41 protein-coding genes and 1 pseudogene (1 of these 42 running past the window's edge) are annotated in these 57671 nt (G+C 65.1%); 14 read left to right on the forward strand and 28 right to left on the reverse strand.

The features are described from left to right. A partial coding sequence (locus U1839_RS18525) for an FG-GAP repeat domain-containing protein (protein WP_332805061.1) occupies window positions 1–391 on the forward strand: 391 nt, incomplete at its 5' end. 46 nt (window positions 392–437) lie between these two features. Here the strand turns inward: U1839_RS18525 and U1839_RS18530 are convergent. From U1839_RS18530 to U1839_RS18575, 10 genes are all read right to left on the reverse strand, one after another. Beyond that, entirely contained in the window at window positions 438–1313 is an 876-nt protein-coding gene (locus U1839_RS18530; RefSeq protein WP_332805062.1) for an FkbM family methyltransferase, read from the reverse strand. Between the two features lie 127 nt (window positions 1314–1440). Then, a complete protein-coding gene (locus tag U1839_RS18535) occupies window positions 1441–1866 on the reverse strand; it encodes a hypothetical protein (protein ID WP_332805063.1) in 426 nt (141 codons plus the stop codon). Next, on the reverse strand, window positions 1863–4106 hold the full coding sequence (locus U1839_RS18540) for a glycosyltransferase (RefSeq protein WP_332805064.1): 2244 nt from the start codon (window positions 4104–4106) through the stop codon (window positions 1863–1865). Before U1839_RS18540 ends, U1839_RS18535 begins: the two co-directional genes overlap by 4 nt. Next, window positions 4103–4525 (reverse strand): hypothetical protein, encoded by a 423-nt coding sequence (locus U1839_RS18545; protein ID WP_332805065.1) that lies wholly within the window; start codon window positions 4523–4525, stop codon window positions 4103–4105. Before U1839_RS18545 ends, U1839_RS18540 begins: the two co-directional genes overlap by 4 nt. A gap of 320 nt (window positions 4526–4845) precedes the next feature. Further along, window positions 4846–5103 carry a hypothetical protein gene (locus tag U1839_RS18550; protein WP_332805066.1) on the reverse strand — a complete coding sequence of 86 codons (258 nt, stop codon included), beginning with the start codon at window positions 5101–5103 and terminating at the stop codon, window positions 4846–4848. A 692-nt stretch (window positions 5104–5795) separates the two neighbouring features. Then, complete coding sequence (locus U1839_RS18555; RefSeq protein WP_332805067.1) at window positions 5796–8693, reverse strand: glycoside hydrolase family 31 protein; 2898 nt, start codon at window positions 8691–8693, stop codon at window positions 5796–5798. Further along, window positions 8690–10294 carry a DUF5597 domain-containing protein gene (locus U1839_RS18560; protein ID WP_332805068.1) on the reverse strand — a complete coding sequence of 535 codons (1605 nt, stop codon included), beginning with the start codon at window positions 10292–10294 and terminating at the stop codon, window positions 8690–8692. The genes U1839_RS18555 and U1839_RS18560 overlap by 4 nt, the downstream gene beginning before the upstream one ends. A gap of 83 nt (window positions 10295–10377) precedes the next feature. Beyond that, complete coding sequence (locus tag U1839_RS18565) at window positions 10378–10881, reverse strand: hypothetical protein (RefSeq protein WP_332805069.1); 504 nt, start codon at window positions 10879–10881, stop codon at window positions 10378–10380. A 32-nt stretch (window positions 10882–10913) separates the two neighbouring features. Continuing rightward, window positions 10914–11474: a hypothetical protein gene (locus U1839_RS18570; RefSeq protein WP_332805070.1), complete on the reverse strand. Its 561-nt coding sequence runs from the start codon at window positions 11472–11474 to the stop codon at window positions 10914–10916. Between the two features lie 107 nt (window positions 11475–11581). Further along, the gene (locus U1839_RS18575; RefSeq protein ID WP_332805071.1) at window positions 11582–12748 is read right to left on the reverse strand and encodes an endo-1,4-beta-xylanase; all 1167 of its coding nucleotides are present in this window, start codon (window positions 12746–12748) and stop codon (window positions 11582–11584) included. Between the two features lie 247 nt (window positions 12749–12995). Between U1839_RS18575 and U1839_RS18580 the strand changes: the two genes are divergently transcribed. Further along, on the forward strand, window positions 12996–14018 hold the full coding sequence (locus U1839_RS18580; protein WP_332805072.1) for a cupin-like domain-containing protein: 1023 nt from the start codon (window positions 12996–12998) through the stop codon (window positions 14016–14018). Here the strand turns inward: U1839_RS18580 and U1839_RS18585 are convergent. Genes U1839_RS18585 through U1839_RS18610 form a run of 6 tightly spaced genes read right to left on the reverse strand, consistent with a single transcriptional unit; the run spans window position 14015 to window position 23026 of the window. Beyond that, window positions 14015–15862, reverse strand: coding sequence for a glycoside hydrolase family 9 protein (locus U1839_RS18585; RefSeq protein WP_332805073.1), 1848 nt, complete (start codon window positions 15860–15862; stop codon window positions 14015–14017). The genes U1839_RS18580 and U1839_RS18585 overlap by 4 nt on opposite strands. Beyond that, complete coding sequence (locus U1839_RS18590) at window positions 15859–16896, reverse strand: cupin-like domain-containing protein (protein ID WP_332805074.1); 1038 nt, start codon at window positions 16894–16896, stop codon at window positions 15859–15861. The genes U1839_RS18585 and U1839_RS18590 overlap by 4 nt, the downstream gene beginning before the upstream one ends. Beyond that, a complete protein-coding gene (locus tag U1839_RS18595) occupies window positions 16863–18395 on the reverse strand; it encodes a tryptophan halogenase family protein (RefSeq protein WP_332805075.1) in 1533 nt (510 codons plus the stop codon). The genes U1839_RS18590 and U1839_RS18595 overlap by 34 nt, the downstream gene beginning before the upstream one ends. Next, window positions 18392–19999, reverse strand: coding sequence for a tryptophan halogenase family protein (locus U1839_RS18600; protein WP_332805076.1), 1608 nt, complete (start codon window positions 19997–19999; stop codon window positions 18392–18394). The genes U1839_RS18595 and U1839_RS18600 overlap by 4 nt, the downstream gene beginning before the upstream one ends. Then, complete coding sequence (locus tag U1839_RS18605) at window positions 19996–21522, reverse strand: tryptophan 7-halogenase (protein ID WP_332805077.1); 1527 nt, start codon at window positions 21520–21522, stop codon at window positions 19996–19998. Before U1839_RS18605 ends, U1839_RS18600 begins: the two co-directional genes overlap by 4 nt. Beyond that, entirely contained in the window at window positions 21512–23026 is a 1515-nt protein-coding gene (locus U1839_RS18610; RefSeq protein ID WP_332805078.1) for a tryptophan halogenase family protein, read from the reverse strand. Before U1839_RS18610 ends, U1839_RS18605 begins: the two co-directional genes overlap by 11 nt. A gap of 337 nt (window positions 23027–23363) precedes the next feature. On the opposite strand from U1839_RS18610, the gene U1839_RS18615 reads away from it, so the two are divergent. The 3 genes from U1839_RS18615 to U1839_RS18625 all read left to right on the forward strand — a co-directional run bounded on the left by U1839_RS18615 (window position 23364) and on the right by U1839_RS18625 (window position 30298). After that, window positions 23364–26600 (forward strand): TonB-dependent receptor, encoded by a 3237-nt coding sequence (locus U1839_RS18615; RefSeq protein WP_332805079.1) that lies wholly within the window; start codon window positions 23364–23366, stop codon window positions 26598–26600. A gap of 360 nt (window positions 26601–26960) precedes the next feature. Then, window positions 26961–28925, forward strand: a complete 1965-nt coding sequence (locus U1839_RS18620) for a sialate O-acetylesterase (RefSeq protein WP_332805080.1) — start codon at window positions 26961–26963, stop codon at window positions 28923–28925. Beyond that, on the forward strand, window positions 28922–30298 hold the full coding sequence (locus U1839_RS18625) for a glycoside hydrolase 5 family protein (protein ID WP_332805081.1): 1377 nt from the start codon (window positions 28922–28924) through the stop codon (window positions 30296–30298). The genes U1839_RS18620 and U1839_RS18625 overlap by 4 nt, the downstream gene beginning before the upstream one ends. Here the strand turns inward: U1839_RS18625 and U1839_RS18630 are convergent. After that, window positions 30273–31697: a GH1 family beta-glucosidase gene (locus tag U1839_RS18630; protein ID WP_332805082.1), complete on the reverse strand. Its 1425-nt coding sequence runs from the start codon at window positions 31695–31697 to the stop codon at window positions 30273–30275. The genes U1839_RS18625 and U1839_RS18630 overlap by 26 nt on opposite strands. Window positions 31698–31912: 215 nt before the next feature. On the opposite strand from U1839_RS18630, the gene U1839_RS18635 reads away from it, so the two are divergent. Next, a complete protein-coding gene (locus tag U1839_RS18635) occupies window positions 31913–33103 on the forward strand; it encodes a glycoside hydrolase family 27 protein (protein WP_332805083.1) in 1191 nt (396 codons plus the stop codon). Between the two features lie 117 nt (window positions 33104–33220). Here the strand turns inward: U1839_RS18635 and U1839_RS18640 are convergent, their stop codons facing one another. The 6 genes and pseudogenes from U1839_RS18640 to U1839_RS18660 all read right to left on the reverse strand — a co-directional run bounded on the left by U1839_RS18640 (window position 33221) and on the right by U1839_RS18660 (window position 37688). After that, window positions 33221–33424: a hypothetical protein gene (locus tag U1839_RS18640; protein WP_332805084.1), complete on the reverse strand. Its 204-nt coding sequence runs from the start codon at window positions 33422–33424 to the stop codon at window positions 33221–33223. Window positions 33425–33464: 40 nt separating this feature from the next. Continuing rightward, window positions 33465–33677: pseudogene (locus U1839_RS26820) on the reverse strand (DUF6118 family protein); the annotation flags it as partial. A 56-nt stretch (window positions 33678–33733) separates the two neighbouring features. Beyond that, window positions 33734–33892: a hypothetical protein gene (locus U1839_RS18645; RefSeq protein ID WP_332805085.1), complete on the reverse strand. Its 159-nt coding sequence runs from the start codon at window positions 33890–33892 to the stop codon at window positions 33734–33736. A 58-nt stretch (window positions 33893–33950) separates the two neighbouring features. Next, on the reverse strand, window positions 33951–35432 hold the full coding sequence (locus U1839_RS18650) for a dihydrolipoamide acetyltransferase family protein (RefSeq protein ID WP_332805086.1): 1482 nt from the start codon (window positions 35430–35432) through the stop codon (window positions 33951–33953). Beyond that, window positions 35432–36451, reverse strand: coding sequence for an alpha-ketoacid dehydrogenase subunit beta (locus tag U1839_RS18655; protein WP_332805114.1), 1020 nt, complete (start codon window positions 36449–36451; stop codon window positions 35432–35434). Before U1839_RS18655 ends, U1839_RS18650 begins: the two co-directional genes overlap by 1 nt. A gap of 10 nt (window positions 36452–36461) precedes the next feature. Next, window positions 36462–37688: a thiamine pyrophosphate-dependent enzyme gene (locus tag U1839_RS18660; protein ID WP_332805087.1), complete on the reverse strand. Its 1227-nt coding sequence runs from the start codon at window positions 37686–37688 to the stop codon at window positions 36462–36464. Between the two features lie 120 nt (window positions 37689–37808). Here U1839_RS18660 and U1839_RS18665 point away from each other — a divergent pair, with 120 nt between their 5' ends. From U1839_RS18665 to xylA, 4 genes are all read left to right on the forward strand, one after another. Then, on the forward strand, window positions 37809–38267 hold the full coding sequence (locus U1839_RS18665) for an Lrp/AsnC family transcriptional regulator (RefSeq protein ID WP_332805088.1): 459 nt from the start codon (window positions 37809–37811) through the stop codon (window positions 38265–38267). A gap of 302 nt (window positions 38268–38569) precedes the next feature. After that, window positions 38570–39637: a glycoside hydrolase family 43 protein gene (locus U1839_RS18670; protein WP_332805089.1), complete on the forward strand. Its 1068-nt coding sequence runs from the start codon at window positions 38570–38572 to the stop codon at window positions 39635–39637. A 5-nt stretch (window positions 39638–39642) separates the two neighbouring features. Beyond that, window positions 39643–41103 (forward strand): xylulokinase, encoded by a 1461-nt coding sequence (gene xylB / locus U1839_RS18675; protein WP_332805090.1) that lies wholly within the window; start codon window positions 39643–39645, stop codon window positions 41101–41103. Next, the gene (xylA, locus tag U1839_RS18680; protein ID WP_332805091.1) at window positions 41103–42413 is read left to right on the forward strand and encodes a xylose isomerase; all 1311 of its coding nucleotides are present in this window, start codon (window positions 41103–41105) and stop codon (window positions 42411–42413) included. The genes xylB and xylA overlap by 1 nt, the downstream gene beginning before the upstream one ends. Window positions 42414–42420: 7 nt before the next feature. On the opposite strand, the gene U1839_RS18685 is transcribed toward xylA, so the two are convergent. Beyond that, the gene (locus tag U1839_RS18685; protein WP_332805115.1) at window positions 42421–44091 is read right to left on the reverse strand and encodes a glycoside hydrolase family 43 protein; all 1671 of its coding nucleotides are present in this window, start codon (window positions 44089–44091) and stop codon (window positions 42421–42423) included. Window positions 44092–44183: 92 nt separating this feature from the next. Here U1839_RS18685 and U1839_RS18690 point away from each other — a divergent pair, with 92 nt between their 5' ends. Both U1839_RS18690 and U1839_RS18695 read left to right on the forward strand, forming a co-directional pair. Next, the gene (locus U1839_RS18690; RefSeq protein WP_332805116.1) at window positions 44184–45764 is read left to right on the forward strand and encodes an aldehyde dehydrogenase (NADP(+)); all 1581 of its coding nucleotides are present in this window, start codon (window positions 44184–44186) and stop codon (window positions 45762–45764) included. A gap of 76 nt (window positions 45765–45840) precedes the next feature. Further along, window positions 45841–46575 (forward strand): FadR/GntR family transcriptional regulator, encoded by a 735-nt coding sequence (locus tag U1839_RS18695; RefSeq protein ID WP_332805092.1) that lies wholly within the window; start codon window positions 45841–45843, stop codon window positions 46573–46575. A 47-nt stretch (window positions 46576–46622) separates the two neighbouring features. On the opposite strand, the gene U1839_RS18700 is transcribed toward U1839_RS18695, so the two are convergent. The 4 genes from U1839_RS18700 to U1839_RS18715 form a co-directional block, all read right to left on the reverse strand. Continuing rightward, on the reverse strand, window positions 46623–48419 hold the full coding sequence (locus U1839_RS18700; RefSeq protein ID WP_332805093.1) for an IlvD/Edd family dehydratase: 1797 nt from the start codon (window positions 48417–48419) through the stop codon (window positions 46623–46625). A gap of 111 nt (window positions 48420–48530) precedes the next feature. Beyond that, on the reverse strand, window positions 48531–49742 hold the full coding sequence (gene manD / locus U1839_RS18705; protein WP_332805094.1) for a D-mannonate dehydratase ManD: 1212 nt from the start codon (window positions 49740–49742) through the stop codon (window positions 48531–48533). Window positions 49743–49752: 10 nt separating this feature from the next. Further along, window positions 49753–52125 (reverse strand): glycoside hydrolase family 3 N-terminal domain-containing protein, encoded by a 2373-nt coding sequence (locus U1839_RS18710; RefSeq protein WP_332805095.1) that lies wholly within the window; start codon window positions 52123–52125, stop codon window positions 49753–49755. Then, a complete protein-coding gene (locus U1839_RS18715) occupies window positions 52122–54455 on the reverse strand; it encodes a glycoside hydrolase family 3 N-terminal domain-containing protein (protein ID WP_332805096.1) in 2334 nt (777 codons plus the stop codon). Before U1839_RS18715 ends, U1839_RS18710 begins: the two co-directional genes overlap by 4 nt. A 154-nt stretch (window positions 54456–54609) precedes the next feature. Between U1839_RS18715 and U1839_RS18720 the strand changes: the two genes are divergently transcribed. Further along, window positions 54610–56763 (forward strand): alpha-glucuronidase family glycosyl hydrolase, encoded by a 2154-nt coding sequence (locus tag U1839_RS18720; RefSeq protein ID WP_332805097.1) that lies wholly within the window; start codon window positions 54610–54612, stop codon window positions 56761–56763. Between the two features lie 114 nt (window positions 56764–56877). Further along, window positions 56878–57671: the 5' portion of a LacI family DNA-binding transcriptional regulator gene (locus U1839_RS18725; protein WP_332805098.1), read on the forward strand. It continues 298 nt past the right edge of the window; the window shows 794 of its 1092 coding nt (coding positions 1–794); its start codon is at window positions 56878–56880; the stop codon falls past the right edge of the window.

A 57671-nucleotide genomic window follows, 5' to 3' on the forward strand; every position in this document is an offset into this window, starting at 1 on the left:
GGATGCATCGGGCGACTACGCCTCCTGGTTCCTCAACGACACGGCGATCATCGGCGGTGGCAGTATCGGCAATCCCGGTGCCGGCTGGACGTTCAAGGGGCTGGCCGATCTGAATGGCGACGGCAAGGCCGACATGCTGTTCCAGAACAGCACCACCGGCGTCTATGCCAGCTGGGACCTCGACGGCGCCGCGATCACCGGCGGCGGCAATATCGGCAATCCCGGCGGCAGCTACACCCTCGCCAAACTGTTCGACATCAACGGCGACGGCAAGGCAGACCTCGTGTTCCAGGATGCCTCCGGCCATTATGTCGCATGGCTGATGGACGATACACACATCCTACAGGGATCAATGCTCGGCACCGCCAATACCGGCTTCCATCTCGTTTGAAGTGAGCACTACCATCAGCGGGATGAAACCGGCTGCATCCGTCGGGCTACCGGCGGGAAAACATCACATCGACATAAGTCTGTGATAACAGCCATTCCATGCTCTCGCGATGCGCGAATGGGTCGCTTCCGAGTTCAATGCGATAGCAATGAAACCCTTCAAAATATTGGATGATTTTGTCCGGGTCGACCCCTGCTTCCGCCATTTGGCTTCGCGACCATTCCATGATGATTTTGATCTCCGGCGAGCGCTCAATTATTTTCCTTGCGCCGCTCAGGACACCATATTCATGACCTTCGACATCGATCTTCATAAGATCGACGACCACGTTCGCCGGAACGACGTCGTCAAGCCGCACCGCTGCCACCTTCACGCGATCCGCATCGGGTGATTCCGATGCCGAAAGACTCGCATTGGCGCCATGCGCCCGCGGAATGTATAGGGTCACTTCCCCGCTGAAATCGGCGACCGCAACTTCGTGCACCTCGATCGGTGCCATCGACCAGTTGATCTCCAGATTGCGCCGTAGCAACCCGGCCAGCTTCGGGTTCGGCTCGAAGGCGAAAATTCGACCATTGCCGCGTGCGCCTATCAGCACGCCCGCCAGGCAGGTGAAGTAGCCGAAGTTGGCTCCGATATCGACGACTACACTGTCCGGCGTACAAATTTCACGGAACAGGTTGGACAAGTCCGATTCCCATTGCCGGTAGACGATCATCTGCGGTGCAATGATCATATCGTCGGGGTCGATAAAATATTTGACGCCGTGGATCGTCTGAGTAAGCATGGAGCCGTCGGGGAAAGTTGCTGCGAAGGGGCCGACAAGCTGCCTGATCGCGCGGACTGTTTCCTTTATCTCGGCAATATCTCTATTTAGAGAATCTAATTTCTCGATAATCTGTAGCTGCATGTCTTCGATCATCGCGATCTGTCTTTCTTGTTGTTGCTTTCGCTCCCTCGAAGGTCAGGGACGCCTGATCGGTCTTGCCGCTAATCCCACTCTCAACGACCGGCTGTCGTAACCCGCAAGTGAGCTGCCTTGTTCCTTATCAAAATTCGATAAACAGCTCGGGATTATCATTTGTGTCACCGGCTTGGAGTCTTGCTGATTGTAGCATTTTCTCGATCTCGGGAGTTGCGGGCCCGCGTTCTTCCCAATCCGGCTTCCAATCAATGCTTTCGGCGATCAGCAACGAGTTAAGCTTTGCGTTGAGGCCGCTGGGCGCGCGGCGCGCCACCGATCCGCCCAGATCCATTACTGGACGCATCTGGGTCGGCCGCATATGTGATTTCGCCGCCGCACGTAGCGCGGCCCGGGCACGTGGCCAATCCGCAAAGCCGCTGGCAATCGTCATGATATGCGGCAGAACCTCCTCGATGTCACCCAGATGATCGCAAAGGGTCGCGCTATCCAGGCCCCCCAGCTTGGCGCCAGAGAGTTTACAAATCTCGTCAAACCACTGTTTGTCGATCATGCTTGCACCTTTCGCGCGGCGACAGCGTCGCGATAAATTTGCGCCAGACGAGCCGCCATGACTGAAACGCTGTATTTTTCCTGGTACCGCGTATGTGTACTTTGGCTAAGTCGATCAAGTGCCGCTGGATCGCGCGCGAGCCCGAGCAATATATCGCACGCTGCGGCCACAAAATCGGCGTTCTCCGGTATCAGACGTCCCGACACGAGGTCATCCACCACTTCGGGCAGCGCGCCGGCCGCCATGGCCAACACCGGCGCGCCAGCCGACATCGCCTCGATCGCGACCAAGCCGAACGATTCGAAGCGGCTTGGCACCAGTACGATATCACTGTCGGCAAAAAGTTCATCGAGGCGTTCGCGGCTGACCAGCCCGTGGAAAGTCGCGTTTTTCAGCTTTCCTATCTCGACCCCGCTTTCGGCCTCCGCCTTGGTCGCGATCTCACCATCAACGCGTTGGCCGACGAAATCGAAATTGACGTCGGCCGCGTCGAACATTGCCGCCGCCACTTTCAACGAAAGATCATAGCCCTTACGAATTTCCATGCGGCCCGGCACCAGCACGCGCAGGCCCCCGCGCTGGCGGCTCCTCGCTCGCTTTTCGTCCAGCGATATACCACAATCGGCGAGGATGTCGGGCGTCCCGTGCGGCACCGTTTCGCACCGCGCCGCGATGTCGACGCCATAAGCTTTCTCGATCTCGCGCGTCACGGTATGGCTATTGGCGAGGATGGCGGGCGCGCGTTCGAGCGCCCCTTTCTCCGCCGCGATCATCTTGTCGATGAAGCTGCGTCCATAAATGACGCGCGCATTCCACTCCGGCTTGAACGGTCGCGCGAGGAGATAGCTGGTGTGGAGGCTGAGGATCGTCGCCAGGCTCGGATCGTCTAGCACCGGCAACGCTTCGAGGTCCCAGATGGGAAAGGAAACGAGGTCCAACCCGAAGGTCTTGATGAAGTCTATCTCCCTCATTACCCCGGCGATCCACTCACCGACACCAGAGGCCGGAAGGCCATAATGCGCCGCAATCGCTGGCCCTCCCTCCACGTCGGCGGCAATGGCATGATGCCAGATTCCGTCGCGGAACCGCCGGCTGGGGAGCGCCGTCGCTCGCGAGATGACGTGAACCTTGATGCCGAGGTCGCGTAGACCTTGCGCCACCAATGCCGTCCATCGCGCGATGCCGGCATCGTTGGCAGGCGGAATACCCTGCGAGACGAGCGCGATGCGCAGATCATCTGTGCCGCTCAATTTCAGCAACCTGCCCGGATCCCGATCGAGCGACAGGTCTCCGTGTCGCTTGCCTTCGCTCAGCGCCTTGTGGCTTGCAGCGAGCCCGGTTTCCGTGCCGACTTCGACGTCGAGATCGAGGCTGGTCCTATGGCTATGAGAGATGTCGCCATGGTCCGCCAGCCACTTGTTCGCGCGGAACAATTCCTCGCGATAATCTTCCAGTGCCCTTGCTATCGTTGTCTGACCGGTTTGCTGGCCGTGGCGGTTGACAAAATAGGTCTTGCTGACGACCGATGGGTAGAGCGTTCGAGGTTTGCGAGACGGTGAGCGAACATGGCTCTCCGCGAACTGGTGGAAGATCAGGGCCGATGGCTCGTACTTGATGTGCCAGCCTGCATCCACCAACCGCAAGCACACATCTGTTTCGTCGAGCAAATAAGCGAACACATGATCGAACCCGCGGATTTCAAGGAGCGCCGCGCGTCGGAAGCTCGAATTTGTTCCCAGCAGGCTGGGATAAGCGGGAGTGCCGGGGAAATTCAGCGTCCCTTCGTCGAAAATGGCATTGACGAAATGGGCGTTGCCCAAGCGGTCACAGATCGTCTTGCGCACCTGCCAGCGGACGCCGGTATTATCGACGGTAAAGCCACCAACGCCCCCCAAACGCGGATTCTGATAGTGGGGCGCGAGCTTTTTCAGCCATTTGGGATGCGGCACCGCATCATCGTCGAGAAAGGCGACAATGTCGCCGGCGGCCGCTGCGATCCCGACGTTTCGCGAGACCGAGAGATTCGGGACATCGCACCGTAGATGCTTGATCCGGTCCGACCAGCGCGCCAGCACTTCCTCGGTCCGGTCGGTTGATGGGCCATTGACGACGATCAACTCGAAAGAAGGGTAGTCGAGCTGGAACACGCCGCGAATCGCGTCATCGAGCAAATCGGCGCGGTTCAACGTATTGATGACGATGCTGACGCTCGGCAGCGCAGTGCTCGGATCGTGCGTCACAACTCACCTTCTTGAACGAGTTCGAGCCAGTTCCAGTTGGCACGCTCGAAGCACGGATCGGCGATCATCCGGGCGAGAACCTGATCGAGCGTCGCGCAGCTGCGCATCAAGCCGACGATTTCCTCCGCGTCGAGGCCGTCAACGTGCCACACCAGTCGCGCGAGTGCAGTGATGGTCGGGCGGGTTGGCAACTGATCAGCGCCTGTCGCGGCGTCTTTGCGAAACCGGATAGGAAAGCTTCCGTCATCGACGCCCTGCTGCTGCAACACGAAGCGCAGATGGTCGAGCACATCCTCGGGCGCCCCGCCGATCGCGCACGCGGTACGATAGGAAGTTTCAGCTTCGGCGTTGCGCCCCTGCTCCTTGAGCATATGGCCATGCTGGACCCAATACCCCCCCCAACGCGGATCGAGCGCCAAGGCTGCCTCATAACCGACTTCCGCTTCGTGCCAGCGATGTGCATCTCGATCGGCGTCCGCCTTGCGGACGCGCGTCCAGAATTCGCTACCGCGCGCAGGAGCGTCAGGCCGTGTGCCAGCGGCCGATTTGGCCGCGTTGGTGATGGATCGCGCCACGCGATCACGCGCGGTACGGAATACTGACAAAATGACGGCCCCCCTTGCTTGGCCCGCGACGCGCGACCAGCCCCACGATAATGGGATAGCCTACTGCGTTCTATGGTAAAGGTCTCATGTCAAGCCACATTCCGGCCATCGGCATGAAAGCGGATCGACCGTCCTCATCGCGCCGCGTTATAGGCCTTGGCGACGATGGACGTGGGCAAATCTCCTCTTGCCAGCCTTCTCGTGAACCGCTTCGGAGTCCATGTCGAGCCGGTTCGCGACTTCATCTGATAAAAGCAAGTCGAAGCTTCGGCACTATCCTCTACGAGAAAGATCAGGTCGTCGAAGAAATCGAAAAGCGCAACGAAGCCGTCGCCGTTTTGATAGGCATCAAGGGTACGCGGCGCCTCTGCAATCGGCGCCTTGGATGCCATCGAAATCGTCCTCCGCGGAGGCAAGTTGCCAAGCGGTTACACCTTTGCAACCTGCAATATTGTGGTTTGAACGGTTTGCGGTCCCGAAGTGACCGCGCACGTTGCATCGATTACGTCATACTACCACAGGTCACGCTCGGCGTCGGCGCGCGCAGCCTGTTCATCCGAGCCTCCACCCTGACCGACGGATTACCCGAGCCCGGGCATTCGATTTCAGCGAGTTTTCGAGCGCGCTGCGGAGATCCGCCTTCAGGAGAAACCAAAAGCAGGCTGAACGACCGAATTTGGGCGCATTGCGGTCGCGAGGCGTACCGCATCGCTCCGTAAAATCTCGCGCCAAGTGTGGGGAAAAATGTGGGGTCGCCGGCAGCGGTGAAGGTTTTTTCATCGAAAAATCATATTGATACGAAGGAGTCTGAGATTCCTCCCGCTCCGCCCAATACATGCAGCAAGCTGCTCGGCGATGTGATGGGTGCGCGCTTCCGGGGCCCGAGGGGTCCGCGACGACGGCTGCTCGCGTCGATTGGGCGTAGCACGCCCTCGCCAATGGCGACTGACACCATAACCCGGGATGCAGACGGGCAATGCGCGAATCGGGACCTACCATTGCTTCCTGGCCGCTGGCGCGCTGCTTTGCGTCACATGACATCGGCGCCTTCGAGCGGCGGGCTGCCCCCCCTGCCCCCGTCCGTTCAGCGGTGGATCGTTATGGTGCGGCCGTCATATACCAGCGTCTGTGCGGCATTTGGGCTGAAATCGGGCGCGGATGTGCTCTTCGGGGAATAGAAGCGCACCGAGATCGATCGCTTCGTCGCCATCCCGTCATAGTTGCCGCTTCGTGCTCCGATCGTCAGCGATCCGGCCTTGTCGTCCCAGCGCACCGGGATGCGGGCATAATTGCCCTTCGCATAGCCATCGCTGAGCCCGTCATCCTCGTAGAGCGAATAGCGACCGTCGGCCCCCGTAAAGACGTGCAGGACGATCGGCCCGCCGGGTTGTTCGGCAGTGGTCTGAACGTCCGGCCCGGTCGGCAGGATCGCACCGGAGCGCACGAACATCGGCATGCGTCCGTACGGCGCCGCCGCGAGGATCGACTGGCCACCAGGGTAATAGGTGCCGCGATTGAAGTCGTACCAAGCTGCCCCGGCCGGCAGATAGACTCGCCTGCTCCGCGCCTTGAACTCGGACACCGGCGCGACGAGCAATGACGGACCGAACATATATTCGTCGTCGATCCCCCAGGTCCGGCGATCGGCGCCGAAATCCATCACCAGCCCACGCATGATGCTGCCATCGGAAAACCAGGTGTCTGCGGCGGTGGTGTAGATGTACGGCATCAACCGGTAGCGCAGCTTGTCGTACCAGATCATCGATGCCTGCATCGCGGGGTCTTTGGCCGAGATCTCGTAGATCTCGCGGTACGGGAATTCACCGTGGCTGCGGAAGAGCGGCGAAAAGGCACCGAACTGGAACCAGCGCAGGTTGAGTTCGCGCCATTCGGGTTGATCGGCGAGGCGCTGCTGGGTGTAGCGATCCTCGACCGCGAACCCGCCAATGTCCTGGCTCCAGTTGGGCACGCCCGACATCGAGAGGTTGACCCCCGCCGATATCTGATCCCGCAGATTGTCCCAGCGCGCCGCAACGTCGCCCGACCATACCGCCGCGCTTGACCGCTGGATGCCCCCGAACGCCGACCGCGTCAGGATGAACGCACGGCGCCCCGCCTGGACGCGGCGCAGATTGTCGGCGACCCCCTCGACATGGACGAGCGGATAGGTGTTGAACACCGCCGCACCCGGACCGCGCGCGGTCGGTCCCATTTGAAACGACCGCTCCTCGATCGACAGATTCGAATGCCAGTCGGGCTCGTCAGAATCGAGCCACCAGCCATCGAAGCCCTTAGAGACGAGCTTGTCGTTGACCTGATCGAAATAACGATCCCGCGCGGCCTTGGTATAGGGGTCGTAAAAGGTGTTGGCATAGCCTGGGCCGACCCAGTCCTTCTGCCCCGCATCGAGCGGACGGCGATAGAGAAAACCCCCGTCATCGAGCGCCTTGCCATTCGCGGTGTTCGGATAGAATTTGGCCCAAACCGAAATCATGATCCGTGCGTCGAGCGCGTGGACATCATCGACCATCTTCCTGGGATCAGGGAAGCGGCTGGCATCGAAATCGTGGTTGCCCCACTGATCGTCGACCCAGTAGCGCCAGTCGAGCACGATATTGTCCAGCGGGATGGCGCGCTTGCGATATTCGCGCACCACATCGACCAGTTCGGTCGCGCTGTTGTAGCGCTGCCGGCTTTGCCAGAAACCATAGGCCCATTTGGGGATCAGCGACGCCTTGCCGGTCAGCGTGCGATAGCCCGCGATAGCCCCATCGATGCTGCCGCCACCAACGAAATAATAATCGATGTCCTTGCCGACATCAGACGTCATCCACAGCGAATGGCGGTCGGCCGTCGGCATCGGATCATTGTGGACCAGCGCGATATAGCCGGCATTGGGTTCCCACTCGACGCAGATCGCAACGGGCTTGCCCGCAGCCATCGGCAAGTCGAAATTGTGGAACCACGGGTTCCAGTTCTGCCGCCAATGCGACAGCACCAATTTTCCGTCGGCATAGACCTTCATATAGCTGGACGCGTAGAGCCGGAATTTGTGGACCCCGGTGCGGTCGGCCGTGACGTTGCCGGTCCACACGACCTTCTGTTCCTGGATATTGACGCCGGCGGTGTTCTGCCCGCTTTCGCCCGACGGCTTGACGGTGGATTTTCCCGCTGCGGGCCAGTTCTTCTGGTCGCGGATAAACTGATAGTTGATCGTCTTTTCCTGGCGACTGACCGCGAGCGTGGCGCCGAGGTAATAATCGGCCTTCCATCCCGGCTTGCCCGCGCTCGTCACCTTCAGGTGGTCGCCGACTAGCGCATAAGGCCGCGGATTGCCGAAGCGCGTGATCCCGTCATTGTCCCACAGCAGCCCGTAGCCGCGCGTCGAGACGACGAACGGAATCGCAATGTCCATATTGTGCTGGGCGAGTTCGACGTCCTCGCCATTGTAATTCATCTGCCGGTTCTGATGCTGACCGAGCCCGTAAAACCCCTCATCGGTGCCACGGTTGAACTGCTGACTGAGCGAGAAATACGGTTTCCCCTCGATCGCTACCGGTCGGAACGGGGTACGCGGCGCTTCGGTCAGCAGGGGCTTGCCCACGGCATCGAAGAAGCTGACCGATCCATCGGACAGGCGGATACGCGCGCTCGCCCTGGGCAGCGTGAGCGACACATAGCCATGGGCATTGACGATCACCGGGTTGCCGTCAGGCCTGGCGATGACCATCAGGCTGTCGGGTACGTCGTCGAAGCTGCTCTCCGGCACCGCCGTCACGCGAAATGTGGCGTCGCCATAGGCAAGGGCGCGCACGCGCCTTGCCGCGCCCGAGGCCGGGGTGACGACCACGCCATGGCCAATCCGCGCGACTGATCCTGCGGCCTCGGGAGCGGCGAACGCCACGCCCGAAGCCAAGGCCGCCATGGTCCCGACCGCGGCGATCATCGTCGATCCAAGAGCCATCCATCGCAACGCGCTCATTTCCACGCCCCCATCGTCACCATCAGCCACACCGGCTTGCCGGTGAAATTCAGCCCGTAATCGGTCTGATCGCCATTCCAGACCCGCTCGAACACCCAATGGCCCTGCGCGTCGAAATGCCCCTCCTCGACGCGCAGCATCAGGCCGTTTCCGCCGCTCGCATCGGCGACGCGCAGCCGCACGTCGCTGCCCGTCACGAGGAACCGGTCGGGCGCGAGTTGCGCAACCAGGGCGCCGCCCAGCGGCTGCCCCTTGGTCGGCGAGGGATCCGACTTGATCCAGGTCCAGTCGCGCTCGCCGAACCGCCAAAGGTCATATTGCGCGGTGATCCGCCACCGCCCGAAGGTCACGGATTGGTCGGCGGCATCCTCCATCTTGGCGACGCCCCAGACGGGGTGCTCGAACGCGATCTTCGCCCAGGTTCGCGCCATCGGGGCGAGTAACCGGTATTTCGTGGCGAACGCTTCGATCGTGGCATCGTCCACGTCCTTCGCGCCGAGCGGATAGTTCGAGTAACCGGTCGCATCGAACCCGAACGGCGCGAAGCCGATCGCCCCTTTCCCGAGCACCGGCCACAAAAAGCGCGCATAGTCGGCCGAGTTGCCGGTTTCGGGGATCATGAGCGGGTTGTCGGGCCGCGCGTACAAATCGAGGTATTTCGCATAGGCCAGCGGATCCCGATTGTAGATATCGGGCGCGACCAGCGCGATGTGCGGCGCGGCCGCGCGCCATACGCCGATCACGGGCCAATTGGGTCCGCCGCTCGCACCGTCCGCTTCGGCCGGCCCGAACGGGTCGCTCAACGCGGCATTGGCGTACATTGGCAGGTTCTTGACCTGCTGCCCGGCGGCGGCGATTTCATCGACGTAGCGCGCGACATACCAGGCGTTGAACGCGGTATCGGCCAGCTTGCCGAACGCGGCGGTCCAGTTGCCGGACTTGCCCGTCTTCTTCGCCAACGCTGCAGGGATGGGCTGCGCGAACAGCTTCTGCGCGTCGGACGAGAAGTCGCGTGGCGAAGTGTAGCTGCCGGTTTCGTTTTCGACCTGTACCATGATGACGGTATTTTGCGGATCGATTGCCTTCAGATGCTGCATCATGGCGACGAAGGCGTGCTTGTCCGCCTCCAGCGTGGTGCGGGCGTGCGGGCTCAGCGCGTAATGCGGCTTGCCGTCGCGCGTCCGCATCCGCGGAAAGCGTGCATTGTCAGTCTTGACCCATTGGGGGGCATAGCCGGGCGCCGTGTTCTTCCACGTGCCGAACCACAACAGGACGAGCCGCAGATTATGCTCACGGGCGCCCTTGAGGAGCGCATCGAGGTAGGAAAAATCGAACCTGCCCTCGACCGGCTCGATCTGCTCCCACGCCACCGGGATTTCCAGCGTATTGGCGTTGAGCCGCTCGAGCACCGGCCACACCTTGGGCAGGACGTCCGGGTAGTTGCTGGAATTGTTCGCCTGCGCGCCGAGCATCAGGAACGGTGCGCCATCGACCAACAGTGCCGAGCGCCCGTCCTTCGATACCAGTTGCGGCAGCTCGGACGCCGCCCGTGCCGGCAATACCGACGCCGCGAGCACCAGCGACAAGCAGACTGGTGGCATCGAGCGACGCACCATCAACGCCAAGCGCGACCGGCCCCCCGACCGAATCTTGCCACTGCCCGGCGCGCCCTGCCGCCCTTCGATCATCGCACCGGCATGGGGTATGGGGAAGTCTTAGATGCCGCCGGACTGGTCGCCAGTTCGTAAAGATAGGTGCGCCGCTGCGGCGATCCGATCGGCATCTTGCCGAGACGGCGACGCTGATCGGCGGTCAGCGTGAACTTGGCATAGCCCCGCTCGCGCAGGCAGGCATCGACGGCGGATTGCAACACGGTCTTGAGGTGGTCGATTCGGCGCTCGGGCGCGACGCTTCGGCGGATCCGCTCATACTCATTGGCGCGCCGCACCGCATCGTCGACCGGGTCGGCATTGGGTGCCGCCGTCGCCGCGCTCTGCGTCGCGTCGTCGAGTTCGCGCGAGCCGCGCACGAACGCCTTGGCATCATCGGTGTGCGCGATATCGAGATAATAGCCACGCTCGGCGCAAGCGATCGCATCGCTGCGATATTGCTCGAACGAAACCCCGGGCTTGCTCCAGCTTTCGATCGGCTTGCGGGTCGCAGCCCCAAGCGGCATCGTGGCGATCATCGTCGCTGCTATCGCCAGTGTTCTGCGCGTCCTCATTGGTTGCGCGGCAAACGCGAAGTGTCGAAAGCCGGCCCGAGATCGAACACGCGGATCGGTCCGACATCGACGACATGTTTGTCGCCCGCCAGATGCACTGTCGCCTGCGCGCCGCCCGCCGCAAGCGCCTGCACCGCCTTGCCAGTCGCATAATATTGCGCCCACTGGTTGGTGATCGCGGCATTATCCCCCGCCAGATTGGCATAGGGCGGACCCGAGGTGGTGATGCCGATGAAGGGCATCGGCATCGTCTCACCGTCCTTGAGATTGGGCGCGCGCAGGTACACTGCGAGATACAGGACATCTCCCGCCGCGATCGGCTTCGTCAACGGCATGACGACACCGGCATCCCAGGCATTGGCGCCCTTGGCGGTCACCGTCACGCGCGTCATCGGATAGCCCTTGGGGCCGTCCTTATCGAACACCACGGCGGTCTGGCCGGGGCCATAGGCATTCCATGGCGTGATCGGGTTGTTGATCATCTTGTCGTTCAGCCCGCCAGAGGCTGCGGGTTTGGCAGGCGCTGGCGCCACGGTCTGCGCTACCGCTGCCGACAAGCCAGACACCGGGAGCGCGGCAGACACGATTAGAAATGCACCCCTCATCCTACATCTTCCTCCATCGTGCGCGGTCGGCAAACTTTTGCCGCCGCGTTATCGTCCCGTTACCGCTTCGGCGCATGTTCGAACGCCATCGCGATCGCCGCATGGAGCGACTTGGCGGCGAAGCCGTCGTCATAGGGGCTTGGCCGACGGTGCGATCCGTCGGGGCGCGGTTCGAACCCTTCGATCCAGCTGTAGCGGTCGGTCATGCCCCAAACGAGCACGTCGCGGAGTTGCGGATAAGCGAACATCACGTCGAGATAGGCGCGGGCATAATCAGCCACCGCCTGATCGCGCGGGCCAATCGCAGCGGGCAGCGCGTTGTCGCGCACGTCGAATTCGGTGACCAGCAAGGTCAACCCGAGCCCCGTCACTTCATCAAGAAACCGCTGCCACCGCTTCTGCATCGCCAACATGCCCCCGGCTGCGGCCGCTCCTTGCGTGATGATGTGCGACTGCACGCCGAGCGCATCGACCGGGACGCCACGCTTCCGCATGCCCTCGATCAGGCGCAGCACTCCGTCGCAATGCGCCTCCATGCCGGGCTCCCAGCTCATATAGTCGTTATACACGAGCTGCGCCTGCGGTGCCTCGGCGCGCGCCGTGTGGAAGGCGAGATCGACGAGGCCCTCGACCGAGCCACAGGCCCTGGACAGCACGGTCTGCTCCAGCGTCCCGTCGTGGTCGTTGACCGTTTCGTTGACGACATCGTAGCTGGCGATCCGCCCGCGGTAGCGACGCAGCACGGTCTGGATGTGGTTGGTCAGCAGGCGCTCCGCCTCGATTTTCGGCGTCGGGCCAAAATCATGCGCATTGAGCCATTTCGGTAACCACTTAGTGCGGTGCCACAACAGATTATGTCCGCGGACCGGCAGATGCGCCGCATCGGCCCAATCGAGCATCGCATCGAAGCGCCTGAAATCAAAGCTGGTCGGGCCGGGACGGACCGATTGCCATTTCAGTTCATTCTCGGCCACCAAGACACCGCAATCGGCGCGCAACAACCCCGCATAGGCTGGATTGGCGAACGAGCCGGCATCGGCGCCGGCAGGGCTCCACGCAAAGGCCGACCCGAAGCGCATGCCCTTGGCAACTGCCAGCGCATTGAGGCCCGATGCTGAGGCGGGCGCGGCATGGGCAATGGCGGGCAAGGCAGCCGCAGCGGCTCCCGCTGCGATCGCAGCGCGGCGCGTGATACCCGCGCGCGCGCCAGTGCCGATCAAAGCCATTCCACTCTCCCCGTCGAGCGATGTCCGAGCATCTGCCGGCACCGCTATTGATAGCGCTATCGTGGTCGCGCCGCTCCGAGCCTGTCAAGTGCAGACAGCGGGACAGCACCACGACGCGTCCTGCAGCGTGCCAATGCGTCATGTCCGCCTCCCGCCCATTCATTATCGCCACCACGGGATTGTGCAGACGAACGCGGCATGGTCGACACGCTTGGCAAGCCGATCATGGGTGCGCTACCTTGCCGCCATGGTATCGATCGCCCGGAACCGCCTTGCCGAGCGCCCCGGGGTCGACCCCGAGACGTTCGCGCGCGAGATCGCACCGTCGGCAACGCCGGTCGTGCTGCGCGGCCAGGTCGCGCACTGGCCCGCCGTCGCGGCGGGGAAGGCAGGGCCGCGCGCGATCGCGGAATATGTTGCGCGCTTCAGCGGCGGCGCCCCGCTCGACACGATGATCGCACGTCCCGAGGTTGGCGGCCGCTTCTTTTATGATGCCGATTGGAACGGTTTCAATTTCGTGCGCCAGCAGGTGCCGTTGCCCGGATTGATGGCGGAATTGCTGCGCCTCGCCGAAAGCGGCGAGACCGCGCCGCACGCGATCTATGCCAATGCCGCTGCCGCACCGGCGCATTCGCCAGGCTGGGCCGAGGCGAATCGGCTGGACTTGCCGGTCGATGCCACGGCGCGGTTGTGGATCGGCAATGCGGCGGCGGTGGCGACGCATTACGACGCATCGCCCAACATTGCGTGCGTGGTTGCCGGGCGGCGGCGCTTCACGCTGTTCCCGCCGGATCAGCTCGCCAATCTCTATATCGGACCGCTCGACCATACGCTGGCGGGGCCGCCGGTCAGCATGGTCGATCCCGAAGCACCGGATCTGGAGCGCTATCCGCGCTTCGCCGAGGCATGGAGGAACGCGCAGACGGCCGAACTCGGACCCGGCGACGCGATCTTCATGCCCGCTTTGTGGTGGCACCACGTCAAGGCGCTCGACGCGATCAACGTGCTGGTCAATTACTGGTGGGGCGAAGACAGCGCGGCCTCACCGTTCCTGGCTCTGGTCCATGCGATGATGGCGGTGCGCGATCTGCCCGATGCCGAACGCGCCGCGTGGCGCGGCTGGTTCGATCATCTCGTGTTCGACGCCGACGCCCCGCAGGCTGGCACGCATTTGCCCGAGCGGATGCGTACCGTCCTCGGCGCGCCGAGCGACGAGCGCAGCGCACGCATCCGGCGCTTCCTGATCGCAGCGCTCCAGCGTTTCGGTTAGCGCGACGGCGGCGGCGGCGCGTCCAGATATGCCGTCACCCACACCAACGGCGCATTCCAATTGATCGCCACCTCATTCATCGTGAAGGCAGAATTGGCATCGCGCCAGCAACGCATGCCGATGCAGTGGCCCTTCATCGTGCGCGCGACTTCGTCGGTCATCGCCGTCGAATTGGGTCCGCCAGACAGCACGCCCGGCGGCGGCCCGGGGTAACGCGCGTCGAGCGCCTTCGCCCAGAAGCGATGGTGCGGGTTGAGCAAGGGGCGCGTCCCGAATCCGGTTACGAAACTCTGATCGAGCGGATTGCGGCCAAGCAGATAGTCGATCACCTCGACAGCTCCATCGCGATATTTGCGATCCCCGGTGATGCGCTCCGCAAGCCCCAGGATCATCGCGCGGTTGAGCAGCCCGCTATTCGACCCCCAGGAAAAGGCCGCAGAGGCGTGAGGGATGCGATAGCCCGACGTGGCTTCTTCGGCGAGAAAACCATCCGCCGCCGCAACGATCCTGGCGCGCGCTGCGGCGCTTTCGGTCGGAGTCAGGCCAGTGGGCTGCGTCGCCAGGCTGATCGTCCCGAGCGCGGCGACATTGGCCCAGCTCGGTTCTGATAGCGGCGCGCGGAACGCATCCATCTTGCGCAGCGCGTCGGCAAACACCGCGCGCCCGGTCGTAACGTAGAGTTCCGCCGCCGCCCAATAGAATTCATCGGCGAGTTGGGTGTCGCCATACCCCCCGCTCCCCGTAAAGGTCGAAGGCGCATAGACCGCCGGATTGCGCAGCGCGGCGGCAAAGGCCCGCTCGGCGGCATGCAGGCATTGTTGCGCGAAAGCCGGGTCGATCGTCCGCCAGATGCGCGCGCACTGTGCGGCGGTGGCGGCGAGGTTGAGCGTTGCGGCCGTGCTCGGCGGATAGAGCAAGCGTTCCTCCCGGTCGTCGGCCGGCGCGGTCGGCACCCTGGTCCAATTGCGATCGGACACTTTGTGATGCGCCATGCCCGATGCGTCGATTTCGGTCAGGCGCAGCGCCGAGCCGCGCGGTTGCGGCCCGACCGGGACCATCGCCCGCTTTCCGTCGGGCACTTGCATCGCCATCAGGAAGCGCATTTCGAAGCGGGCTTCGTCGAGCAGATCGTCGATGCCGTTGCCGCTCTCGGGCAGCGCCGCCTTGCCATCGGCAAAGGCCGTATCGCCCCACTGGCGTTGCTGCTCGAAGAGGTTTTGCAACGTCCACAGCGCAACGCCGCCATTGACGACATATTTTCCCTGGTCGCCAGCGTCATACCAACCGCCCGTCACATCGAGCGAATAGGCGCAGCCGGGCCAGACATTGCCCTGCTCGTCCTTGCCGGAAAAACAGGTAGCGACCTCGTGAGCATGCCCGGCCGGCCGTGCCCATTGCTTGCCACCGGCATAGCGCGCTTCAATCGCAATACCGGCGCGTGACTGGTAGAAATAGTTGAGCGCCGCGTATTTGAGCGGTGTAAGCGGTGCTGCGGCAATCGTGACGATGCGAGGCTCTGCCCCCGCGACCGTCAGCGTGTAGCGTCCCGCCTGGGTGATCTCGGACAGATCGATTTGCTGCACCGTGTCGCCCGACGCGACATCCGGGCCGAAGGGTTTCGCGCTGCCGTTCAGAACCTCCCGGCCCGCTGAATCGGTCAGCGTCCAGTGCAGCGGCGCGGCAGACGATGTGGTCACGATCACGTGCTTGGTGTCTTGCCCGCCCAACGCGATTTGCCGCGCATGGACTGCCGGCACGTCCGAATCCGCGGCGCATAGCTGGCCCCCGGTGCAAACCATCATGGCGGTAATCAAGGCGCGCAATTTCCGGTGCATGATCATCATCCCTGCCGTGAAAGGCTATCGAGCAAGGTCGCGCGCATGCGACCGAGCTTTTCCGCGTCGAGTTCCCCCAGCACACCGCGCGCGGCGGGCGGCAGATGCGCTGCCGGATCGCCATGGGTACGGAACACCATCCAGTCGAACATCTCGCGCCACGCGGCGCGCTGATCGGCAGGCAAGGCCGCGATCGCATAGAGCCCCGCCAGCAGCGCATCATAGGCATCGCCGAGCCCCGGCGGTGCGGGGCTCCACCAATAGTTCATGAACAGGTTGACCGGAGCGAGCGAATCCACCGCATGCCACCAGTGAAATGGAATGTAGATCGCGTCGCCCGGTTCCAGTTCTGCGACCTGCGCATACCGCAACGCCTCGGCGAAGCGTGGGTAACGCGCAAGATCGGGCGCGGCGGGATCGACCACGCTTACCGGCGTACCCGCCGGGGTCAGCTCCAGCGGCCCCATATAGAGGTTGGGCAACTGGTCCGGCGGGAACAGCGTGAAGCGCCGCCGCCCTGCGATCACGACGCCGACATTTTCCATCAAATCGTAATGCGTAGCGACCCGGATCGCATTGCCGATCCACAGGCGCGGGACCACGTCCGGGTCGAGCAAATCCGTCACATTCTCCGCAGCGAAACCGGGGAGCAGATCGGGCACCGGGGCCGATTGGATCGCCATCGCATAGGGTTGCGCCGCGCCGCGATCGCGCAGCAGCCGATCGAGAAACGGATCGAGCGGCGATTGCCCACGTGTAAAGTTCAGCGCGGTGAGATCGTCAGTGTAGAAAAAGCGCCCCTTGATGGAGGGCTCGCCAACGATCGCCGGAAACGCCGCCGCATGGCTGAAGCGCTTGGCATAATCCACCATCGCCTCGTCCGAGCTGCGCGCCGCCTGCACAGCCGGCCAATCGCTTGCCAGCCCGCGCAGAATTGCCGGCTGGCCCGCAGGGCGAATTTCGCGATCGAAGCGCGCGCGATCCACGGCGCCATATTCGGCGATCGGCGTCACGACGCGCGTTTCAGCGGCATCAGCGAACAACCGATTTGCTGCAGGTAAACTTCCTGTAACGGCATGGCGGCGGCCGTATCGCGCACCACATCGCGGATATGATGCAGCCGTCTCAGCGTTTCGGCGTCCGACAGCACGTCCGCGGCAGGATGATAGCCGCCCGCTTCGATCCCCTGCCCGACCATCACCGCCAGCCAACTCGTTTCGGTGAACAGCTCCTGATGCTCCCGGAACACGCGGCCATTGGCGCGAAACATCGCGAGCTTGTCGGCAAGTCCGGCGGGCGGCGGCAGCGTGCGACAATAATCCCAGAACGCCGTGTCATCGCGCTCGGTCGCCTTGTAATGCAGCACGAGAAAATCACGAATATCGACATATTCGCGCTGCGTTTCGGCATTGAAACGGTCGATTTCGACCTGGTCGAAATGGCGCGTCGGCCATAGCGCCAGCAGCCGCGCGATGCCCGATTGCACGAGGTGGATGCTGGTCGATTCGAGCGGCTCGAGAAAACCCCCTGCCAATCCCAGCGCGACGACATTGCCGACCCAGGCGCGCTTGCGGTGTCCGGCGGTGAAGCGCAGCGGCTTGGGCTCGGCGAGCGGCGCACCGTCGAGATTGGCCAGCAACGTCGCGGCAGCTTCGTCATCCGAGATATGCGCGCTCGAATAGACATAGCCATTGCCGGTGCGATGCTGCAGCGGGATGCGCCATTGCCAGCCTGCTTCGCGCGCGGTCGAGCGCGTCAGCGGCTGGCGGTCGCCGCTGCTTTCGCACGGCACGGCAAAGGCCCGGTCGCACGGTAGCCACGACGACCAATCCTCGAACCCGGACGCCATCGCCCCTTCGATCAGCAGCCCGCGAAACCCCGAGCAATCGATAAACAGATCGCCCGGGATGCGCTCGCCCGATTGCAGGACGACGGCGTCGACCAGCCCGCTCTCGGCATTGCGCGCGATATCGATGATCCGCCCCTCGACGCGGCGCACGCGGCTAGCCTCGGCCAGGCGGCGCAGGAAGCGCGCATACAGCCCGGCATCGAACTGAAAGGCGTAACCGAGCTTCGACAAAGGCGAATTGGGCTGGTCGGGTCGCGGATGCGCAAAGCGGCTCGACAGCGCGCCCATCACCGACAGCGAATAGGCGTCAAGCGGGGTTTCGTCGCCGAGGCTGCGGCCCTTCAGCCAGAAATGGTGAAACTCCACGCCCTTCATGTCGAGGCCATAAAAGCCGAAGGGATGGACGTAACGATGCCCGATCCGCGTCCAGTCGACGAACTCGATGCCGAGCTTGTACGTCGCGTTGGTTTCGCGAACGAACTCGGCCTCGTCGATACCGAGCATGGCATTGAACAGGACGATCTGCGGAATCGTCGCCTCGCCGACGCCGACCGTGCCGATCTCGTCGGATTCGATCAGACAGATGTCGATCGTCGGATTTTCACCGAGCACGCGCGACAAAGCGGCGGCGGTCATCCACCCCGCCGTTCCGCCGCCGACGATGACGACGCGGCGGATCGCGTCCTCCCTCATACCGGCGACACCGGTGCGCCGAAGGGCGATTCGGATTCGAACGAGAAGGTCGGCATGTCCGCTGCACCTGGCGGCGGCACAGGCGGCGCGGCGGCGGCTGCCGCGAGTCCGACACTGTGCCGCACGAACTCGCCGTGCGGCGGGAGTTGCGCACAGACGTGCTGATATTCTTGTCGCATCTGCTCAAGCGCGATCGCGACCTTTTCCTCATCGAGCGCGTCGACCGCAGGCTCATACTGCTCAGGCACGATATTCTGGCCCAGCGCGACCGCGACCCAGCTCGTCGTCGCGAACAGTTCCAGCCCGTCGCGGAACAAGCGGCCTTTGGCGCGGAAAAGGTCGATCTTGCGCTGCAGGCTGTCGGGCACCTCCATCGTCCGGCACTGGTCCCAAAAAGGCGTGTCGCTGCGATTGGTCGCTTTGTAATGCAGCACGATGAAGTCGCGCGTATCCTCGTACAGGTCGCGCATCTGGCGGTTATATTCGTCACGCTCGACCGGATTGAACCGCTTGTCGGGGAAAAGCGCGATCAGCTTGGCGATGCCCGACTGGATGAAATGGATGCTGGTCGATTCGAGCGGCTCGATAAACCCGCTCGACAGGCCGAGCGCGACGACATTGCGGTTCCAGCTCTGCTTGCGGCGCCCGGTCGTGAAGGCAATCTTGCGCGGGTCGGCAAGCGGCGGCCCCTCCAGATTGGCGAGCAGGATGCGCTCGGCCTCGTCATCGTCCATGAACTTGCTCGAATAGATATGGCCGTTGCCCATGCGGTGCTGCAGCGGGATCCGCCATTGCCATCCCGCCGGGCGCGCGGTCGCCCGCGTGAAGGGGTCGGGATCGCCGGGGTAACTGCACGGCACCGCCACCGCGCGGTCGCATGGCAGCCAATGCTGCCAATTCTCGTAGCCTGTCTCGAGCGCTTCCTCGATCAGCAACCCGCGAAAGCCCGAGCAATCGATGAACAGGTCGCCCGCAATCGTCTGCCCATCGGCGAGCGTGATCGATTCCACATAGCCGTCACTGGCGCGCAGCGTCGTGTCGACGATCTTGCCCTCGATCCGCCGCACATCGTTGCACTCGGCATAGCGGCGCAGGAAGGCGGCGTAGAGCGCCGCATCGAAATGGAAGGCGTAAAGCAATTCGCGCACCACGCTGCGCGCATCCGCACGCGGCCGGGCAAAGCGACGCGCACCGGCCGCGACCGCGCTCATCGACCAAGCCGCGATGTTGGGCATGGGGCGCCGCATCGCTTCGCGCAGATAGAGCTGGTGAAAATGGATGCCCTGCAGGTCTTTCCCGAAAAAGCCGAACGGGTGGAAATAGCTTTCGCCCAAGCCTCCCCAATCGACAAATTCGATGCCGAGTTTGTAGGTCGCCTGGGTCTCGCGCAGGAACTCATTCTCGTCGATGCCGAGCATGCGGTTGAAGGTTAGCAACGGGGGAATCGTAGCCTCGCCGACCCCGACCGTACCAATCTCCTCGGACTCGACCAGCGTCACGCGTGTGTAACCCGTGTTGAGGAAGCGCGAGAGCGCCGCCGCAGTCATCCATCCGGCGGTACCGCCGCCGACGATCACCACTTCGCGGATCGCATGTTCGTTCATAACGCAACGTACCTCGATTGCGCGGCGCGATAGGCCGCATAGGTCGGAAAATCGGAAAGTGCGGAATCGATCGCGCCGCGCATGTCCGCCATGGCTTGCGCGACTTGGGCAACGGGCATCACCTCGACCAGCGGATCGATCCGCACGGGGAGCTCGCCCTGGCCGAACAACACCGCAAGCCAGCTGTCGCGCGAAAAGGTCTCCTCCTCATATACCGGCAAGCGCCCGCGCTCGCGAAACAGGCCGAGCGTATGCGCGAGCGTTGGCGGCAACGGGATCGCCGCAGCGGCGCGCCAGAAAGGTTCGCTTCGCCTGGCCGCTACATAGTGGAGCAGGACGAAATCGCGCACGCGGATCGCCTCGGCATAGGCCTGACGATTATATTCGGACAGCTCAACGGGTGCGCAATCGGTCCCCGGTAGCATCGCCAGGATCCGGTCGATCGCACTGTGCGCGAGGTGCAGATTGCTCCATTCGAGCGGCTCGATCGTCGTCGCGGCGTCGCCGATCGCGACGCAATTGCGCTGCCACGGGGTGCGCCGCGTTCCGGCAGCGAATCGGGTCGGCGGCGCAACTGCGTCCAACCCGCTCATCGTCCGCAACTGCGCGGCCGCCGTCGCATCGCCACAAAACGCGCTCGCATAGCAAAGGCCATAGGTCGCGCGCGCCACGCTCGCGGCCTGCCAAGCCCAGCCTGCTGCTGTGGCGGTAACCGTGTCGTGCAGCGCCATCGTCGCGGCTGCCGGCCCCTCGACGTGCAACACGCGATCACACAACAAACTGTGCGACCAATCCTCCCAAGCGCCGTCGTCAGGGTTGCACAGAACAGCTTCCGGCCCGGTCGCGTCGACGAACAGGTCGGCAGCGTGCGTCGTGCCGTCGTCGAGCGCGACATGATCGATAAATCCGTCGGTGCGCCGCTCCACCGCGGCAAACCCACCGGCATGCACGCGCACGCCGCAATGCTGGGCAAAAGCCTGCAACATTGCGCGATATTTGACGAGGTCGAGTTGCAACCCGGAGTCGTGATCGTCGAACAACCCATCCAATGTTGCCCCCGCCGGCGCTAGCCGCCCGGCGCGTGCCAGCGCTGCGGCGGGGGCGTGGCGATCGAACGGCGCCGCAACACCCGCCGCGGCGAGGCGCGTCCATTGCAGGTGGAACGACGTCGCGCCGAACGGCTTGCCGTGCGCACCATAAGCGTGGACATAATCGCCCGGAGCCGCAGCCCATCCGGAAAACAGCGTGCCCAGCCGGAGCCCGCTTCCGGTGCGCACCACCGCGTCGGCATCGGAAATGCCGAGATCAGCATGGAACCCCAGGATCGACGGCAAGGTCGGCACCATTGTATCGGCCAGCGCATTTGCGGCGACCGGGTGGGGCAAAATGGCCAGGTCGAGCCACGGCAATCGCCGTTTGAACGCCGCCGCCGCCGACCAGGCGACGATACCGCCGCCAACCACCAGCACGCGACGAATCGGTTGGCTCGGCCCTGCGCTACCGGCGTTCATCTCACGCCGCATCCGCCATTGCGCAATGACGCCTGATATAATCGAGGTGTGACGGCATGCTCGACACCGCTGCGCGGATATCGCCGTGCAGCGTCCGCATCCCGGCAATCAGGCCGGCTGCGTCCACTGCCTCGGCGCGCGGATCATAGCCCTCGGGGACGATCCCCTGCCCGACATAGACCGCGATCCAGCTGGCATCGAGGAACACGCCTTCGCGATATTTGACGACGCGCCCGCGCCGCCGGAACAATTCCATCTTCTCAGCCAGGCTGTCGGGGATCGGCATCGTGCGGACATAATCCCAAAACGGCGAATCATCGCGCGTCGTCGCGTGATAATGCAGGATCAGGAAATCGCGGATCCGGTCATATTCGAGGTCGATCAGCCGATTGAACTCGTCGCGGTCGACCCTTGAGACCTGCTTTTCGGGGAACAGTTCGATCAGCGCGGTGATCGCCGCCTGCACCAGATAGATGCTGGTCGATTCGAGCGGTTCGAGGAAGCCACTCGCCAAGCCTATCGCAACGCAATTGCCGACCCAACTGCGCTCGCGTCGCCCGGCGCGAAAGCGCAGCGGGCGGGGGGGCGCGATCGGTTCGCCTTCGACCGCCGCCTCCAGTGCTTCCGCCGCCTTGTCGTCCGATAGAAACGCGCTCGAATAGACATAACCGTTGCCGGTGCGATGCTGCAGCGGAATGCGCCAACGCCAGCCCGCCGGCATCGCGATGGCGCTGGTATAGGGTGTTACGTCGGTCATCGTTCGGCACGGCATCGCCATGGCGCGGTCGGCCGGCAACCAGTGCGACCAATCCTGGAACGGCTCTTCGAGCGCACCGCCAAGCAGCAGTGAGCGGAAGCCAGAGCAATCAACGAACAGATCGCCTTCGACCACCTCCCCGTCGCGCAGCGTGATCGAAGCGATGTCGCCGGTCTCGCCATTGCGCGTTACGTCGACGACCAGCCCCTCGCTGCGCCGCACCCCCAGATTTTCGGCAAGCGAGCGCAAATAGGGCGCGAACAATGTCGCATCGAATTGATACGCATAGCCGAAGGTGGAAGCGAGACTTTGCGGATCGGTCGACGGCACGTCGAACCGATTGAGCCGCGCCAGCATGCAGGCGAACGAGAATTCCTCGAGCGGCGGTAGATCGACGCCGCCCAACTTCAAACGCGTCCAATAATGGTGGAAATCGACTTGCCCGCGCCCGCGCCCGAAGGTCCCAAAGGGATGGACGTAACTGTCGCCGATCCGCCCCCAATTGCGAAATTCGATGCCAAGTTTGAACGTCCCGCGCGTCCAGGCCATGAAGTCGGCTTCTCGGATTCCAAGCCGCTCGTTGAACGCGCGAATGTGCGGCAAGGTCGCCTCGCCGACACCGACGATGCCGATTTCCGCTGATTCGACGAGCCGGATATCGCAACGATTCCCCAACAGCTTGGCGAGCGCTGCCGCAGTCATCCATCCGGCGGTCCCACCACCGACTATCACGACGCGTTGGCGAGGTGAATCAGCCATCTTCATCCCTCCCCTGCCGGACGCAGCCCACCTGGCGCAGGCCTGTCAATCCGTACGATCTCACCATCGCCCCACGCGTGGCACAACGGCAACGGGTCGATTGCAAAAACATGTTGCGTTCCAATTTCTGTTAGCGCAACCATTCAATCAATGTTAGCGTGACCATAATTGATCAGCGACAGCTGGCGAGACGGTTACAAGCGGGCGCGGGACAGCGCCATAAATGGGGAGGCTGGGGCCAATGAATAATAGGGGTAATTCGCCCGTTTCGCGTTCGGGCAAGGCGACCGCAATGTTGTGCGGTGGCGTGTCTATCGGCACCTTGTGCATGATGGGCATGGCCGTACCGTCCCTGGCGCAAACGGCCACCCCTCCCGCTGAAACCCCCGCAGGCAAGACTGCCGCGCCACAGGCATCGAGCGACGACATTGTCGTGACCGGGATCCGCGCCAGCCTCGCGAACGCGCAGAGAATCAAGCGCGATGCCGATACCGTGGTCGATGCGATCACCGCGCAGGACATCGGCGCCTTGCCCGACCGCTCGGTGACCGAGGCGCTGCAACGCGTTCCCGGCGTGTCCATCAACCGGTTCGCCGGCTCGAACGACCCCGATCACTTCTCGGTCGAAGGTTCCGGCGTCGTCATTCGCGGCCTTAATTTCGTGCGCTCGGAGTTTAACGGCCGCGACTCGTTCTCCGCCGGTGTGGGCGGCCAGTCGCTCAGCTTTGCGGATGTCCCCTCCGAGCTGCTCGGCTCGGTCGAGGTCTACAAGAATTCGACCGCCGACATGATCGAGGGCGGCCTGGCCGGTACGGTCAATCTCAACACCCGCAAGCCGTTCGACAGCCACGACACCAAATTCCACCTTTCGTTCGATGCCGAGGCCAATTACGGCGACTTCGAAAAGAAATGGTCCCCGACCGGGTCGATCCTCGCCAGCAAGAATTTCGAGACCGGAATCGGTCGCATCGGCCTGCTCGCCGACGTGTCCTATTCGCGCATTCGCAGCCGTGCCGACGGCCTGCAGATCACCAATTATCAGACGCGCGACGGTGTGACCGTTTCGGGGGCAAATGGCGGCGGCAACGTGTGCCGCACGCAATTGCCGTCCGGCACCGACACGACCCGGTTGCCAGCGGCCGGATCGGCCTGCGGCACCGCGAGCACGGCGGGCGCCGACGGCTTTGCCGATCTGCTGCCCAGGGTCTATGCTCCGCTCGGCGGCCAGTTCCGCAGCCAGGATTTCGATCGCAAGCGCGATGGCATCGCGCTTGCCGCGCAGTTCGAAACGTCGGACCGCTCGGCGCTGTTCACCGCACAGTTCCTGCGTTCGCACACCAGCAACGCCTGGGGCGAACACACGTTCGAAACCGCGCCGGACCTTTCGGAATACAACACCTTCCCGGCCGGATGTCAGCAGAACGGCAATTCGCCGACCGGCACCACGCGCGCGGAATGCCCGATCGGTTCACTGAAGAATTACACCTATGACAGCTCTGGACTGTTCCAAAAGGGCTATATCACGCTCCCCGGAACCGGGTGGCGCACTGCCGGCAGTGGTGCCGGCGATGCCAACTTCGTCCCATCGGGCGGCCAGCAACAATCCTTGTCGCGTCGTCAGGTCTACGAAACCAACACCAACAAAGATTATGGTTTGAACGCGCAGTTGCATCCAACCGACCGACTGCTGGTGAATCTGGATTTCGACTATACCGAATCGCGCCACACCAACCTCGACGTGAGCACGTTCGGCTCGACCTTTGCGGACCAGGAGCTCGATCTCACGGGCAACCTCCCCGTCATCACGCCCCACAAGCCGCTGACGCTGGCGGCGAGCTGGGCGACGCCCAATTCGACCCTCGTCAAGGAAACCGACGCTCAATATTTCGCTGACCCGAACGTTCAGTTCTGGCGCGCCGCGATGGATCACATCGAGGAAAGCACCGGACACGAAATCGCGGTGCGCGCGGATCTGGCCTACAAATTCGAAGAGGGCAGCTTCCTTAACAAGATCAAGTTCGGCGCCCGATACGCCGATCGCGATCAGACGGTGCGCTACACCACCTATAATTGGGGTGCAATCAGCGAGGTATGGTCAGGTGCGCCTGTGTCGGTCAAGCAGGGCGGGCTGACCAACGTCGACTATTATACCTACCCGAACTTCTTCCGCGGTCAGACCAATGGTGCTCCGGGAGGATATTATTACAATGGTGACCTGATCGCCGACTATGCCGCCGCCTCAAAGTATCTGCAATCGCTCAACGACATCTGGCACACCACCAATGGCGCGTCTGCGTCCAATCGCTGGTCGCCTGCTGCCGGGCGTGCCGGAGTCGTCGCCGGGACGCCCTATCTCCCGTCGGAAATCCAGCCGGTTCACCAGCAGGACAAGAATTTTTACCTGATGGCGGTGTTCAGTTCCGGGAGCAAAATCTCGGGCAATATCGGCGTCCGATACGTTGCGAGCGATATCACGTCGACGGGAAGCATCGGCGTGCCGACCGCAACGCAGGCTGGGGTGGATTCACCCTATGCTACGCGCTGCGCGGTACGGCCCGATCCGGCAAATCCTGGTCAAAACCTTCCGCCGACCGGTATCTGCAAACTCAGCGCAACCCAATATGCCGCGCTGCAGACCTTCGCCGACGGAAAGACGCTCTTCGACGTCGCAAGGAATCATTACGGCTATTGGCTGCCGAGCTTCAACGTGAAGTTCAACGCGACCGACAACCTGGTGTTCCGCCTTGCCGGCTCGAAGGTGCTGACACGACCCGACTCGGCCTACATCCGGAACTTCCTGCAGACCGGACTTGACAATTCGAGCCTCGTCCTCACGGCCCAGACGGGCAATCCCTACCTGAAGCCGGCCACCGCATGGCAATTCGACGCGACTGCAGAATGGTATTTCTCACGGGTCGGATCGCTTACGGCCAACCTCTTTTACAAGGACGTGAAAGACTTCTTCTATCAGGCCGTTACTGACCGAGCGGTGACGAATAACGGCGTAACGCAAACCGTGTCGGTGCGCGGCCCGGCAAACTATTCTGGTCACGGCAAGATCAAAGGTTTCGAGCTTGCCTATCAACAAACCTTCGACTTTCTGCCCGGGCTTTTGAGCGGATTCGGGTTCAACGGCAACTATTCGTACATTGAGAGCAAAGGGCTGCCCAACACTTTCCTCAATGGCGGCAGCCTGGCCAACAACTCGACCGTGCCGCCGGGAAATCTGCCGCTCGAGGGCCTGTCGAAGCATAATGTGAACGCCACGATCTTCTACGAGAAGGGGCCGATCTCGCTGCGTGCCGCATATAATTGGCGGTCGCGCTTCCTGCTCACTGCGGCGGACGTGATCTTCCCCTATTATTCGATCTTCAACGAGGCGACCGGTCAGCTGGATGCTTCGGCGTTCATCAACGTGAACAAACAATTCAAGATCGGCGTCCAAGGGGTGAACCTGACCAACACCGTGACCAAGACATCGCAAGCCTATACGAGCGATCCTGCGGTCTTGGCGCCACGCTCTTACTTCATGAACGATCGTCGTTTCTCGATCATTCTGCGCGGCACGTTCTGATTGCTCTCCACCCGGCGCCGATGTGGCGCCGGGTCTTCTTTCCCCCTCGGGCGCGTCGACAAGGGCGCGCCCGTTTTTGTTTGCATCGCCAGCGGCTGCTGCCGGTCGTTCGGCGCGCGACGCGTCCGCTTGGGACCGAGATATCCCGAGCGACAATCGACGTCGCCGGGAGCGGCCCGCCTTACAACATCGCGTCCGCCACCTCGACTCCAGTGCCGAAACGCCTGAAGACGATGCGCCGCCGCGCACTAAAATCCGCCAGTACCTTTCGCTTGATAGCGCTATCAGCAATAGATTAGTCAGTGCTATCAAGACAACAGTGTCGCGACCAAGCGACCAGCCGAAGCAGGAGAGCGCTATATGTGCCTGAAGCGGATCGCGAGCGTCGCGGTGATCATCGGATTGATTCCCGGCACGGCCTTCGCCGCCGGGGCCGATCCCCTCGCGCTCGCGCGCATCTTTACCGACCACGCGGTCGTGCAACGCGATCGCCCGATAGCAATCTGGGGCAGTGCCGCCAGTGGCACGACGGTCACCGTGTCCCTCGCAGATCGGTCCGCGACAGCAATCGCCGATCGCGACGGACGCTGGCGCGTCGCTTTGCCACCTCTGACGGCGGGCGGCCCCTATCGCCTGGTCGTGTCGGCAGGCGGGCAGACCATCGCGCGCGACGATATTGCGGTCGGCGACGTCTATTTGTGCGGCGGGCAATCGAACATGGAATTTCCGGCGCGGCTATCGACCGGTGCATGGGGCAGCCTGAACGACGTCGCCAATCGCGATCTTCGTTTCGTGACGATCGAAAAGGACAATGCGCCTGCCCCGCGCGTGGATTTGAACACCTCGGTCAGCTGGAAGCCGATCACTGCCGAGACGGTCGGGGAGACGTCGGCGGTATGCTATTACATGGCGCGCTCGCTGCAGGCGTCGCAAAAGATCCCGATCGGGTTCATCGACTCCGACTGGGGCGGCACGACGATCCAGAGCTGGACGAGCAGCGCGGCGTTGCGGACGCAAAAGACCTATGCTGACGGTGTCGCGGCACTCGCGCTTTATGCCGCCGATCCGGCAGCAGGCTTGGCCGCGGATGGCAAGCGCGTCGAGGCGTGGTGGGATGCGCACGATCCGCAGGCCAGGGCGCAGCGCGCGTGGATCGCACCCGATTATGACGATTCGGGTTGGGGCACGATCGTGCCGCATGGATCGTGGAAGGACGCCGGCCTTGCGCCGTTCGCCGCGTTCGACGGGGTCGCCTGGTTCCGCACGAGCATTACGCTCACCGAGGCGCAGGCCCGCTCGGCTACCGCGCTGCAGCTTGGGCCGGTCGATACCTATGACAGCGCCTGGATCAACGGTGCACGCGTCGGCGGGGGGACAACGGCGTGGGTATGGCGCGATTATCCGATCCCGGCCGGGACGCTGAAGGCTGGCCGCAACACGATCGTTCTGCGCGTCCTCAGCGGCGGCAGTGGCGGGGGCATGACGGGCGCGCCGCAAAATCGCGGGCTGCGCCTGAGCTCCGGGGCACTCATCCCGCTCGATCCGGCATGGCGTTACCGGGTCGGAATGCGGTCGCGCGGTCTGTCGGTAGCGCCGTCGCCGTGGGACGTGCCCACCAGCCTGACGACGCTTTACAACGGCATGATCGCGCCGCTCTCGGGCTATGGACTGAAGCTCGCTGCCTGGTATCAGGGCGAGGCCAATGTCGGCAAGGCGGCCGAATATCGCACGCTGCTGCCCTTGATGATGGCGGACTGGCGCAAGACGTTCGGCCAGCCCGATTTGCCCTTCCTGGTCGCGCAACTCTCCTCGTTCGGTTCGGTCGCGACCACGCCAAGCGAATCGGGGTGGGCCGAATTGCGCGACGTGCAGGCCAAGGTCGTCCGTGCTGATCCGCATGCCGGGCTGGCGGTAACGATCGACGTGGGGGACCGTACCGACATCCACCCGACACAGAAAACGGTGGTGGGCGAGCGGCTGGTGCGCGCCGCGCGCGTTGTGGCTTATGGTGCACCGGGTGATGCCGGCGGCCCCGAAGCGATCGCGGTTGAGCGGCGGGGAAGCGATCTCGTCATACGGTTCCGCGCGACGGGCAAGGGCCTGCGCAGCTACAGCGCCGACGTCGCGATCGGCTTCGAAGCGTGCACCGCAGCGCAATGCCGCTTCAGCGCTGGAAAGGTCGACGGCGACACAGTCGTCCTCACCGGAGCCAATACAGCAGACGTGAGCCGCGTCCGCTACGCCTGGGCCGATGCGCCCTATGTGAATCTCTACAACGCCGAGGATCTGCCAGCCGTGCCATTCGAGCTCCCGGTCGCGCCATGAGGCCGCTGGTCGACCGTCGCGCCGTCGTGCTTGGCGGTACGATGGCGCTGGCCGGGGCCGCGCACCCGGTTTCGGCCCGAGCCAAGCCCATGGCAAAGCGCTTCGTCCGCGTGCGTGGCACTGGCTTTACGCTGGCGGATGCGCCCTACCGCTATGCCGGGGCGAACCTGTGGTACGGTGCATGGCTGGGCGCAGACGCGCGCTCTGGCGGACAAGCCCGACTGGTGCGCGAACTGGATCGTCTCTCCGCACTCGGCATTCGCAATCTTCGCATTCTCGGTTCCGCCGAACTCTCCCCGTTGAAGAACTCGATCACGCCCGCGTTCCGAGACCGGAGCCGCACCTACGACAAGCAATTGCTCAACGGTCTCGACTGGCTGATCGCCGAGCTGGCAAAGCGCGAGATGACCGCGGTGCTGTACCTGACCAATTTCTGGGAATGGTCGGGCGGGATGATGACCTATCTCTCCTGGGTCAACGGTGGTCGCTACATCAACATGAACGATCCGGCGCATCCCTGGCCCGAATTTCCCGACTGGAACGCGGCGTTTTACGGCAATGCTGCCGCGCAGGCGCTGTACCGCGACTATATCCGCGCCGTCGTCAGGCGTGTGAACAGCGTGACGGGCTTACGCTATGCCGACGACCCGACGATCATGGCCTGGCAATTGGCGAACGAACCGCGCCCGGGCGGGTCGGACGTGGTCGCCGTACCCAACCTGCCGACCTTCTATCGCTGGGTCGATCGCACCGCGCGCTATATCAAGGCGCTCGATCCGAACCACCTCGTCTGCACCGGTTCGGAAGGATTGAAAGGATCGATCGAGCGCGCCGATGTCGTTACCGCGACACATCGGTCGTCCGCGATCGATTATGTCACCTGCCACATCTGGCCCGGCAACTGGAGCTGGATCGATGCTGCGGCGCTGGCCGCTACCCATGATGCGGGCGCGGCCAAAGTGCGCGATTACATCTCAGCGCATGTCCTCATCGCCGCGGGACTGCACAAGCCGCTGGTAATCGAGGAATTCGGCTACCCGCGCGACGGACCGGCCGCATACGATCCGGCGCAATCGACCACGTTTCGCGACCGCTTCTATCGCCAGATCTATGCCGCGATCGAGGCCGACGGAGAGCGCGGCGGCCCGCTTGCCGGGTCCAATTTCTGGGCATGGACCGGCGAAGCGCGCGCGGCGCACGCCGATCACCGCTTCCAGCGCGGCGACACGGCCTATATGGGCGACCCGCCGCACGAGCCGCAGGGCTGGTACGGCGTGTTCGACAGCGACGCGAGCACACAGGCGATTATCCGCGACCACGCCCGCATGCTCACGCGCGGGTCGTCGGTCAGACCAACCGGTTCTGCCGAATAACCTCCTTATACCACGCCGCACTCAGTTTCGGCGTGCGCCGTTGTGTCGCGAAGTCGGTGTAATGGATGCCGAAGCGCTTGGTATAACCGTCGGCCCATTCGAAATTGTCCATCAGGCTCCACAGGAAATAGCCCTTGAGCGGAAAGCCTTCGGCGACCGCGCGGTGGAACTGCCCGACATAGTTGCGCAAATACATGACCCGGTCGGCATCATCGATCCGGCCATTGACGACGGGGTCATCGGCCGAGGCGCCGTTTTCCGAAATATAGAGCGCCTTGGGGCTCCACAATTCGCTGACCTGGCGCACGCCCCAATAAGCGACTTCGGGGCCGACGACGAGCCACGGCGAGGCCATCCGCGGGGACGACGCGATATGGGGGATCGTCGCATAGCCGCTCGGGCCCGCATCCGCGCGAACCCATTCGGGCGCATAGATGTTGAGCGCGACGAAATCGAGGGGGCTGCCGATCGCCGCCATGTCGCCCGCCTGCACCTTGGGCGCGTTGGCTCCCTCCTGCTGCAAATAGGAATCGATGTAACGCCCTTCCATGATCGCGGTGAGGAACATCGCGTTGCGCTCGTGCGTCGCTTTCTTGGCCGCGGCGATATGATCGGGTGTTTCAATCACGGGCACGTAGAAAGCCGTGTTGTCGGCGATGCCGACCTTGGTTCCGGCACGCGCATGCGCGCGAATTGCCTGCACGCCGAGGCCGTGCGCCAGCACGCCGTGGTGCCGGACCTGATTCACGGCGGCTGCGTCGAGCTTCAGGCCGGGTGCGTGAATGCCGATCTGGTGACCGAGATCGGTGAAGCAGCGCAGTTCGTTGACCGTCATGAACTGATGCACGCGGTCCGACAGCTTGCCCGCCATATAGCCGGCATAATCGGCAAACGCCTTGGCGGTATCGCGGTTCTGCCAGCCGCCGGGGAGGGCTTGCGGCAAGTCCCAGTGGAACATCGTGACATAGGGCTCGATCCCCGCCGCCAGCAATGCGTCGATCACGCGATTATAATAGTCCACGCCCTTCGGATTGGGCGAGCCGCGCCCATCCGGGAAAATTCGCGACCAGGCGAGCGACATGCGATAGGTTGACACGCCGAGTGCCTTGAGCAGCGCGACATCCTCGCCGATGCGATGATAGCTGTCGCACGCGACATCCCCGGTATCGCCATTGGCGACCTTGCCGGGCGTATGCGAGAAAACGTCCCAATTGGTCTGCCCGCGTCCGTCCTCGCCGACCGCGCCTTCGATCTGATACGATGCGGTCGCACAGCCCCAGCGAAAATCCTTGGGAAAGGTCAGGTCGATCGGCGCTGCCTGCGCCAGCGTCCCGATCCCGCTCGCGGCAACGCCCGCGCCCACCGAAAGCCCCGTTCTGAACAATTCCCGCCGATCCAAAGCACCCTCCTGTTCGATTATGTTATCGCTACCGAGAAACCGGTCTAAGGATGTTTCGATACGAATTCCAGCGTTGGCAGCGGAGATTCGGCCGGGGAGGACAAGGCGTGCGAAACGACCCCATCTCCAACGCTGCGTTCGAGGCGTGGATCGCCGAAGATCCGCGCTAAGGTTAGCAAACGAAGCGGAGGGGGAGAGCAATGAGTGCGGTATCAATGACGAACAGGATAGTCAGTCGCGCAGTTCGCGCCGCGTCGATCGTGCTGCTGCTCGTGACCGGCGGATCGGCAATGGCGACGAACGCCCTCCCCTCGCTGGCCGCAACCCCGCCGATGGGCTGGAACAGCTGGAACAAGTTCGCTTGCCAGATTGACGAAGCGAAGGTGCGCGCTACCGCCGACGCGATCGTGGCATCGGGAATGCGCGACGCGGGTTATTCCTATGTCGTGATCGATGATTGCTGGCAGGGTGCCCGCGACGGGGATGGCTTCATCACCGCAGATACCGCGAAGTTCCCCAGCGGGATCCCGGCGCTCGCCGCTTATGTCCACGCCCGTGGCCTCAAATTCGGTATCTATTCGGACGCTGGCGCGAAGACCTGTGCCGGCCGACCGGGCAGCCAGGGGCACGAATATCAGGATGCGGCCAGCTATGCGCGGTGGGGCGTCGATTATCTCAAATATGATTGGTGCGAGACGGGCACCCGCAACGCCGAGGAGGCATATCGCACGATGGCCGCGGCACTGGCTGCGACTGGCCGGCCGATCCTGTTGTCGTTGTGCGAATGGGGCACCGCCAAGCCATGGCTCTGGTCCCCACAGGTCGGCCAGCAATGGCGTACCACCGGCGACATCACCGACCGGTGGGAGGGCAAACACGACTATGCCAATGGAATCTTGCGGATCGTCGATCTGAACGAACCGCTCTGGCCGTTCGCGGGCCCGGGTCACTGGAACGATCCGGACATGCTCGAGGTCGGCAATGGCGGGCTGTCGGACAACGAATATCGCAGCCACTTCTCGCTCTGGGCGATGATGGCGGCACCGTTGATCGCCGGCAATGACGTCGCAACGATGAGCGCAGAAACCCGGACGATCCTGACCAACCGCGAGGTCATCGCGGTCGATCAGGATGCGCTCGGCCAGCAAGGCCGGCGAGTCGCACAAGACGGGGATCGCGAGACCTGGATGCGCCCGCTGACCGGGGGAAGACGGGCGGTGCTGCTGCTCAACCGGGGCACGGCCAGGGCACGGATCACTGCGCGATGGGATCAGCTGGGCTACCCGCCCACGCTACGCGCGCGGGTGCGCGATCTTTGGGGCCACCGCGACCTGCCGCCCGCTGCAGAAAGCTTTTCGGCGGAGGTCGAACCACATGGCGTGGTCATGCTGGTCGTGACGCCGTGATGTCTAGCAGGCTGTTGAAAAAGTGCTTGGCGTCGTGTTCATGCGCAACATCGATTCCGGAATAATCCCGATCACGCACGATTGATTCAGGATCGTTGTCCGTTCAGCGGCTAAGCTTCAATCGCGACTGAGGGTCAGGTTTCGCCGCCGGTCGATTTTCGTATGCGCGGCGGCCGTCGCGGCATCGACGCGCGCGCCCAGTCGCTTCACGAACGGTGTCTTGGCGAACACGAACCGATACGTAACCACGACGAGACCGAACAGCGCCCAAATTTGTGGCTTGTTGTATTCGGGACTGTTCATAAGCGTCGATAGCCTCACGATTATCGCGCCGTATCTCGGCAGCAGCCGCGATGGCCTGCCAAGCCTCTGAACTATCCGCGCGCGTGATCCCCGTTCCCGCTTCCCTAAAGGTCGACTCGCCGACCATATGTCGCGCCGGGCGCTCGGGCCTATGCCAGCCCTCGGGCAATGCGCGCGCCACCATGCCGGGCAGGAACGACCACAACAGGCAGCCGGCCAACAGACTGACGCCTGCGGTCCACAGAAGACGCTCGCGCTGGTTGCCCACCACGCCAACCAGTCCACGGATGATCCGCGCCGCGTCCTGATGGGCCTCGCGCGCCTCCCTTAGCCCGGTGCTGTCGGCGCGGCGGGATTGCGCCGCCGCGTCCAGCCGCGAATAAACACAATATTGGTATTGAGCGAGACGTAATGAGATATGGCGGAAGAAGACTCCCGCCCCCGCCAATTCTCCAATATTTCAGACGGCACCGTCTGCTTGGTCATGGAAATGCGCCGCTGTCGCCTTGGCCGCCCGGGAAGGAATGGCGGCGGCCGAATCCTGTTACGCGAACAGCAGGACCGGCGTTTCGAGATATTTCTTGAGCGCCTGGACATAATTCGCCGCGTCCCAGCCATCGACGACACGGTGGTCGCAGCTGATCGACAGGTTCATCAGCTTGGCGCGGACGATATCGTCGCCCTGAAAGACCGGCCGCTCGACGATCTTGTTCGGCCCGATGATCGCGACCTCGGGGCGGTTGATCACCGGCGTAGTGGCGATGCCACCGAGCGGGCCAAGCGAGGTGATGGTCAGCGTCGAGCCGGACAGTTCCTCGACCTTCGCCTTGCCGGTGCGCGCCGCCTCGGCGAGGCGCGCGATCTCGGTGGCGAGCTGCCAGACATTACGGTCCTGCGCGTCGCGGATCACCGGCACCATCAGCCCGGCATCGGTTTGCGTCGCCATGCCGAGATGCACCGCGCCGTGGCGCGTGACGACGCCCGCTTCGTCGTCATAGCGCGCGTTGATCATCGGGAATGCGGGGATCGACTTGCAGATCGCGACGATCAGCAGCGGCAGCATCGTCAGCTTGGGGCGCGACCCGCGGTTGGCGTTGAGATCGGCGCGCATCGCCTCGAGCGCGGTGACGTCGATCTCGTCGACATAGGTGAAGTGCGGGATGGCGCGCTTCGACGCCGCCATATTCTCGGCGATGCGGCGGCGCATGCCGATGACCTTGATCGGCTCGTCGGGGCGGGCATGGCTCGCATGCGGCGCCTGATAACCCTGACCCGAGCCGTAGCGCAGGAACGCGTCGAGATCGGCGTGGCGGATGCGGTCGCCTTCGGCCGGTTTCACCTGGGCGAGGTCGATGCCGAGATCGTCCGCGCGGGCGCGGACCGCGGGAGAGGCGAGGACGTGGATATGGGGTGCAATCTTCTCCCTCTCCCCGGCGGGGAGCATCGGGTCGATCATGCCCCCGGCATGATCTGAACGGTGCGGGGCACCGTTCACCCGATGCTGGTCGGGGAGAGCGGCCGCCGCGGGCGGCGCGCTCTCGATAACAGGCTTGGAGTCAACGGGAGCAGGAACCACGGCCGCTTCCACTTGTGGCCGCCCCTCTCCCCGACCCGCATCGTCGCCTTTGGGTTCGTCCGGGGGACGAACCTGCGACGATGCGCCCCCCTGGGGAGAGGGAGAAGTGGCCATTTCGACCGGTGCGGGTGTATCGGCAACGCCGGCTTCCACTGCACCCGGTGTCTCGGCCGCAATCTGCTCCGCGGCTTCCGCTTCACCCTCGACCGCATCGGTCTCGATCACCACCAGCGCTGCACCGATCGACATCTGGTCGCCGACCTCGCCGGCCAGTTCCACCACAGTCCCGGACACCGGCGATTCCATCTCGACGGTGGCCTTGTCGGTCATCATGTCGGCAAGGCCCTGGTCCTCCTCGACGCGGTCGCCGACGGCGACATGCCAGGCGACTATCTCGGCCTCGGCAATGCCTTCACCGATGTCGGGGAGCTTGAATACGAAGCGCGCCATCAGCCTGAAACCTTTACCTTGTCCATTACCCGGTCGAGCGCCGCGCGGACACGCGCGGGGCCCGGGAAATAATCCCATTCAAAGGCGTGCGGGTAAGGGGTGTCCCATCCCGCCACGCGCTCGATCGGCGCTTCGAGATGGTAGAAGCAGCGCTCCTGCACCAGCGCCGACAACTCGCCACCAAAGCCGCCGAACCGCGAAGCCTCATGCAGGATGATGCAGCGCCCGGTCTTCTGCACCGAGGCGACGATCGTGTCGATGTCGAGCGGCACGATCGACCGCAGGTCGATCAGCTCGACGTCGAAGCCGCTATCCTCGATCCCCGCCGCGGCGACATGGACCATGGTGCCATAAGCGAGGATCGTCGCGTCCGAGCCCGGCCGCACGATCGCGGCCTTGCCGAGCGGCACGGTGTAATGACCTTCGGGCACCTCGCCCGCCGGCTCGTCGGCCCAGCTCTTCACTGCCTGCTCATGCCGGCCATCGAACGGCCCGTTATACAGCCTCTTTGGTTCGAGGAAGATGACCGGATCGTCCTCCTCGATCGATGCGAGGAGCAGGCCCTTGGCGTCATAAGGCGTGGAAGGGATCACGGTCTTGAGCCCGGTAATGTGGGCAAAGATCGCCTCCGGGCTCTGGCTGTGGGTCTGCCCGCCGAAAATGCCGCCGCCATAAGGCGCGCGCACCGTGATCGGTGTCCAGAACTCGCCATTGGAGCGGTAACGCAGCCGCGCCGCCTCGCTGACCAGCTGGTCGAAGGCGGGCAGGATATAGTCGGCGAACTGGATCTCGGGCACCGGGCGCAGGCCATAGGCGCCCATGCCGATCGCGGTCGCGATGATGCCCCCTTCCGAGATCGGCGCGTCGAAGCAGCGCTTCAGGCCATGCTTCTCCTGCAGGCCGGCGGTGACTCGGAACACGCCGCCGAAATAACCGACATCCTCGCCGAACACGAGCACATCGGGATCGCGTGCCATCGCCACGTCGAGCGCCGAGTTCAGTGCCTGGATCATGTTCATCCGTGCCATGTCAGAGCCCCATCTCGCGACGCTGCTCGATCACGCGCCAGTCGGGATGTTTGAACACGCCCTCGAACATCTCGGCCACCGCCGGCTTGGACGTGCCCAGCGTGCCGATGGCGTCCGCCTCGCGCTGCGCCGCATGGACCGCCTCGGTCAGTTCGGCTTCCATCTGGCTATGGCGCGCCTCCGACCATTCTCCGATCGCGATCAGATGGGCCTTGAGCCGCACGATCGGATCGCCCAGCGGCCAATGCGCGGCCTCGTCGGCGGGGCGATATTTGGTCGGGTCGTCGCTCGTCGAATGGCCCGAGGCACGGTAGGTGACGAACTCGATCAACGTCGCGCCGAGATTGGCACGGGCACGCGCGGCCGCCCAGCGGGTCGCGGCGGCGACCGCCAGGAAATCATTCCCGTCGACCCGCAGCCCCGGCAGCCCATAACCGATCGCCTTGGCGGCAAAGGTGGTCTGCTCGGCGCCAGCGATGCCGGAGAAGCTCGATATCGCCCATTGGTTATTGGTGATCGCGAGGATCACCGGCGCGCGATAGACCGCCGCGAAGGTCAGCGCCTCATGGAAATCGCCCTCGGCGGTGGTGCCGTCGCCGATATAACCCAGCGCGATACGGTGATCGCCCTTGTAAGCCGAGGCCATCGCCCAGCCGACGGCATGGCCGAAGCGGCTGCCGACATTGCCCGACAGCGAATAGAAACCATAATCGCGCGCCGAATAGAGGATCGGCAATTGCCGGCCCTTCAGCGGATCGCGCGCGTTCGAATAGATCTGGTTGATCATGTTGACGATCGGATAACCGCGCGCGATCAGCCAGCCCTGCACGCGATAGGTCGGAAAACACATGTCGTCAGCGGCGAGCACCATCGACTGGGCGACGCCGATCGCCTCCTCGCCGGTGGATTTCATGAAGAAGCTGGTTTTGCCCTGGCGATGCGCGCGGAACAAGCGATCCTCAAAGATTCGTGTCTGCGTCATCGCCCGCAGTCCCGCGCGCAGGAAATCGGGGTCCTCGGCGCTGGCCCAGGGGCCGACCGACTGGCCCTCGCCGTCCAGTATTCGCACCATCCCATAAGGCAGGTCGCGCATCTCCGCCTCGGTCGCCGAGACGTCGGGGCGCCGGGTTTCGCCCGCCGCCGAGATCGGGATGTGATCGAAACAGGGCGCGTCGCCCGGCCGGGCCGAAGGGACCGGGATGTGAAGTTGCAGTTCAATCTCGCTCATTCCGGCCTGCTCCGATCGTTGGCCGAGCATAATCCTTCTGAAGCGCTATTTCTTTGCTATCTCCTCTCAAGACGCGGATCACTCTAGGATGTATATCCTAATATCATGTGAAAAAACCGCATGAAACTCGACGAAGTGGATCGCCGCATCCTGCGCGCCTGGCAGGCAAATCCCGGCGCGCCGGTGGTGGAGATCGCGGAACAGGTCGGCCTATCGCACACGCCGTGCTGGCGGCGCATGAAGCGACTGGAGGAAAGCGGTGTGGTACGCGGCCGCGCCCTGCTGCTCGAGCCCGGCCTTGTCGATCTCGACGTCACCGTGTTCGCGCATCTGAGGTTGCGGCAACATGACGAGGCGACGGTCGAACATCTCGAGCAAGCCGCCTGTGCCTGTCCGGAGATCGTCGAATGCTTCTCGATGAGCGGCGAGAGCGATTTCCTGCTGCGCATCGTCGTGCACAGCATTGGCGACTATGAGCGCTTCCTCAAAAAGACACTGCTTCATCTGCCCGGCGTCGCGTCGGTCAATTCGAGCTTCGCGCTCAAATGCATCAAGATGACCAGCGATCTTCCGATTTGATCAAAGCGGGAGGGTTCCGCAGTGTCTTGCGGCGCGTCTGACGCGCAACGTGGCCTGGACATCGAAGATGCGCTGACATTGTCGCAGCAGACCAAAATCCGAACACCGGGTCCTCGAAATTCGCGCGCCGAGCGCACCACGCCAGTGAGGCGTGCATATCCTGCTCGCGACCGACTCCGTGACAGGGCCATCGACTATTGCAATGTACGCGTGAGTGCGCGTGCGGAATCGGCTTGTCCAGACTCGCTGTTAGCGCTACCTTTGATACCACGCGACAGCAGTGCGCGACACAGGAGATTGCGATGAAGATTGGCGTCTATGTTGCCGCCGCCGCCTGCGTGGCGTCGGTCGGGGCTCTGGCCGGGCGACCGCAGGCCGCGCCCGCGGCGCGCAAGTATCTCTCCCAGCCGCTCGTCAGCAGCATCTACACCGCCGATCCGTCAGCGCATGTGTTCGGCGGCAAGCTCTATATCTATCCCAGCCACGACATAAATGGCCCGACGCCCGAGGACGATCTCGGCGCGCATTTCGAGATGCGCGATTACCGCGTGCTGCGCATGACACGCCCCGGCGGGCCGGTGACGATCGGCGGCGTGGCGCTCGACGTGAAGAACGTGCCCTGGGCGACAAAGCAGATGTGGGCGCCCGACGCCGCCTATCGCGGCGGCACCTATTATCTCTATTTCCCCGCCAAGGACCGAAAGGGCGCGTTCCGCATCGGCGTCGCGACATCGAAGAATCCGATGGGCCCGTTCGTCGCGCGGCCGCAGCCGATCAAGGGCAGCTTCTCGATCGACCCGGCGGTTTTCACCGACGACGACGGCAAGAGCTATATGTATTTCGGCGGCATCTGGGGCGGGCAGTTGCAGCGCAACGTCACCGGCCAGTACGATCCCGACGGTTCCAAGACCGACCTCAAGGCCGACGACAAGCCGGCGCTGACCGCCAAGGTCGCGATGCTGACGCCGGGCATGACCGAGTTCGCCGGCAAGCCGCGCGACGTCGTGATCCTCGACGAGGCGGGCAAGCCGCTGCTCGGCGGCGATCATGACCGGCGCTTCTTCGAGGCGTCCTGGATGCACAAATACAAAGGCAAATATTATTTCAGCTACTCGACCGGCGACACGCATTTCCTGAACTATGCGATCGGCGACAACCCCTATGGCCCGTTCACCTATAAGGGTCATTTCCTGCTGCCGGTCGAGGGCTGGACGACGCATCATTCGATCGTCGAATGGCAGGGCAAATGGTGGCTGTTCTATGCCGACAGTCAGTTGTCGGGGCAGACGCGGTTGCGCAACGTCAAGGTGACCGAGTTGTCCTACCATCCCGACGGGACGATCAAGCTGATCAACCCGTTCGTCAACTGAACGGCATGTTTCTCGGCATCGATATCGGCACGTCGGGCGTCAAGGCGATCGTGCTCGACTCCCATGGCGCGGTCGTCGGACAGGGCGTCGCGGCGCTCACCGTGCAGCGGCCGCAGCCGCTATGGTCCGAGCAGGACCCGGAGGACTGGTGGGCGGCGACCAGCGCGGCGGTGCTGGCGATCGACCCCGCGATCCGCCGTGCCGTGCGCGGCATCGGCGTTGCCGGGCAGATGCACGGCGCGACGCTGCTCGGTGCCGACGACAGACCGCTCCGGCCCGCGATCCTGTGGAATGACGGGCGCTCGTTCGCCGAATGCGCCGCGCTGGAGGCGGAGGTCCCCGAGCTGTGCGCGATCGCCGGCAACATCGCGATGCCGGGCTTCACCGCGCCCAAGCTGCGCTGGGTGCGCGACCACGAGCCGGCGGTCTTCGCTGCGATCCGCACCGTCCTGCTGCCCAAGGATTATGTCCGGCTGCGCATGACCGGCGACAAGGCGTCCGACATGGCCGATTCCGCCGGCACCTTGTGGCTCGACGTGGCGCGGCGCGCGTGGAGCGAGGTGCTGCTCGCCGCCTGCTCGCTGTCGGCGGCGCAGATGCCGCGGCTGGTCGAGGGGAGCGAGATCACCGGCCGGCTGCGCGCCGAGGTCGCCGACCTTTGGGGCATGGGCGCCGTACCGGTCGCCGGTGGCGGCGGCGACAATGCCGCGGGCGCCGCGGGCGTCGGCGTGGTGACCGACGGCAAGGCGCTGCTGTCGCTCGGTACCTCGGGCGTGATCTTCGTCGCCAATGACCGCTTCACCCCCAACCCGGCGCGCGCGGTGCATGCCTTTTGCCACTGCATCCCCGACATGTGGCACCAGATGTCGGTCCATCTCAGCGCCGCCGCGTGCATCGACTGGGTCGCGCGACTTACCGGCGCGAACGGCGCGGCCGAGCTGTTCGGGCGCGCCGAGCTGGCCGGACCGGCCAGCGGCCCCGAGCTGTTCCTGCCCTATCTCTCGGGCGAGCGCACGCCGCATAACGACCCGCAGGTGCGCGGCGCGTTCCTGCAGCTCGACAATGACAGCGACCCCAACCGCCTCGCCCAGGCAGTGCTCGAAGGCGTCGCCTTTGCGCTCGCCGACGGGCTCGACGCATTGCGCGAGGCCGGAACGACGGTGAGCGAACTTGCCGTCATCGGCGGCGGGGCGCGCTCGCGCTACTGGGGCGAGACGATCGCTGCGGCGATGGAAACGCCCTTGGTCTATCTCCATGGCGGCGAAGTCGGCCCGGCATTGGGTGCGGCACGGCTGGCGCAACTCGCGCTGGATGGCGGTCGCCCGGTCGATGTCTGCGTCGCGCCGCCGATCTCGCATGTCGTCGCGCCCGATCCCGCGCTCGTCGCGCGGCTCGCGCCGAAGCGCGCCGCCTTTCGCGACGCCTATCCCCGCATCACCCCCCTCACCCACCCAAGGAGCGCCTGATGGCCACCGACTTCTTCGCCGACATCCCCAAGATCAGCTACAAGGGGCCGGAGAGCGACGACGAACTCGCCTATCGCTGGTACGACAAGGACCGCGTCGTGCTGGGCAAGCGGATGGAAGACCATCTCCGCTTCGCCGCCTGTTTCTGGCATACCTTCTGCTGGCCGGGTTCCGACGTGTTCGGTGCGGGCACCTTCAACCGGCCATGGCATGCCGGTGCCAATGACAGCGCCGCCGCCGCGCAGAAGCGCGAAGTGGCGTTCGACTTCTTCACCCGGCTCGACATTCCCTATTACTGCTTCCACGACGTCGATGTGATGGCCGAGGCGCACAGCGTCGCCGAGCATCGCCGCCATTTCGTCCAGGCGGTCGATCATCTCGAGCAGCTCCAGGCGAGCTCTGGCCGCAAGCTGCTATGGGGCACCGCCAATTTGTTCGGCCATCCGCGCTTCGCCGCGGGCGCCGCGACCAACCCCGACCCCGAGGTGTTCGCGTTCGGCGCGATGCAGGTGCGCGATGCGCTGGAGGCGACGCATCGGCTCGGCGGCGCCAATTATGTGCTGTGGGGCGGGCGCGAGGGTTATGAGACGCTGCTCAACACCGACCTCAAGCGCGAACTCGACAATCTCGGCCGCTTTCTCAATCTCGTCGTCGAGCACAAGCACAAGATCGGCTTCACCGGCACAATCCTGATCGAGCCCAAACCGCACGAGCCGACCAAGCATCAATATGATTTCGATACCGCGACGGTCTACGGCTTCCTCAAGCGCTACGGGCTCGAGAACGAGGTGCGCGTCAATATCGAGGCAAACCATGCCACGCTCGCCGGGCATACCTTCGAGCATGAGATCGCCACCGCCGGCGCGCTCGGCATCTTCGGCTCGATCGACGCCAATCGCGGCGACCACCAGAATGGCTGGGACACCGACCAGTTCCCCAATTCGGCCGAGGAACTGACGCTGGCAATGGTCGAGATCCTGCGCGCCGGGGGCTTCACCACCGGCGGTTTCAACTTCGACGCCAAGGTGCGCCGCCAGTCGATGGACGCGGTCGACCTGTTCCACGGCCATATCGGCGGGATCGACACCGTCGCGCGCAGCCTGCTCAACGCCGCCGCGCTGATCGAGGACGGACGGCTCGATGCCGCCAGGGCCGAGCGCTATGCCGGCTGGGACGGCAGCTTCGGCCAGCAAATGCATAGCCTCGATCTAGCGGCGATCGCCGACCTCGCGGTCGACCGCGCGATCGACCCGCAGCCGCGCTCGGGCCGGCAGGAGCGGCTGGAGAACCTCATCAACCGTTTCGTCTGAGGTCCGCTCAGCGGGTTCGTTCGGCGAAGGGGCCGATCATCGTGCCGACGAACCCGCCCGCTTTTGCCGTGCTGAGGTTGGTCGCGTCGACGTCGCGCGCGACGGAGATCCAGCGCGCGCCCGTGGCGTAGGCAAAATCATAGCGTCCGCCGCGCGCGATAATCCGCAACCGGATCGGCCCGCGCGGCGCCAGCGGCAGTTGCGCGACCGTCACGCCGTTGCGCGGATCGCTGGCACCGGCACGCCGCGCGACGCGGACGAAGCTCCTGCCGCCCTGCCGGGTGAGCGCGACGGTCAGGAAGAAGTCGTCGTTCTGGACCGCGGCGAGACCGGCACTTTCGCCCTCGCCCGGCGTAAAGCTGAGCGCAGTGGAGACCATCGCATGGGCATGCTGCTGCCGTCGCGCAACGAAACCGGGATGACCGAAATCGCCAAGGCCATCGCCCGGGTCGAGCTGGAGTTGGCCCTGGACGAGCCGGTAGGTCGCGCCGCGCATCGCCATCCAGGCATTGCCGAGCTTCGTGCCCTCAAAGCCATCGCGCATCGTGAAGCTGCCCGTCGTCGGGCCATCGCCGCGCCCGCGCGCCAGCGGCGGTGCCGCAGCGATGCGGGGGATGACCGCGCCCTTCGGCAGGATGATCGGCCAGCCGCCGCGCCAGGTGACGGGCAGCAGGAAGGTCTCGCGCCCGATATTGTAGAAATCCCCGGCATAGGGGCGTGTGCCCAGAAACACCGACCACCAGCGGCCATCGGGCAGTTCGACCAGGCTGGCGTGCCCGGCGGCGCTCACCGGATCGCGGCGATCCGCCGGCAGATCGCGCTGCGTCAGAATCGGGTTCACCGTCGCGGGCGCGGGCAGATAGGGGCCCTCCACCGTCTCGGCGCGAAACGCGACCTCGCTGTGATCGGGGCCGGTGCCGCCCTCCGCCGCGATCAGATAATAGGCGCCGTCCTTGCGATAGAGATGCGGCCCCTCGATCCAGATCGGCTTCAGCACCGGGTCCACGCCGCCATCGACGATCATCTTCGGATTGCCCAACATCTTCAGGCCGACCGGGTCGAATTGCTCGATCCACAGCGCACGGTGCCCGGTGTAGCGCGCCTCGCCCGCCGGCGCGCGGTTGTTGACCAGCCAGGCGCGGCCGTCGCGATCGAAGAACAGCGACGGATCGATGCCCTCGACGCTCGGCAGCCATACCGGGTCGGACCATGGCCCGGCCGGGTTGCGCGCCGTGATGACGAAATTGCCGCCACAATCGACACAGGTGTTGACGATGAAAAAGCGCCCGGCATGGTGGCTGATGTCCGGCGCGAACACCCCGCGCGACATGCCGAGCCGCTTGAAGTCGAGCAGCCCCGGCCGGTCTATCGCATTGCCGATCTGGCGCCAATGGACCAGGTCGCGGCTGTGAAACACCGGGATGCCGGGGAACCAGGCAAAGGTAGAATTGACGAGATAATAGTCGCGGCCAACGCGGACGATGCTCGGATCGGGATAGAAGCCGGCGAGGATCGGATTGCGGTAGCTGCCCGTGCCGGGCGCGTCGCCGTCCCAGCCGCGATAGGCGAACCAGTCGAAACGCGCGGGCGCGGCCTGCGCCGCGACGGGCGCTAGCGCGAGCAACAGGCCCAGCGCGCCGAGGATCGCCTGCCACATCGCCACCCCTCGCCATTGCATCGCCACGAAAATTGCCCTTTCGCTGTCGCTCGCGCCTTGCGATCGCCGCCGACCCATCCTATTATGTCTGAGTTATTTTGAAAGGGACTTTTGTGATCGACGGAGCGATATTGATCGGGGCCGAGGCGCGCCACAGCGACCGGACCTTCAGCGCGACCGATCCGGCAACCGGCGCGTTGTTGACGCCGGCCTTTTCGTCGGCCGGTAGCGATGCCGTCGCCGACGCGGCGACGCTGGCCGAAGCCGCCTTCCCGATTTTTGCCGCGACCGATCCGGCAACCCGCGCCGCGCTGCTCGATGCGATGGCCGACGGCATCGCCGCGATCGGCGACGAGCTGATCGAGCGCGCCATGGCCGAAAGCGGCCTGCCGCGCGCACGGCTGGAGGGCGAGCGTGGCCGCACGATCGGCCAGTTGCGGCTGTTCGCGCAGATCGTCCGCCAAGGCGACTGGCTCGACGCGACGATCGACCCGGCGCTGCCCGAACGCGCGCCGCTGCCGCGCCCCGATCTGCGGCGGCTCAACCTGCCGCTTGGTCCGGTCGCGGTGTTCGGCGCGTCGAACTTCCCGCTCGCCTTCTCGGTCGCCGGTGGCGACACCGCCTCTGCCCTGGCGGCGGGCTGCCCGGTTATCGTCAAGGGCCACCCCGCGCATCCCGGCACCGGCGAACTCGTCGCCCGCGCACTCGCCGGCGCGGTTGCCGCAAGCGGCCTGCCCGCCGGCATCTTCTCCTATCTGCCGGGCGAGACCAACGAACTCGGCGCCGCGCTGGTTGCCGATCCGCGCGTCAAGGCGGTCGGCTTCACCGGCTCGCGCGGCGGCGGGCTGGCGCTGATGAAGATCGCGGCCGCGCGACCCGAGCCGATCCCGGTCTATGCCGAAATGTCGAGCATCAACCCGGTCATCCTGTTCCCCGCCGCGCTGGCCGCGCGCGGCCCGGCGATCGCCACCGCCTTCGTCCAGTCGCTGACCATGGGGTCGGGGCAGTTCTGCACCAATCCCGGGCTCGTGCTGGCGATCGACAGCCCCGCGCTCGACGCCTTCGTCACGGCCGCCGGCGCGGCGCTGGGCGGCGCCGGTGCGACGACGATGCTCACCCCGGGCATCCATGCCAGCTATGAAAAGGGCGTCGCAGCGCTCGCCGGCCATGGCGCGGTGCGCACCGTGGCGCGCGGCTGCGCCGCCAACGGCACCAACCAGGCGGTCGGCGCGCTGTTCGAGACCGACGCCGCAGCCTTCCTCGCCGACCGCGCGCTGGGCGACGAGGTGTTCGGCGCGTCGTCGGTGGTGGTGCGCTGCCGCGACCTCGCCGAACTCGAACGCGTGATCCTAGGGCTCGAGGGGCAGTTGACCGCCACGCTGCAGATCGACGCCGCCGACGAAGCCGACGCGGCAACGCTCATCCCCGCGCTGACGCAGCGCGTCGGGCGGATCCTCGCCAATGGCTGGCCGACCGGTGTCGAGGTCTGCCACGCCATGGTGCATGGCGGTCCCTATCCGGCGACGAGCGACGGCCGCACGACCTCGGTCGGCTCGCTCGCCATCTATCGCTTCCTGCGGCCAGTCTCGTTCCAGAACCTACCGCACGCCTTGCTGCCGATCGCGATCCGCGATGGCAATCCCTGGGATATCGCGCGGCGGATCGACGGCGTACGCGAAGCCTCGCCGCGGTGACCGGCGCGCGCGCCCGACGCGGCGGTCGCCGCGCCGGCCTTCCGTCCCGGCGGGCGATCGGCTACGAACGCGGGTGATGACCAACGCGGGGGGCAAGGTATTCGATGAGCGGCGCAGCCCCTCGCCGCGCATTCACGGCACCATCGCGCACGATATCGGCGTCGAGATCGTCAGCGGCGTGCGCAAGCCCGGCGACGTGTTCGGCGGCGAGATCGAGGCGAGCGAGGCGCTCGGCGTATCGCGCACCGCCTATCGCGAGGCGATCCGCATTCTCGCGGCCAAGGGGCTGATCGAAAGCCGGCCCAAGGCGGGCACGCGCGTCACGCAGCGCAGCCGCTGGAACCTGCTCGATCCCGATGTGCTGGGCTGGGCGTTCGAGGGAGAACCCGACACGGGCTTCATCCTCGATCTGTTCGAGCTGCGCAGCGTGATCGAACCGGCAGCCGCCGCCTTTGCCGCACGGCGGCGCAGCGACGACGATCTCGCCACCATCGCGACGGCGCTGGACGAAATGGCCGCACATGGCCTTGCCGACCAGCGCGGGCGCGCGGCCGATCAGCGTTTCCACCACGCGATCCTCGCGGCGGCGAACAACGCGCCGCTGGCCTCGCTGGCGAGCAGCGTCGGCGCCGCGGTGCGCTGGACGACACAGTTCAAGCAACGCAAACGCGCGCTGCCGCGCGATCCACTGCCCGACCATGCGCGTGTTTTCGCGGCGATCGAGGCAGGCGATGCCGAGGCGGCGCGTGACGCCATGGCCGAGTTGCTGCGCCTCGCGCTCGCCGACATGGGGCTGGCATTGCGCGCCTGAGGCGTCAGGCGCCTGACCGTCAACGCCTGATCATCAATCCCTGACCGTCAGTGATTGTCGCGCGGCAGGCCGCGCGTCTGGGCGATCCGCTGATAGGTCTCGGCACCTTCGAGGATCGCGCCGCTGCCGAGCTGGCCGACCACCGCGCGCTGGATTTCCTGCCACGGCGTCTGCGACGCGGGATAGCGGAAGCCCCCCGCCGCTTCGAGCGCCTGCCGCCGCGCCGCGAGTTCGCCCTCGTCGAGCAGCACATCGGCGGTGCCGCGGCGCAGGTCGATCCGCACCCGGTCTCCGCTGCGCAGCAGCGCGAGCGCGCCGCCCGCCGCCGCCTCGGGCGAGGCATTGAGGATCGACGGGCTGCCGCTGGTGCCCGACTGGCGGCCGTCGCCGATGCACGGCAACGCATGGACGCCGTCCATGATGAGATGCGCCGGCGGCCGCATGTTGACGACCTCGGCCGCGCCCGGATAGCCGATCGGCCCGGCGCCGCGCATCACCAGCAGCGTGCCCGCGGTGATGCCGGTTGCGGGATCGTCGATCCGCGCGTGATAATCCTCCGGTCCGTCGAACACCATCACCGGCCCCTCGAACGCATCGGGATCGCCCGGCGTCGCAAGATAACGCGCGCGAAACTCGGGCGATATCACGCTGGTTTTCATGATGGCGCTGTCGAACAGATTGCCCGTCAGCACGACGAAGCCGGCGGCGGCCATCAGCGGGTCGCCGAACGGACGAATGACCTTTTCGTCCTCGATCGCGACGTCGCGGCAATTGTCGCCGATCGTCGCCGCGTTGACCGTCATCGCACCCTCGGCGATCATGCCCTGCTGCATCAATTGCGCGACGACCGCCGGGACCCCGCCGGCACGGTAGAAATCCTCGCCGAGATATTCGCCCGCCGGTTGCAGATTGACGAGCAGCGGAATGTCGAGCCCATGCGTCTGCCAGGTCTGCAACGGCACATCGACGCCGACATGGCGCGCGATCGCGGTGAGATGGATCGGCGCGTTGGTCGAGCCGCCGATCGCCGAATTGACGGCGATGGCGTTGAGAAAAGCGTCGTGCGTCAGAATGTCGGAAGGCTTGAGGTCCTCCGCGACCATCGCGACGATGCGCTTGCCGGTGCGCCAGGCGACCTCCTGGCGGTCGCGATAGGGTGCGGGGATTGCGGCCGAGCCGGGCAGCGACATGCCGAGCGCTTCGCACAGCGAGTTCATCGTCGTCGCGGTACCCATGGTGTTGCAATAGCCGGTCGAGGGCGCCGACGAGGCAACGAGCCGGATGAATTCGGCATCGTCGATTTCGCCCGCCGCGAGCAGCTGACGCGCCTTCCACACGATCGTGCCCGATCCGGTGCGCTCGCCCTTGTGCCAACCGTTGAGCATCGGGCCGACCGACAGCGCGATCGCGGGGATGTTCACCGTCGCCGCCGCCATCAGGCAGGCCGGCGTGGTCTTGTCGCAGCCGATCGTCAGTACCACGCCGTCGAGCGGATAGCCGTAGAGCGTCTCGACCAGCCCGAGATAGGCAAGGTTGCGATCGAGGCCGGCGGTGGGCCGCTTGCCCGTTTCCTGGATCGGATGGACCGGGAACTCGATCGCGATCCCGCCGGCTTCCCTGATGCCCTCACGCACGCGCTCGGCGAGGACGAGGTGATGGCGGTTGCACGGCGACAGATCCGAGCCGGTCTGCGCGATGCCGATGATCGGCTTGCCCGATTGCAGTTCCTCGAGGCTCAGCCCGAAATTGAGATATCGCTCGAGATAGAGCGCGGTCATGTCGATATTGTCGGGGTTGTCGAACCACGCACGGCTGCGGAGTCGGGGTCTGGCAGATTCGGACATTCACGGACTCCGGCTTGACGTCTTACGCCGCGCATATACTCAGACAATTAAGAGATCAATGAAACATCGCCTCACGATGTGGTCTCGCGCACGACACCGCGCGCGTAACCCTCACCAACTCCACATAGTGCCGTCCTCGAGTCGGTTCACCGGCAGGAAGGCGCGGCTATATTCATAGGTCGCGGCCAGTTCTTCGTCGATATCGACCCCCAGCCCGGGCGCGTCGCCGGGGTGCATCATGCCGTCGGCGAAGGAATAGGCATGCGGGAAGACCGCGTCGGTCTCGGGCGTGTGGCGCATATATTCCTGCACGCCGAAATTGGGCACCGACAGGCCGAAATGCAGTGCGGCGGCCATACACACCGGCGACAGGTCGGTCGCGCCATGGCAGCCCGTGCGAATCTGGTAGAGATCGGCGAGCGCGGCGATGCGGCGCAGATGCGTGATGCCACCGGCATGGACGACGGTCGCGCGGATATAATCGATCAGCTGGTTCTCGATCAGCCCCTTGGCGTCCCAGATCGAGTTGAAGATCTCGCCCACCGCGAGCGGTGTGGTGGTGTGCTGGCGGATCAGCCGGAAGGCGTCCTGATTCTCGGCCGGCGTCGCATCCTCCAGCCAGAACGGACGATAGGGTTCGAGGTCCTTGCCGAGCCGCCCGGCCTCGATCGGCGTCAGCCGGTGGTGGATATCGTGCAGCAGATGCACATCCCAGCCCAGCGCCTCGCGCGCCGCCTTGAACAGCTCGGGCACGACGCGCAGATATTTGCTCGTCGACCAGACATTCTCGCTCGGCAGGTCGGCATCGGCCGGCTCGTAGAAATAGCGGTCCTTCGACACGCCATAGGTCGAGGCCATGCCCGGCACGCCGCATTGCAGGCGGATCGCCTTATAGCCTTGCTGCTGATAGTCGCGCGCCACCGCGACCGTCTCGTCGATCGACACGCCATTGGCATGGCCATAGACCATCACGCCTTCGCGCGACGCGCCGCCGAGCAGCTGGTAGAGCGGCAGCCCGGCGATCTTGCCCTTGATGTCCCACAAGGCGGTGTCGACCGCGGCGATCGCCGTCATCGTCACCGGCCCGCGCCGCCAATAGGCGCCCTTGTAGAGATATTGCCAGATGTCCTCGATGCGGTGCGCGTCGCGCCCGATCAGGCACGGCACGACATGTTCGCTGAGATAGCTGGCGACCGCCAGTTCGCGCCCGTTGAGCGTCGCATCACCGACCCCCGTGGTGCCGTCGTCGCAGACGATCTTGAGCGTGACGAAATTGCGCCCCGGACAGGTCACGATGACACGGGCGGAAACGATCTTCGGCATGGCGAGTCCCTCAGGCGATTTCGAGCACGGCGGTTTTTAGCGCCGCCGAACTTGGCCCGGCCATGATATCGAACAAGCCGGGTTCGACGACTTCCTCCATCGCCGCATTCCACAGCGCGAACGCCGCGGGGCCAAGCGTGAAGCGCACCGTCCGCCGCGCGCCGGGCGCCAGGGTGACGCGTTCGAACGCCTTGAGCTCGAGCACCGGCCGCGTCACCGACGAGACCTGGTCGCGGATATAGAGCTGGACGACCTCGTCACCGGCGCGCGCGCCGACATTGGCCACGTCAACCTCGACCGTCACCGTCCCGCCGACCGCGATGCGCGGCGCCGACAGGCGCGGTTCGCCGACGGTGAAGCGGGTGTAGCTGAGGCCATGGCCGAAGGCGAACAACGGCGCCTTGTCGTCGAACAGATAACCGCGCCGCGCCGAGGGCTTGTGGTTGTAGAAGAACGGCACCTGCCCGACATCGCGCACCACCGTCACTGGCAGCTTGGCGCCGGGATTGACGTCGCCGAACAATATCTCCGCCATCGCGGTGCCGCCTTCCTGGCCGGCATACCAGCATTCGAGCAGCGCGTTCGCGCCGCTTGCGATGCGCGGCCATGACGGCGGCCGGCCGTTGATCGCCAGCACGACGACCGACTTGCCCGTCGCCTTCACCGCCTCGAACAGCGCATTCTGCTCGCCGAGCAAGTCGAGGTCGGTGCGGTCGCCGAGATGGTTCGGTGCATAACCCTCGCGGCTGGTCTGCTCGGTATCGCCGATCGCCAGCAGGACGATGTCGGCGCGTTGCGCGACCGCCACCGCCTCGGCGATCAGCTGGCGGTTCCGCGCGGGATCGGCGAGCAGCACCTCATTGGCCGAACGATCCTCGCTCTGCGTGATGAACACGCCCTGGGCATGAAGTACCTCGGCCTTGCCGGCGAGGCGCGCGCGCACGCCGTCGAGCAGCGCCACGGTGCTGCGCGGAATCGACGAATACCCCCCCAGCCGCGCGACGGCAGCGTTGGGGCCGATCACCGCCACGCGGCGGTGCGCGCCCGGCGTCAGCGGCAGCGTGCCGTCATTGACCAACAGCGCGATCGAGCGCCGCGCTGCCTCCAGCGCCAGCGCGCGCGCCTCTGCATTGGCGGTGAGCGACGCTGCCGCCACCGCATCGGCCTCCCCGGCCTCGAACAGCCCGGCACGAAATTTGAGCGTCAGCATCCGCCGGCAGGCGGCATCGACCAGCGCAACCGGCACCTTGCCGGCGCGCACCGCATCGCCCAGCCCGCGATAGGCGCGCCCGTCGGGCAGGTCGCAATCGACCCCGGCGAGCAGCGCGCGGTGCGCCGCCCCATCATTGTCGGCGGCGATGTGGTGAAACGAGGCCAGTTCGCCGATCGCGGCATAATCGGACACGACCGCACCGTCGAAACCCCATTCTCCGCGCAGCACATCGTGCAGCAGCCAATTATTGGCATGGCTCGGGACGCCGTCGATCTCGTTGTACGACGGCATCACCGCGCCGATATCGGTGCGGCTGACGACCGCGCGGAACGGCGGGAAGAAGGCGCTGCGCAATTCGCGCTGGCCGATCGGTGCCGGCGCGACATTGTTGCCCGCCATTGGCTGACCGTGCCCGGTCATGTGCTTCAGCGTCGCAAACACCTTGCCCGGGGCGAGCGTCTTGCCCGTGCCCTGCAAGCCGGTGACCGCCGCGACGCCCATCTCGCCGCACAAATAGGGATCCTCGCCGAAGGTCTCCTCGATCCGCCCCCAGCGCGGGTCGCGCGCGATATCGACCACCGGCGACAGCGCCAGCACGGTGCCGTGCGCGCGCACCTCGCGCGCGGTCACCGCATTGACGCGCTGCACGAGATCGCGGTCGAAACTGCCGGCCAGCGCAATCGCCTGGGGGAAGCTCGTCGCCTCGGGCGCCATATAGCCGTGCAGCGCTTCCTCGTGGAACAGGATCGGGATGCCCAGCCGCGTGCGCTCGCGCGCCCAGCGCTGCGCTGTATTGACGAAGGCGATGGTATCGGCGGGCTTGCGCCAGCGCCCGGTGACGTCGGCGGCAGTGTTGGTCGCGGTCGCCGCACCGCCGCGATCGGACGGCCGTGCGATCTGGCCGATGCCGTGCGGATAGGCCTGGTCGGCGAGCGCGGGATCGAAGGCGCGCGCCGCGTCCATCACGTCGCGCTTGGTGGTTGACAGCGTGATCAGCTGCGCGACCTTCTCGTCGAGCGTCATCCGCCCCATCAGGTCGTTGACGCGCAGGTCGATCGGCGCGCGCGGGTCCTTGTAGAGTGGCCCCGCCGCCGCCATCGCCATGCCGGGCGCCAGCGCGAGCACCGAGGTCGAGCCCATCCAGCGCAGGAAATCGCGACGACTGGTCATGCCGTCACCGTCAGCATCGCGCTTTGCAGCTCGACCGAATTGGGACCGGTCATGATCTCGAAATCCCCGGGCTCGACGACGCGTTGCATATGATCGTTCCACATCTGAAGACTCTCTGGCGTAAGGCGCAGGGTGACGGTGCGGCGCTCGCCCGGCGCGAGCGTGACGCGGCGAAAGCCCTTGAGCTCCCTGATCGGCCGCGTGACCGACGACACCATGTCGCGCACATAGAGCTGGACCGTCTCGTCGCCCGCGCGCGACCCGACATTGGCCACATCGACCGACACATCGACCCCCGCGCACGGACCGATCGACGATGCCGATAACCGCGGCGCCGACAGCGCGAAGCGGGTGTAGCTGAGCCCCCAGCCGAACGGGAACAACGGCGCGCAGTCGGCAAACAGGTAACCGCGCCCCTGCGACGGCTTGCGGTCATAGGTCAGCGGCAATTGGCCGACGTCGCGCGGGATCGTCACCGGCAGCTTGCCGCCGGGATTGGCGTCGCCGAACAGCAGCCGCGCCAGCGCGGTGCCGCCCTGCTCGCCCGGATACCACGCTTCGATCAGCGCGTTGGCCTGCGCGGCGATCGTCACGGTCGAGGCCGGCCGGCCGTTGATCAGGATGACGGTGATCGGCTTGCCGAGCACCTTCAGCGCATCGAACAATTGCTGCTGCTCGCCGACCAGATCGAGGCTGGCGCGGTCGCCGAGATGGCTGTCGGCCCAGGCCTCGCGGCTGGTCTGCTCGGTATCGCCCAGCGTGAGCACGATCCGGTCGGCGCCGCGTGCGACCGCGACTGCCTCCTCGATCAGCCGGCGATTGGCGGCGGAATCGGCCAGCCTGACCTCATCGGCCCACCAGTCGTCATTCTCGGTAATCTTCACACCCTGCGCGAAGACGATCGTCGCCGCCGTGCCGGCGCGCGCGCGCATCCCCTCGAGCAACGATACGCTGTGCGGCGGCTGGCCATAATAGCCACCGAGCCGCGCCACCGCCGCGCTCGGCCCGATCACGGCGATGGTGCCCTCGGGCCTGAGCGGCAGCATGCCATCATTCTTGAGCAGCACGGCGGTGCGTTCGGCGGCGACGCGCGCCAGATCACGCGCGGCGGCCGTGTTGGTCGCGGCGATCGCCGTCGCGACATCGCGATAGGGATTTTCGAACAGCCCGGCGCGAAACTTGAGCGCGAGCATCCGCCGCACCGCCGCGTCGATCGCGCTTTCCGGCACGCGCCCGCCGCGCACCGCCGCTTCCAGCGTGCCGTAGGAGCCGCCATCGGGCAGGTCGCAATCGACCCCGGCGGCCAATGCCAGCGACGCGGCGCCGGGCAAGTCAGCCGCGACATGATGCAGATCGTGGAGCTGGTCGATCGCGAAATAGTCGCTGACCACCGCGCCCTGATAGCCCCACTCACCGCGCAGCACGCCCCGCAGCAACCAGACATTGGCGTGGCTGGGGATGCCGTCGATCTCGTTATACGATGCCATCACCGCCGAGATCGCGGTGCGCTTCACCACCTGTTCGAACGGCGGAAAGAAGCGCTCGCGCAGTTCGCGCTCCGACAGCGGCGCCGGCCCGACATTGGTGCCGCTCTGCGGCGCGCCATGCCCGGTCAGATGCTTGAGCGTCGCGAACACCTTGCCCGGCGCAAGCGTGGCGCTCGTCCCCTGCAACCCCTCGACCGCCGCCACGCCCAGCTCGCCGCAGAGATAGGGATCCTCGCCGAAGGTCTCCTCGATCCGCCCCCAGCGCGGGTCGCGCGCGACGTCGACCACCGGCGACAGCGCGAGGCTGACGCCGCGCGCGCTGATTTCCTGCGCGACGACCGCGTTGATCGATCGCACCAATGCCGGGTCCCATGACGAGGCCAGCGCGATCGCTTGCGGAAAACTGGTCGCGCCGAGCGCGGCGTAACCGTGCAGCCCCTCCTCGTGGAACAGGATCGGGATGCCGAGCCTGGTCCGCTCGACCGCCCAGTGCTGCAGCGCGTTGACCAGCGCGATCGTCCGCTGCACGTCGCGCCCTGGCACCACACGCGGGCTGACCGCTCCGTTCGCGTCCGACGGGCGCGCGAATTGCCCGATGCCATGCGGGTGGACGGCCGGCAGTTTGGCGGGGTCGAGTTCGAGCTTGTCGTCGAAGATCGCCGTCTTGGTCAGCCACACGCAACCGATCTGGGCGATCTTTTCGGCCACCGTCATGCGCCCCAGCAGATCCTCGACGCGCGCTGCGACCGCCAGCTTGGGATTGCGAAACGGGAAGGCGGCGGCGGTCGGGGAATCGGCGCGGTCCGGGTCGGGGGCGAGCGCGACGTCGTTGGCGCGGGACATGCGCGTTTCCTCCCCTGGACCAATGTCTGACACGTGGCATTGCTGACGATGCCATCGTTGTGGTAGCGTTACCATGCGCTCGCGACGGACGGCTTGTCAATGTCCGCACGACAGCGCGATGGCGGCAACGACCGGGCGAACAGAGGATGAGGATATGATCGGTATCATTCGCTGGCTATCGCTCAGCCTCGTCGCCACAATTGCCCTCATCAACGCGACGCCGGCCTGCGCCGAAGACGGCTACGACCTCTGGCTGCGGTACCGCCCGTTACCCGCGGCGCAGGCCGCCGCGTTGCGCGCGCAAGCCGTCGTCGTGCGTGGCGATTCCGCGACATTGCGCGCCGCCGCCGCCGAGCTGCGCCGCGGCCTGTCGGGAATATCGGGCTCATCCGCCATCGTTCAGCCCGCGCGCGCCACCAGAAAGGTCGTGCTGGCGACGACCGACGACCGCGCGGTTGCCGCGCTGCGCTTGCCGATCGCCGGGCTCGGCGACGAAGGTTATCTGGTCAGGACCCTCACGCTCGATGGCCGACGCGTCACGCTCATCACAGGGAACACCGATCACGGCGTCCTCTACGGCAGCTTCGCCTTGCTGCGCTGGCTCCAGCAGGGCCACGCGCTTGCCGGGGTCGACCTGCTGTCGACACCGAAGATCAAACTTCGCGTGCTCGATCACTGGGACAATCTCGATCGCAGCGTCGAGCGAGGTTATGCCGGCCAGTCGCTGTGGGACTGGTGGACGCTCCCCGATTATCGCGACCCGCGCTACACCGACTATGCCCGCGCCAATGCCGCGATCGGCATCAACGGCACGGTGCTCAACAACGTCAATGCCAAGGCCGACAGCCTGACCGCGCCCTACATCGCCAAGGCCGCCGCGCTCGCCGACATCTTCCGGCCTTACGGCATCAAGGTCTATCTGACCGCGCGCTTTACCGCGCCGATCGAGCTTGGCGGGCTCAAGACCGCTGACCCGCTCGATCCGGAGGTCGCCGCCTGGTGGCGCGCCAAGGCCGACCAAATCTACCGCGCCATCCCCGACTTTGGCGGTTTCCTCGTCAAGGCCAATTCGGAAGGCCAGCCGGGCCCGCGCGATTACGCCCGCAATCATGCCGATGGCGCCAACATGCTCGCCGCCGCGCTCGCGCCGCATGGCGGCGTCGTGATTTGGCGCGCCTTCGTCTACGCGCAGGACAATCCGGTCGACCGCGCACGCCAGGCGTTCGACGACTTCCAGCCGCTCGACGGCAAATTCGCCGCCAATGTGCTGGTGCAGGTCAAGAACGGCGCGATCGATTTCCAGCCGCGCGAACCCTTTCATCCGCTGTTCGGCGCGATGCCGCGCACGCCGCTGATGCTGGAATTCCAGATCACCAAGGAATATCTCGGCCAGGCCACGCACCTCGCCTATCTCGGGCCATTGTTCGCGGAGACGCTGCGCAGCGACACGCTGGCGCGCGGCCCCGACTCGACCGTCGCGAAGGTTGTCGACGGCACGCTCGATGGCCACGCGCTGACCGGCATGGCGGGCGTCGCCAATATCGGCACCGACCGCGACTGGACCGGCTCGACCTTCAACCAGGCAAATTGGTACGCCTTTGGGCGCCTCGCCTGGGACCCCGATATCTCCCCGGATACGGTCGCGCGCGAATGGGCGGCGATGACCTTCGGCCCGCGCCCGGCGCTGGTCGATCGTATCGCCGCGATGATGGCGGGCTCTCGCGAAGCAGTGGTCGATTACATGACGCCGCTCGGGCTCGCCCATCAGATGGCGACGGGCCACCATTATGGCCCCGGCCCGTGGATTTCCGACCTCGCGCGGCCGGAATGGAACCCGGCCTATTACAACCGCGCCGACAAGGCCGGTCTCGGCTTCGACCGCACCGCGACGGGCAGCAACGCCATCGCGCAATATGCCGCCGGCGTGGCGCGGCTGCTGGCCGATCCCGCGACCACGCCGGAACGTGAGCTGTTATGGTTCCACCATCTCCCCTGGGACCATCGCATGGCGTCTGGCCGCACCTTGTGGGACGAGCTGGTCGCGCATTATGATCGCGGTGTGGCGGATGTCGCAGAGATGCGCCGCGACTGGGCCACGCTGGCGCCGGAGATCGATGCCGAACGCTTCACCAAGACCGCGACCCTGCTCGTCGTCCAGGAACGCGAGGCGCGCTGGTGGCGCGACGCCAGCCTTGCTTACTGGATGTCGCTCAACGGCCTCGCGCTGCCGCCCGGCGCCCACCCGCCGGCGCACGATCTCGCCTGGTACAAGGCGCAACATTTCGCCTATGCGCCGGGCAACCCCTGACCCAGCCGCCTGGCGCATGCGCAACGAAATATCCGCTTCCGATCATCAGCGCTTGCGTCTCCATCTTGCAGCCGCCTACCGGTCGGTCATAGTCGTCGTCCGGAAAGGACCGTTATGAAAGAAATTCGCGGCTCGCGGCGGCATCACAACGTCCCGACGATTGCTGATGTCGCCCGGCAGGCGGGGGTCTCGCCGATGACCGTGTCGCGCGTCATCAACGCCAATGAAAGCGTCAAGCGCGAGACGCGCGAACGCGTCGAGGCAGCGATCGCCGCGCTCAACTACGCGCCCAACGCTGCCGCGCGGACGCTCGCCGGCGGCGAGGAGATCCGCATCGGCCTGCTCCACTCCAACCCCAGCTTCGCCTATCTCAGCGCGTTCCTCGTCGGCAGCCTCGACCAGGCGAGCCGCAGCAATGTCCAGCTGGTGGTCGAGAAGTGCGACGAGCTCGGGCAGGAACAGGCAGCGATCGACCATCTGCTCAAGGGCCGGGTCGATGGCATCATCCTCCCGCCGCCACTGAGCGATTCGCCCGAGGTGCTTGCCGCGATCGAGCGGGCGGGCGTACCGATCGTCGCCGTGTCCACCGGCCGCGCGCCCGACTGGGCACTGTCGGTAAGCATCGACGACTTCCAGGCCGCCTATGACATGACACGGCATCTCGGCGAACTCGGGCATCATCGGATCGGCTTCATCACGGGCAACCCCGATCACACGGCCAGCGCCGAACGCCTGGCCGGCTACCGCTCGGCGCTCGCCGATCTGAAGCTGCCGGACGCGCCCGAACTCGTCGCCCAGGGGCTGTTCACCTATCGCTCGGGGCTCGACGCCGCCGATCTGCTGCTCGATCTCGAGACGCCGCCAACCGCGATCTTCGCCTCCAACGACGACATGGCCGCAGCCGCCGT

The sequence above is a fragment of the Parasphingomonas halimpatiens genome (genome assembly GCF_036663795.1).
GTDB lineage: Bacteria > Pseudomonadota > Alphaproteobacteria > Sphingomonadales > Sphingomonadaceae > Sphingomonas.

Coding starts and splice junctions, on each gene's coding strand:
- U1839_RS18530 (WP_332805062.1), bottom strand. CDS start 1,313: ATGATCGAAGACATGCAGCTACAGATTATCGAGAAATTAGATTCTCTA.
- U1839_RS18535 (WP_332805063.1), bottom strand. CDS start 1,866: ATGATCGACAAACAGTGGTTTGACGAGATTTGTAAACTCTCTGGCGCC.
- U1839_RS18550 (WP_332805066.1), bottom strand. CDS start 5,103: ATGGCATCCAAGGCGCCGATTGCAGAGGCGCCGCGTACCCTTGATGCC.
- U1839_RS18555 (WP_332805067.1), bottom strand. CDS start 8,693: ATGAGCGCGTTGCGATGGATGGCTCTTGGATCGACGATGATCGCCGCG.
- U1839_RS18560 (WP_332805068.1), bottom strand. CDS start 10,294: ATGCCACCAGTCTGCTTGTCGCTGGTGCTCGCGGCGTCGGTATTGCCG.
- U1839_RS18565 (WP_332805069.1), bottom strand. CDS start 10,881: ATGATCGCCACGATGCCGCTTGGGGCTGCGACCCGCAAGCCGATCGAA.
- U1839_RS18575 (WP_332805071.1), bottom strand. CDS start 12,748: ATGGCTTTGATCGGCACTGGCGCGCGCGCGGGTATCACGCGCCGCGCT.
- U1839_RS18580 (WP_332805072.1), top strand. CDS start 12,996: ATGGTATCGATCGCCCGGAACCGCCTTGCCGAGCGCCCCGGGGTCGAC.
- U1839_RS18585 (WP_332805073.1), bottom strand. CDS start 15,862: ATGATGATCATGCACCGGAAATTGCGCGCCTTGATTACCGCCATGATG.
- U1839_RS18595 (WP_332805075.1), bottom strand. CDS start 18,395: ATGAGGGAGGACGCGATCCGCCGCGTCGTCATCGTCGGCGGCGGAACG.
- U1839_RS18600 (WP_332805076.1), bottom strand. CDS start 19,999: ATGAACGAACATGCGATCCGCGAAGTGGTGATCGTCGGCGGCGGTACC.
- U1839_RS18605 (WP_332805077.1), bottom strand. CDS start 21,522: ATGCGGCGTGAGATGAACGCCGGTAGCGCAGGGCCGAGCCAACCGATT.
- U1839_RS18610 (WP_332805078.1), bottom strand. CDS start 23,026: ATGGCTGATTCACCTCGCCAACGCGTCGTGATAGTCGGTGGTGGGACC.
- U1839_RS18615 (WP_332805079.1), top strand. CDS start 23,364: ATGGCCGTACCGTCCCTGGCGCAAACGGCCACCCCTCCCGCTGAAACC.
- U1839_RS18620 (WP_332805080.1), top strand. CDS start 26,961: ATGTGCCTGAAGCGGATCGCGAGCGTCGCGGTGATCATCGGATTGATT.
- U1839_RS18625 (WP_332805081.1), top strand. CDS start 28,922: ATGAGGCCGCTGGTCGACCGTCGCGCCGTCGTGCTTGGCGGTACGATG.
- U1839_RS18635 (WP_332805083.1), top strand. CDS start 31,913: ATGACGAACAGGATAGTCAGTCGCGCAGTTCGCGCCGCGTCGATCGTG.
- U1839_RS18645 (WP_332805085.1), bottom strand. CDS start 33,892: ATGACCAAGCAGACGGTGCCGTCTGAAATATTGGAGAATTGGCGGGGG.
- U1839_RS18650 (WP_332805086.1), bottom strand. CDS start 35,432: ATGGCGCGCTTCGTATTCAAGCTCCCCGACATCGGTGAAGGCATTGCC.
- U1839_RS18655 (WP_332805114.1), bottom strand. CDS start 36,451: ATGAACATGATCCAGGCACTGAACTCGGCGCTCGACGTGGCGATGGCA.
- U1839_RS18660 (WP_332805087.1), bottom strand. CDS start 37,688: ATGAGCGAGATTGAACTGCAACTTCACATCCCGGTCCCTTCGGCCCGG.
- U1839_RS18665 (WP_332805088.1), top strand. CDS start 37,809: ATGAAACTCGACGAAGTGGATCGCCGCATCCTGCGCGCCTGGCAGGCA.
- U1839_RS18670 (WP_332805089.1), top strand. CDS start 38,570: ATGAAGATTGGCGTCTATGTTGCCGCCGCCGCCTGCGTGGCGTCGGTC.
- xylB (WP_332805090.1), top strand. CDS start 39,643: ATGTTTCTCGGCATCGATATCGGCACGTCGGGCGTCAAGGCGATCGTG.
- xylA (WP_332805091.1), top strand. CDS start 41,103: ATGGCCACCGACTTCTTCGCCGACATCCCCAAGATCAGCTACAAGGGG.
- U1839_RS18685 (WP_332805115.1), bottom strand. CDS start 44,091: ATGCAATGGCGAGGGGTGGCGATGTGGCAGGCGATCCTCGGCGCGCTG.
- U1839_RS18695 (WP_332805092.1), top strand. CDS start 45,841: ATGACCAACGCGGGGGGCAAGGTATTCGATGAGCGGCGCAGCCCCTCG.
- U1839_RS18700 (WP_332805093.1), bottom strand. CDS start 48,419: ATGTCCGAATCTGCCAGACCCCGACTCCGCAGCCGTGCGTGGTTCGAC.
- manD (WP_332805094.1), bottom strand. CDS start 49,742: ATGCCGAAGATCGTTTCCGCCCGTGTCATCGTGACCTGTCCGGGGCGC.
- U1839_RS18710 (WP_332805095.1), bottom strand. CDS start 52,125: ATGACCAGTCGTCGCGATTTCCTGCGCTGGATGGGCTCGACCTCGGTG.
- U1839_RS18715 (WP_332805096.1), bottom strand. CDS start 54,455: ATGTCCCGCGCCAACGACGTCGCGCTCGCCCCCGACCCGGACCGCGCC.
- U1839_RS18720 (WP_332805097.1), top strand. CDS start 54,610: ATGATCGGTATCATTCGCTGGCTATCGCTCAGCCTCGTCGCCACAATT.